Below are 55,298 nucleotides of genomic sequence, written 5' to 3'. Positions count from 1 at the left end.
CGGGCAACTCGTGCGTGCGCTGGTTCCGGTGAGCCGGGCAGCGGGCACGACAAGCCAAAGACCCGGTGCGGGGCGACCCGCGTGCCGGTGACAGAACCCGGTAGGTCCGCGAAAGCGTCCGCACCGGGACCGTGAGTTGGGCGACACGCCCGACCGCGGGTGCCGGGACCTCCGCGAGGTGGCCCTGGTCGGAATGTAGGAGAGCCGGTCATCAGGCCGGCTAACGAGCAGACGGCGCGGCCGCGACTGTGCGGCCGAAGGGAGCGGAGAAACCCGGTGCCCACCATTCAGCAGTTGGTCCGAAAGGGCCGTCAGGCCAAGACGACCAAGACCAAGACCCCTGCGCTGAAGGGGTCTCCCCAGCGGCGCGGCGTGTGCACCCGCGTGTACACCACGACCCCGAAGAAGCCGAACTCGGCGCTGCGCAAGGTCGCTCGTGTCAAGCTCAGCAGCCAGATCGAGGTGACCGCCTACATCCCGGGCGTCGGCCACAACCTGCAGGAGCACTCGATCGTGCTCGTGCGTGGCGGCCGTGTGAAGGACCTCCCCGGCGTGCGTTACAAGATCGTCCGCGGCTCGCTGGACACCCAGGGTGTCCGCAACCGCAAGCAGGCGCGCAGCCGTTACGGCGCGAAGAAGGAGAAGAGCTGACATGCCGCGTAAGGGACCCGCTCCGCGGCGGCCGCTGGTCGCTGACCCGGTGTACAACTCGCCGCTGGTCACCCAGTTGGTGAACAAGATCCTGCTCCGCGGCAAGCGTCAGCTCGCCGAGTCCATCGTGTACGCGGCCCTCGAGGGCTGCCGCGAGAAGTCCGGCACCGACCCGGTCGTCACCCTCAAGCGGGCGATGGACAACGTCAAGCCGACCCTCGAGGTGCGCAGCCGTCGTGTCGGTGGCGCCACCTACCAGGTTCCGGTCGAGGTCCGCCCCGCCCGGGCGACCACGCTGGGCCTGCGTTGGCTGGTCACCTACTCCCGCGCCCGCCGCGAGAAGACCATGGTCGAGCGGCTCATGAACGAGCTGCTGGACGCGAGCAACGGCCTCGGTGCCGCCGTCAAGCGGCGCGAGGACACGCACAAGATGGCCGAGTCCAACAAGGCCTTCGCGCACTACCGCTGGTAACACCCTGGTTCCGGCGCTCTCGGGCGCCGGAACCGCCACCAGTTGAGTCGAGACGACGATAAGTAGGGATTGAAGTGGCCGCCGCAGACGCGCTCGCCAACGTACGCAACATCGGCATCATGGCGCACATCGATGCCGGTAAGACCACGACCACCGAGCGGATCCTGTTCTACACCGGCATCACGTACAAGATCGGTGAGGTCCACGAGGGCGCCGCCGTCATGGACTGGATGGAGCAGGAGCAGGAGCGTGGTATCACCATCACCTCCGCTGCTACCAAGTGTGAGTGGAAGGGCCACACGATCCAGATCATCGACACGCCCGGTCACGTCGACTTCACGGTCGAGGTCGAGCGGTCGCTGCGCGTGCTGGATGGTGCGGTCGCGGTCTACGACGGTGTCGCCGGCGTGGAGCCGCAGACGGAGAACGTCTGGCGGCAGGCCGACAAGTACAACGTCCCGCGGATGTGCTTCGTCAACAAGCTCGACCGGACCGGTGCCGACTTCTTCCGCTGCGTGCAGATGATGATCGACCGGCTGAACGCCACCCCGCTGGTGCTCCAGATCCCGATCGGGCTCGAGGGCGACCACATCGGCGTCGTCGACCTGATCGGCATGCGCGCTCTCACCTGGCGTGGGGAGACCCAGAAGGGTGAGGACTACGCGGTTGAGGAGATCCCGGCCGAGCTGGCCGACTCCGCTGCCGAGTGGCGCGAGAAGCTGATGGAGACCCTGGCCGACGTCGACGACTCGGTGATGGAGAAGTACCTGGAAGGCGAGGAGGTCTCCGTCGAGGAGATCAAGGCCGCCATCCGGCGTGCCACCATCGCCGGCAAGGCCAACCCGGTGCTGTGCGGCTCGGCGTTCAAGAACAAGGGCGTCCAGCCCATGCTCGACGCCGTGGTCGACTTCCTGCCGTCGCCGCTGGACGTTCCGGCCATCGAGGGTACGGCCACCGACGGCGAGACCCCGCTGCTGCGGAAGCCGTCCAAGGCCGAGCCCTTCTCCGGCCTGGCGTTCAAGATCCAGACCGACAAGCACCTTGGCAAGCTCACCTACGTCCGGGTCTACTCGGGCACGGTCGAGACCGGCAACCAGGTGGTCAACTCCACCAAGGACCGCAAGGAGCGGATCGGCAAGATCTACCAGATGCACGCCAACAAGCGGGAAGAGCGCAGCTCGGCCCAGGCTGGCGACATCATCGCGGTGCAGGGTCTCAAGCAGACCACCACCGGTGACACGCTGTGCGACCCGGCGAACCCGGTCATCCTGGAGTCGATGACCTTCCCGGAGCCGGTCATCGAGGTCGCCATCGAGCCGAAGACCAAGGCCGACCAGGAGAAGCTCAGCACCGCCATCCAGCGGCTGGCCGAGGAGGACCCGACCTTCCGCGTCAAGCTGGACGAGGAGACCGGTCAGACGGTCATCGCCGGCATGGGTGAGCTGCACCTGGACATCCTGGTCGACCGGATGCGCCGCGAGTTCAACGTCGAGGCGAACATCGGTAAGCCGCAGGTGGCGTACCGCGAGACGATCCGCCGCAAGGTGGACAAGATCGAGTACACCCACAAGAAGCAGACCGGTGGTTCGGGTCAGTACGCCCGCGTCATCGTGAGCGTCGAGCCGCTTCCGCTGGACAACGACTCGCCGACCTACGAGTTCGCCAACGCCGTCACCGGTGGCCGCGTCCCGCGGGAGTTCATCCCGTCGGTGGACGCCGGTGCCCAGGACGCCATGCAGTACGGCATCCTGGCGGGCTTCCCGCTCGTCGGTGTGAAGCTGACGCTGCTGGACGGCCAGTACCACGAGGTTGACTCCTCGGAAATGGCATTCAAGATCGCCGGCTCGATGGTGATGAAGGAGGCGGCCCGCAAGGCCGACCCCGCACTGCTCGAGCCGATGATGGCCGTTGAAGTCACCACTCCTGAGGAGAACATGGGTGACGTCATCGGCGACCTCAACTCCCGCCGCGGCATCATCCAGGCGATGGAGGAGCGCAGCGGCGCCCGCATCGTCCGGGCTCTGGTGCCGTTGTCGGAGATGTTCGGCTACGTCGGCGACCTGCGGTCGAAGACCCAGGGCCGGGCTAGCTACAGCATGCAGTTCGACTCCTACGCCGAGGTTCCGCAGAGCGTGGCGAAGGAGATCATCGCCAAGGCGACGGGCGAGTAACGTCGCTGAGCAGGTGATTCGTGGGTGGTCGCGGGAGGGTTCTCCCGCCCGCGGCCACCACGATCGGATCGCGTGAGACCGGGCCTGTAGGCTTCATCGCCGCAGAACCCACAAAAGCTCTCCGGCCGTTCAGGCCGGAAAGGCTGTCGACAGAGTCCTAAGCGCCGACCGGCGCGCCGGGCGTACGAACCAAGAAGTCCACAGGAGGACACCAGTGGCGAAGGCTAAGTTCGAGCGGACTAAGCCGCACGTCAACATCGGCACCATTGGTCACATCGACCACGGTAAGACGACGCTGACGGCGGCCATCACCAAGGTCCTGCACGACCAGTACCCGGACCTGAACCCGTACACGCCGTTCGACGAGATCGACAAGGCGCCGGAGGAGAAGGCCCGCGGCATCACGATCTCGATCGCGCACGTCGAGTACCAGACCGAGGCGCGGCACTACGCGCACGTCGACTGCCCCGGCCACGCGGACTACATCAAGAACATGATCACCGGTGCCGCGCAGATGGACGGCGCGATCCTGGTGGTCGCGGCGACCGACGGTCCGATGCCGCAGACCCGCGAGCACGTGCTGCTGGCCCGCCAGGTTGGCGTGCCGTACATCGTCGTGGCGCTCAACAAGAGCGACATGGTCGACGACGAGGAGCTCCTGGAGCTCGTCGAGCTCGAGGTGCGCGAGCTGCTCTCCTCGCAGGAGTACCCGGGTGACGACCTGCCGGTCGTTCGGGTTTCGGCGCTGAAGGCCCTCGAGGGTGACCCCGAGTGGACCGGCAAGCTGCTGGACCTGATGACCGCTGTCGACACCGCGATCCCGCAGCCGGAGCGCGAGACCGAGAAGCCGTTCCTCATGCCGATCGAGGACGTCTTCACGATCACCGGTCGTGGCACCGTCGTCACCGGTCGCGCCGAGCGCGGCATCCTCAAGCCGAACGAGGAGGTGGAGATCGTCGGTATCCGCGAGAAGTCGCAGAAGACGGTCTGCACCGGTATCGAGATGTTCCGCAAGCTGCTCGACGAGGCCCGCGCGGGCGAGAACGTCGGTCTGCTGCTGCGTGGCATCAAGCGCGAGGACGTCGAGCGCGGCATGGTGGTCGTCAAGCCGGGCACCACGACCCCGCACACGGAGTTCGAGGCGACCGTCTACATCCTCTCCAAGGAGGAGGGTGGCCGGCACACCCCGTTCTTCCAGAACTACCGTCCGCAGTTCTACTTCCGGACCACGGACGTCACCGGTGTCGTCACCCTCCCCGAGGGCACCGAGATGGTCATGCCTGGTGACAACACCACCATGTCGGTGAAGCTGATCCAGCCCATCGCCATGGAGGAGAACCTCAAGTTCGCGATCCGCGAGGGTGGCCGCACCGTCGGCGCCGGGTTCGTCACCAAGATCGTCAAGTGAGCTAGGTAACCCCGATTAGACCCGCCGCCGGTCGTGCGGCATACTAGTCAGGTTGCGTAACGACAGTTCGTCGCCTGTGTTCGGCTTTCGCTGAACCTCCGGGTGGCGGCACAGTCGAGCGTAGGGTGGTTGGCGGCCCAGTCGCCAACCACCCTCGCACGGCGTTCAGGTCGCGGTAATGCGATCGGCGCCTTGACCCACCGCGCGGTCAGGACCGCTCCGGAGTCCCGGGGCGGAGCCCGGCCCGAGGGCGCGACACGCCCGACCGCGGGGGTCGGCGAAGTGGGCCTGTACCAGCCGGTACAGGCGCCCGCAACACAGCGGCATCGAGAGAAGGAACAGAAGCCACCATGGCGGGACAGAAGATCCGCATCCGGCTCAAGGCCTATGACCACGAGGTCGTCGACTCCTCGGCTCGGAAGATCGTCGAGACGGTGACGCGTACCGGGGCGCAGGTCGCGGGCCCGGTGCCGCTGCCCACGGAGATCAACCGTTTCTGCGTTATCCGCTCGCCGCACAAGTACAAGGACTCGCGCGAGCACTTCGAGATGCGCACGCACAAGCGGCTGATCGACATCATCGACCCGACCCCGAAGACGGTCGACTCGCTCATGCGCCTCGACCTGCCGGCTGGCGTCGACATCGAGATCAAGCTGTAGGGACCGGACAAATGGACAGGCAAGTCAAGGGGATCCTGGGCGCCAAGCTCGGCATGACCCAGGTCTGGGACAACAACAAGGTTGTTCCCGTGACCGTGGTCGAGGCCGGCCCGTGCGTCATCAGCCAGGTTCGTAGCGCCGAGAAGGACGGTTACTCCGCGGTCCAGCTGGCCTACGGCAACATCGACCCGCGCAAGGTCAAGAAGCCGATCAGCGGGCACTACGCGAAGGCGGACGTGGCGCCGCGCCGGCACATCGTCGAGCTGCGCACCACGGACGCCGGTGAGTACTCGCTCGGCCAGGAGGTCACGGTCGAGGAGTTCCCGGCCGGCGTCACCATCGACGTCACCGGAAAGACCAAGGGCAAGGGCTACGCCGGCCCGATGAAGCGGCACGGCTTCCACGGTCTGGGCGCCGGTCACGGCGTCGAGCGCAAGCACCGTTCGCCCGGTTCCATCGGCGCCTGCGCCACCCCGGGTCGTGTCTTCAAGGGCACCCGGATGGCCGGCCGCATGGGTGGCGTGCGCTACACCGTGCAGAACCTCACCGTCCAGGCGGTCGACACCGAGAACAACCTCCTGCTCGTCCGTGGTGCCATTCCCGGCCCCAAGGGCGCGCTGGTTCTGGTCCGTACCGCGGCCAAGAGCAAGGTGAAGAAGGGCGGTGCGGCCAAGTGACCACCGTTGACGTGCGCACCGTCGAAGGCACCACCAGCGGCTCGGTCGAGCTGCCGGCGGACATCTTCGACGTGCAGGCCAACGTCGCGCTGATGCACCAGGTCGTGGTGGCCCAGCTCGCGGCGGCCCGACAGGGCACGCACAAGACCAAGACCCGCGCCGAGGTTTCCGGCGGCGGCAAGAAGCCGTACAAGCAGAAGGGCACCGGTCGCGCCCGGCAGGGCTCGATCCGCGCGCCGCAGTTCGCCGGCGGTGGCGTGGTGCACGGTCCCGTCCCGCGTGACTACAGCCAGCGGACCCCGAAGAAGATGAAGGCCGCCGCGCTGCGGGGTGCCCTCTCCGACCGGGCCCGCGCCGGGCAGGTGCACGTTGTCGAGGCGTTCGTCTCGGGCGAGAAGCCGTCGACCAAGGCCGCCCTGGCCACGCTGACCAAGCTCACCGAGGCCCGTCGGGTTCTCGTCGTGCTGAGCAGCACCGACGAGCTGAACTGGGTGTCGCTGCGCAACGAGCCGCGGGTGCACCTGATCGAGTCCGGCCAGCTGAACACGTACGACGTGCTGGTGGCCGACGACGTGGTCTTCACCAAGGACGCCCTGGACGAGTTCCTGGGCGTGCCCGCCGAGACCACCGAGGAGGGTGGCAAGTGAGCACGATCGCCGACCCGCGCGACATCATCGTGGCGCCGGTCGTCTCGGAGAAGAGCTACAGCGAGCTGAACCGGAACTGGTACACCTTCCTGGTGCACCCGGACGCGAACAAGACCGAGATCAAGATCGCTATCCAGCAGATCTTCAACGTCCGCGTCCTGACGGTCAACACGCTCAACCGCCAGGGGAAGCGCAAGCGCACCAAGACCGGCTTCGGTCAGCGCAAGGCGACCAAGCGGGCGATCGTGAAGCTGGCTGACGGTGACCGTATCGAGGCCTTCGGCGGCCCGGTCAGCTGAGGGGTGTAGACAATGGCTATCCGTAAGTACAAGCCGACGACGCCGGGCCGACGTGGCTCCAGTGTCGCCGACTTCGCCGAGATCACCCGGTCCACGCCGGAGAAGTCGCTGCTGGCTCCGCTGCCGAAGAAGGGCGGGCGTAACGCCCACGGCCGGATCACCACGCGGCACCACGGTGGAGGTCACAAGCGCCAGTACCGTCTGATCGACTTCAAGCGGGTCGACAAGGACGGCGTGCCGGCGAAGGTCGCTCACATCGAGTACGACCCCAACCGCACGGCGCGCATCGCGCTGCTGCACTACGCCGACGGCGAGAAGCGGTACATCATCGCGCCGAAGGACATGAAGCAGGGCGACCGCGTCGAGTCCGGTCCGGGCGCCGACATCAAGCCCGGTAACAACCTGCCGCTGCGCAACATCCCGGTCGGTACCACGATCCACAACGTGGAGCTGCGTCCGGGTGGCGGGGCCAAGCTGGCCCGTTCCGCGGGTGTCGGCATCCAGCTGCTCGGCCGCGAGGGCGCGTACGCGACCCTGCGTATGCCGTCCGGCGAGATCCGGCGTGTGGACGTGCGCTGCCGCGCGAGCGTCGGCGAGATCGGCAACGCCGACCAGTCGAACATCAACTGGGGTAAGGCCGGCCGTATGCGGTGGAAGGGCAAGCGCCCGACCGTCCGTGGTGTCGCCATGAACCCGGTCGACCACCCGCACGGTGGTGGTGAGGGTAAGACCTCCGGTGGTCGCCACCCGGTCAACCCGCAGGGTAAGCCCGAGGGCCGTACCCGGCGTAAGGGCCAGCCGAGTGACAAGCTGATCGTCCGCCGTCGCTACGCCACGCGTAAGCGCGGCTGAGGGAGATAAGACATGCCTCGCAGCCTGAAGAAGGGCCCGTTCGTAGACGACCACCTGCTCAAGAAGGTGGAAGTGCAGAACGACAAGGGCTCGAAGAACGTGATCAAGACCTGGTCGCGGCGCTCGACGATCATCCCGGAGATGCTCGGGCACACGATCGCGGTGCACGACGGACGCAAGCACGTCCCGGTGTTCGTGACCGAGGCGATGGTCGGGCACAAGCTCGGCGAGTTCGCGCTGACCCGCACGTTCAAGGGTCACGAGAAGGACGACCGGAAGAGCCGTCGGCGCTGACGCCGCGGGCATACGGATAGAGGGAACAAGGGGTTACAGCGATGCCAGGAAAGGGCGACGCTCCGGTGCTTCCGGGCGCGCGGGCGGTTGCGCGGCACGTGCGCATCTCGCCGATGAAGGCGCGCCGGGTGGTCAACCTCGTCCGCGGCCTGCCCGCGAAGGAGGCGCTCACGGTGCTGCAGTTCGCGCCGCAGGCTGCGAGCGAGCAGGTGTACAAGGTGCTCGCTAGCGCGATCGCCAACGCGGAGAACAACGAGCGGCTGGACCCCGACGCGCTGCTCGTCAGCGAGGCGTTCGTGGACGAGGGCCCGACGATGAAGCGGTTCCAGCCTCGGGCGCAGGGTCGGGCGTACCGGATCCGCAAGCGGACCTGTCACATCACCGTGGCGGTCGAGGCGGTCGCGCCGGCAGCGCCGAGGAAGGCCGCGGCCAAGAAGGCCGCTCCGGCCACGGAGGCCGCACCGGCCGAAGCGCAGAGCAAGACGGAGGGCGCCGAGTAATGGGTCAGAAGGTTCACCCCACTGGGTTCCGGCTCGGCATCTCGACCGACTGGAAGTCCCGCTGGTTCGCGGACAAGCTCTACAAGGACTACATCGGCGAGGATGTCAAGATCCGCCGCATGATGTCCAAGGGCCTGGAGCGCGCCGGGATTTCCAAGGTCGACATCGAGCGCACCCGCGACCGGGTCCGGGTCGACATCCACACCGCCCGGCCGGGCATCGTCATCGGCCGTAAGGGTGCGGAGGCCGACCGGATCCGCGGCGAGCTGGAGAAGCTCACCGGCAAGCAGGTCCAGCTGAACATCATCGAGGTGAAGAACCCCGAGTCGGACGCTCAGCTCGTCGCGCAGGGCGTGGCCGAGCAGCTGTCCAGCCGGGTCAGCTTCCGTCGGGCGATGCGCAAGGCCATGCAGTCGGCGATGAAGAACCCGGTCTGCAAGGGCATCCGGGTTCAGGTCTCGGGTCGCCTCGGCGGCGCCGAGATGAGCCGGACCGAGTTCTACCGCGAGGGCCGGGTTCCGCTGCACACGCTGCGGGCCAACATCGAGTACGGCTTCTTCGAGGCCCGTACGACGTTCGGTCGGATCGGTGTGAAGGTCTGGATCTACAAGGGCGACGCCGTCCCGGGCCGGGAGGCTCCGGCCGAGGCCGGTCCGTCCCGCCCGCGTCGTGGTGAGCGCGGCGACCGTCCCGAGCGTCCGCGCCGTGGCCGGTCGGGTTCGTCCGGCACGACGGCTGGCGGCACCGAGGCCGGCCGGGCCGCTGCGACCACCATCGCGCAGCAGGCCGAGACGCCGAGCGGCGAGCCGGTGGACAGCGCTGCTGTCGCCGCCGCGGCTGCTCCGGCAGAAACGCAGCAGGAGGGCTGACAGATGCTGATGCCGCGCAAGCCCCCGAAGGGCTTCCGCAAGCCGCACCACCCGGACCGCAGTGGCGCGTCCAAGGGTGGTAACCGGGTGGTGTTCGGCGAGTTCGGGATCCAGGCTCTCGAGCCGGCGTACGTGACCAACCGCCAGATCGAGTCGGCGCGTATCGCGATGACCCGTCACATCAAGCGTGGCGGCAAGGTCTGGATCACGATCTTCCCGGACCAGGCCCTCACCAAGAAGCCTGCCGAGACCCGGATGGGTTCCGGTAAGGGTTCGCCGGAGTGGTGGGTCTCCAACGTCAAGCCGGGTCGGATTCTCTTCGAGATGTCCTTCCCCAACGAGCAGATCGCGCGAGAGGCCATGCGTCGCGCGATCCACAAGCTCCCGATGAAGTGCCGCATTGTTACGCGCGAAGTGGGTGAATCCTGATGGCAGCGGGCGTTAAGGCGACCGAGCTGCGTGAGCTCTCCGAGGAGGAGCTGGTCACGAAGCTGCGGGAGGCCAAGGCGGAGCTGTTCAACCTCCGCGTGCAGGCCGCAACCGGGCAGCTGGACAACAACCGGCGGCTGCAGGTCATCCGTCGGGAGATCGCCCGGATCTACACGATCATGCGCGAGCGCGAGCTGGGGCTCTCGGCCGCGCCGACTGAGGTGACTGCATCATGACCGAAGACACCGCCACCGCCGCCGCGCGGTCCCGCCGCAAGGTCCGTGAGGGCCTGGTGGTCAGCGACAAGATGGACAAGACCGTCGTGGTCGAGGTCGAGGACCGGGTTCGGCACGCTCTCTACGGCAAGATCATGCGCCGTACGAGCAAGCTGAAGGTGCACGACGAGCAGAACGCCGCCGGCACCGGCGACCGGGTCCTGATCATGGAGACCCGGCCGCTGAGCGCCACCAAGCGTTGGCGGATCGTGGAGATCCTGGAAAAGGCCAAGTAGCGAAGGCTCGAGCTCGCCCGGCGTTGCGTCGGGCGTTGGTTCCGCCAGGCTCCGGCCGCCACGGCGGCCGGAGAACCGGCAGACATAGGAGATAGACGTGATTCAGCAGGAGTCGCGACTGCGCGTCGCCGACAACACGGGTGCCCGGGAGATCCTGTGCATCCGGGTTCTCGGTGGCTCCGGTCGGCGCTACGCGAGTATCGGCGACGTCATCGTGGCCACCGTCAAGGACGCGATCCCGGGTGCCGGTGTCAAGAAGGGCGACGTCGTCAAGGCAGTCGTCGTTCGCACCGCCAAGGAGAAGCGTCGGCCGGACGGCTCGTACATCCGCTTCGACGAGAACGCCGCCGTCATCATCAAGGACGGTGGGGACCCGCGCGGTACCCGTATCTTCGGCCCGGTGGGCCGCGAGCTGCGGGACAAGCGGTTCATGAAGATTATTTCCCTCGCGCCGGAGGTGTTGTGACCGTGAAGGTCAAGAAGGGCGACACGGTCGTCGTCATCGCCGGCAAGGACAAGGGCGCCAAGGGCAAGGTCATCGCGGCCTACCCGCGGCAGGACAAGGTCCTCGTCGAGGGCGTGAACCGGGTCAAGAAGCACACCCGCATCAGCACCACCCAGCGTGGCGCCAAGACCGGCGGCATCGTCACCCAGGAGGCCCCGATCCACGTCTCGAACGTGCAGGTCCTGGACTCCGACGGCAAGCCGACCCGCGTCGGTTACCGGATCGACGACAACGGCCAGAAGGTCCGCATCGCGCGTAGCACCGGTAAGGACCTGTGATGACCACGGCTACCGAAAAGACCATGCCGCGCCTCAAGGAGCGGTACCGCAACGAGATCGTGGCCCAGCTGCGTGAGCAGCACAGCTACGGCAACCCCATGCAGGTGCCGCGGCTGGTCAAGATCGTCGTCAACATGGGTGTCGGCGAGGCTGCTCGCGACGCCAAGCTGATCGACGGCGCGGTCCGTGACCTCGCCACGATCACCGGCCAGAAGCCGCAGGTGCGGCGGGCGACCAAGTCCATCGCGCAGTTCAAGCTCCGCGAGGGCATGCCGATCGGCGCGAAGGTCACCCTTCGCGGTGACCGGATGTGGGAGTTCCTGGACCGGCTGCTGTCCATCTCGCTGCCGCGTATCCGCGACTTCCGCGGTCTCGACGGGCGCAAGCTGGACGGGCACGGCAACTACACGTTCGGTCTGACCGAGCAGTCGGTGTTCCACGAGATCGACCAGGACAAGATCGATCGCCAGCGGGGCATGGACATCACGGTGGTCACGACCGCCACGACCGACGACGAGGGCCGGGCGCTGCTCAAGCTCCTGGGCTTCCCGTTCAAGGAGAACTGAGATGGCCAAGAAGGCGCTGATCATCAAGGCGGCCGCGAAGCCGAAGTTCTCGGTTCGCGCGTACACCCGCTGCCAGCGGTGCGGGCGTCCGAAGGCGGTCTACCGCAAGTTCGGTCTCTGCCGGGTCTGCATCCGGGAGATGGCCCACCGCGGTGAGCTGCCGGGCGTGTCCAAGGCTTCCTGGTAAGGGCGACCGCGTCCCGGCTGTCAGCCGGGAACTCCTGCACCGATTAGGTATTGCTCTTCGCCGTAGGCCCGGGGCTGATGCCCCGGGAACCCCGGCGAGAAAGGCTGACGAAATCCATGACGATGACCGACCCGATCGCAGACATGCTCACGCGTCTGCGTAACGCCAACCAGGCGTACCACGATCAGGTGAAGATGCCCTACTCCAAGATCAAGGCGAACATCGCCGAGGTCCTGAAGGCCGAGGGTTACATCGCCACCTGGTCGGTCGAGGAGCCCGAGGAGGGCGCCGTCGGCAAGCGACTGGTCGTCGAGCTGAAGTACGGCCAGAACCGGGAGCGGAGCCTGGCCGGCATCAAGCGCGTGTCCAAGCCCGGTCTCCGGGTGTACGCCAAGTCGGACGGGCTCCCGCGGGTGCTCGGTGGGCTGGGCGTGGCGATCATTTCGACGTCCCAGGGGCTGCTGACCGACCGGCAGGCCCGCAAGCGGAGTGTTGGCGGGGAAGTCCTCGCCTTCGTCTGGTAACGGGAGACAGGTAGAAATGTCGCGAATTGGACGTAAGTCGATCCCGGTACCGACCGGCGTCGACATCACGATCGACGGGCAGACCGTCAAGGTCAAGGGCCCCAAGGGCCAGCTCCAGCACACCCTCGCCGAGCCGATCACGATCGAGCGGGCGGACAACGGGGAGCTGAGCGTCAACCGGCCGAACGACGAGCGCAAGGCCAAGGAGCTCCACGGCCTGAGCCGTACGCTGATCGCCAACATGATCGTCGGGGTCACCGAGGGCTACCGCAAGAGCCTGGAGATCGCCGGCACCGGTTACCGGGTCACCGCCAAGGGTTCGGACCTCGAGTTCGCGCTCGGGTTCTCGCACCCGGTGGTCGTCTCCGCCCCGGCGGGCATCACCTTCACGGTGGAGCGGCCGACCCTGTTCCACGTGGCCGGCATCGACAAGCAGCAGGTCGGTGAGGTCGCCGCCAACATCCGGAAGATCCGTCCGCCGGAGCCCTACAAGGGCAAGGGCGTGAAGTACCAGGGCGAGGTCATCCGCCGCAAGGCTGGAAAGGCAGGTAAGAAGTGAGCGCCACGCTGCTCAAGCGCCGCCGCGGCGTCGCCGCCAAGCGCGCCGTTGGGCGTGCGCGTCGGCACTTCCGCGTCCGCAAGAACGTCACAGGTACGGCCGAGCGTCCGCGCCTGGTCGTCACCCGTTCGCTGCGGCACATGGTCGCCCAGATCGTCGACGACTCCAAGGGTCACACCCTGGCGTCGGCGTCGACCCTGGACGCCTCGCTGCGCGGTACGGAGGGCGACAAGAGCGCCCTCGCCGGCAAGGTGGGCGCCCTGCTCGCCGAGCGGGCCAAGGCCGCCGGCGTCTCCAAGGTCGTCTTCGACCGCGGTGGCAACAGGTACGCGGGGCGTGTCGCCGCGCTTGCCGACGCCGCCCGCGAAGCCGGGCTCGAGTTCTAAACAACCCCGTCACGAGAGATAAGGAAGGCTGCTGATGCCAGGTCAACAGCGCCGTGGCGGCGGGTCCGGTGGCAACGAGGGTGGTCGCCGCGACAACCGCCGTGAGGGCGGCCGCGGAAACGCGCCCGTCGAGAAGACCCCGCACCTTGAGCGGGTCGTCGCGATCAACCGCGTCGCCAAGGTCGTGAAGGGTGGTCGTCGCTTCAGCTTCACCGCCCTGGTGATCGTGGGCGACGGCGACGGCACGGTCGGCGTGGGCTACGGAAAGGCCAAGGAGGTGCCCGCGGCCATCGCCAAGGGCGTCGAGGAGGCCAAGAAGCACTTCTTCAAGGTTCCGCGTATCGGCCAGTCGATCCCGCACCCGGTGACGGGTGAGGACGCCGCCGGCGTGGTGCTGCTCAAGCCGGCCTCGGCCGGTACGGGTGTCATCGCCGGTGGTCCGGTGCGTGCCGTGCTGGAGTGCGCCGGGATCCACGACGTGCTCTCCAAGAGCCTCGGTTCGTCGAACCCGATCAACATCGTGCACGCCACCGTGGCGGCCCTGAAGGGGCTCGAGTCCCCCGAGCAGGTCGCGGCGCGTCGTGGCCTGCCGGTGGAGGACGTCGCGCCGGCCGCCATGCTGGCGTCGCGGGCGGGGGTGGCGCACTGATGGCACGCCTGAAGGTCACCCAGCTCCGGTCCGGTATCGGGACCAAGCAGAACCAGCGTGACTCGCTGCGTTCGCTCGGTCTCAAGCGGATCAACGACGTGGTGGTCAAGGAGGACCGGCCCGAGATTCGCGGCATGATCTTCACGGTCAACCACCTCGTGAAGGTCGAGGAGGTCGAGTAATGACGATCAAGGTTCACCACCTGCGTCCGGCGCCCGGTTCCAAGACCGCGAAGACCCGTGTGGGTCGCGGTGAGGGTTCCAAGGGCAAGACCGCCGGTCGCGGTACCAAGGGTTCCAAGGCCCGCAAGAACATCTCGGCGGCGTTCGAGGGTGGGCAGATGCCCATCCACATGCGCCTGCCGAAGATGAAGGGCTTCAAGAACAAGTTCAAGGTGGTCTTCCAGGTGGTCAACCTGGACCGGCTCGCCGAGCTGTTCCCGAACGGCGGCCAGGTTGGTCCGCTGGAGCTGATCGAGGCCGGTGCGGTCCGCAAGGGCCACCCGGTCAAGGTCCTCGGCACCGGGGACCTCGGCGGGGTGGCGCTCCAGGTGTCGGCGCACGCGTTCAGCGCGTCGGCCAAGGAGAAGATCGCTGCCGCCGGTGGCTCCGTCACCGAGCTGTAAGGCGTACGACCATGGCGTCCGTCCAGTTGTGAGCAACTGGACGGACGCCATGGTCTTCCTGGGCCGTGTGCGCCCGGTAATATCGGAATCGGTTTATGTAGCCGGGCACACCTGCCCGGAGCGGGACAGGGCTGTTAGAGTCCCATCCCAGCCATGGATTGCGGGCGCTCGCCCGTGATCCACCCCGACCCGCCAGGGATCACCGGCGGCCCGCCTCGCGCAGGAGGAAGAAGTTGCTGTCCGCCTTTCTCAGTGCGTTCCGTACGCCTGACCTGCGCAAGAAGCTGCTGTTCACAGTAGGCATCATCGCGGTCTACCGGCTGGGTGCCACGCTCCCCAGCCCGGGCGTCTCGTACGGCAACGTGCAGAAGTGCCTCGACTCCATCCAGGGTGACACCACGGGTGTGGTGAACCTGCTCAACCTCTTCTCCGGCGGGGCGCTGCTCCAGCTCTCGGTCTTCGCGCTGGGCATCATGCCCTACATCACGGCGTCGATCATCCTGCAGCTGCTGACCGTCGTGATCCCGCGCCTGGAGCAGCTCCGCAAGGAGGGCCAGGCCGGCCAGGCGAAGATCACCCAGTACACGCGGTACCTGACCCTCGGTCTCGGTGTGCTGCAGGCCTCGGCGTTCGTCGCCCTGGCCCGTTCGGGGCAGCTCTTCCAGAACAAGTGCGACCAGTTCCCGATCATCCCGACCGGCACCGGCATCCCGGACTGGCTGACCCTGACCATCCTGGTGATGACGATGACCGCCGGCACCGGCATGGTCATGTGGCTCGGTGAGCTGATCACCGACCGGGGCGTCGGCAACGGCATGTCCGTCCTGATCTTCACCTCGATCGCGGCGCGGCTGCCCAGCGAGGGTTGGCAGATCAAGACCAGTAAGGGCTGGGACATGTTCGCCCTGGTCATCGCGCTGGTTCTGGTGGTCATCACCGCTGTCACGTTCATCGAGCAGGCGCAGCGCCGTATCCCGGTGCAGTACGCCAAGCGGATGATCGGCCGACGGATGTACGGCGGCACCTCGACCTACATCCCGTTGAAGGTCAACCAGGCGGGTGTCATCCCGGTCATCTTCGGCTCGTCGCTGCTCTACCTGCCGCAGCTGGCCCTGCAGTTCTTCGACCAGAACGACCCGGGCAAGACCCAGGCGTGGATCCAGAACAACCTGGTCAACCCGAGTAGCCCGATCTACATCACGGTCTACTTCCTGATGATCATCTTCTTCACGTACTTCTACGTCTCGATCACGTTCAACCCGACCGAGGTCGCGGACAACATGAAGAAGTACGGCGGGTTCGTGCCGGGCATCCGCCCGGGCAAGCCGACGGCCGACTACCTGGACTTCATCCTCAGCCGGATCACCCTGCCGGGCGCGCTCTACCTGGGCGTCATCTCCATCCTGCCGAACTTCTTCTTCATCTGGCTGGACAACCAGCAGTACCAGAACTTCCCGTTCGGCGGCACCGCTGTGCTCATCATGGTCGGCGTCGGTCTGGAGACCGTGAAGCAGATCGAGAGCCAACTCATGCAGCGGAACTACGAAGGGTTCCTGCGGTAGATGAGACTCGTTCTGGTTGGCCCGCCGGGCGCGGGCAAGGGCACTCAGGCCGAGTTCATCGCCGCGCACCTCTCGGTGCCGAAGATCTCGACCGGGGACATCTTCCGGTCGAACGTCACCCAGGGCACGCCCCTCGGTGTCGAGGCGAAGCGGTACATGGACGCGGGCGAACTGGTTCCCGACGAGGTGACCATCAACATGGTCCGGGACCGGCTGGCCGAACCCGACGCCAGCGAGGGCTTCCTGCTGGACGGCTTCCCGCGGACCACTCCGCAGGCCGCCGCTCTGGACAAGCTCCTCGCCGACCTGGGCACGGCGCTCGACCTGGTCCTGGAGCTGGTCGTCGACGACGACGAGGTGATCCGGCGGCTCTCCGGTAGGCGTACCTGCCGGGGCTGCGGCAAGATCTGGCACGTCGAGTTCGACGCCACCACGCGTCCGGGGATCTGTGACAGGTGCGGCGCCGAGCTGTTCCAGCGCGACGACGACAAGCCGGAGACGATCGCCACGCGGCTCCGCGAGTACGGCGAGAAGACCGCGCCCCTGGTCGACTACTACGGCGCCCAGGGCAAGCTGGTCGGGATCGACGCCACCGGGCCGGTGGAGGACGTCACCACCCGGGCCATCGACGCGCTGCGGTCGTACGGCGGCTGAGGTCCGGCCGGGCCACGGCGGATAGAGTGCGAACAGCGGGGTACGCGAGACGTGCCCCGCTGTTCGGCAACGAAAGGTAATCGCTCCATGCGTCGTCCCCAGCTGGACATCCAGCTGAAGACCCCTGACCAGATCGAGAAGATGCGGGCCGCCGGGCTGGTGGTGGCGGAGGCGCTGCGCCGCATGCGGGAGGCAGTCGCCCCCGGTGTGAGCACCGCCGATCTGGACGCCATCGCCGAGTCGGCCATCCGCGAGGCGGGTGCCGTTCCGTCGTTCAAGGGCTACCACGGTTTCCCGGCGTCGATCTGCTCCTCGGTGAACGAGCAGATCGTGCACGCCATCCCCTCGCCGAAGCAGGTGCTCGCCGAGGGTGACCTCATCTCGATCGACTGCGGCGCGGTGCTTAACGGCTGGCACGGCGACTCGGCGATCACCGTGGGGGTCGGCGAGGTCGACCCGGCGCTGCTCAAGATGGCCGAGGTGGCCGAGGACGCGATGTGGGCAGGTATCGCGGCCGCCGCGCGGGGCGCCGCCAGTGGCAAGGGGCGGCTCACCGACATCTCCCACGCGGTGGAGACCGCCGTCCGCAAGGGTGGCCGGTACGGCATCGTCGACGGCTACGGCGGGCACGGCATCGGCACGGAGATGCACCAGGACCCGCACGTGCTCAACCACGGCCGTCCGGGCAAGGGGCCGCGTCTGGTTCCCGGCATGGCGCTGGCCATCGAGCCGATGATCACCATGGCGTCCCCGCGGACTGTCGAGCTGGCCGACGGCTGGACGGTCGTCACCCGGGACGGTTCGGTGGCGGCGCACGTCGAGCACTCGATGGCCCTGCTGCCCGACGGCGTCTGGGTGCTCACCGCCTTCGACGGAGGCCGCGCCCGCCTGGGCGACCTGGTGACTGCCCGCCAACCAGCCGTCTCGACCGCCCCCTGACCCTGACGTCCGGGGTAAGGCGCGGCTGGCGTGCCGGTGGCATGCTTGCCGGCATGGACGGGCGCGACGGGATGCGAGCCGCGGACGCGGACCGGGAGGCGGTGGCCGACCGCTTGCGGGTCGCCCTCGGCGAGGGCCGACTGGACCTGCACGAGTACGACGAGCGCTTGCAGCGGGCGTACGCGGCACGGACGTACGCCGAGTTGGACGCCCTGCTGACCGACCTGCCGCAGGCGGCGCCCGCCGAGCGCTCGGCTGTGGCACCTGTCGACCCGGCCGCGCCGGTGAGCGTCGGCCAGCCCGGCCCGGTGGGCGGTGGTGTCACGGCCCGCTGGTTGGCCGAGGTGTGGCTGCCGTACCTCCAGGTGATCGCCGTCGTGGTGACCATCTGGGCGGTGACCTCGCTGCTCAGTGGGGAACTGCTCTACTTCTGGCCGGTCTGGGTGGCCGGGCCGTGGGGTGCCGTGCTGGTGGTCCGGACGGTGACCGGGCTGACCGGGGGAGAGCCTCGGCGGCGAGCGGTCGAGCGGGAACGCCGCCGGCAGCGCAAGCGGGCGAAGCGGGAGCGGCGGCGTGAGCTGGGGTCCACCGGACCGGATGAACGGGACGCGCCGGCCGGTTGACCGTCCCGCCGCCGGCCCCTCGGCAAGATCATCCGGGATCCGGACGGGGCACGGCCGGCGGCCACGGCGACGCGATGGGTGGCCGGTTTGGCGACGGCCCGCAGGCGGGCGTACACTTTCTGATCGGCGCACAGCGTCCACTCCGGCATGCCCACCCTGCGCTTCGGTGGGTCCTGGAGCCGCGGCTGGCGCGGGCTTCTGATCAAGGTCAGTTTCCCGTGTAAGACGTTGTGGGCCGCCCGGAGCAATCGACGTCAGGACAGCGGAGGACATGCCGAAAAAAGACGGAGCCATTGAGATCGAGGGTCGGGTCATCGAGCCCCTGCCGAACGCTATGTTCCGGGTGGAGCTCGCGAACGGCCACAAGGTGCTGGCTCACATCAGCGGCAAGATGCGGCAGCACTACATCCGCATCCTTCCGGAGGACCGGGTCGTCGTCGAACTCTCGCCGTACGACCTGACCCGCGGGCGCATCGTCTACCGCTACAAGTAGTCCTGACGACGGCCGGGAAGTCCCGTGTCCGTCTTCGACGTCCGGTCTCGCGCACTCCGCGTCGCCGGGCCAGATGGGAAGTAAGGCAACCGTGAAGGTCAAGCCGAGCGTCAAGAGGATCTGCAACAAGTGCCGGGTTATCCGCCGGCACGGCCGGGTCATGGTCATCTGCACCGACCCGCGCCACAAGCAGCGCCAGGGCTGAGTCAGCCCGTCCGGCCGTGACCGGCCGGGTGGCGTTGGTCCGGGCAGATCCCCAGCGACACACATCACACATGCTCGTCCCAGCCACGAGCGGTACGTGAAGACGTACTCCTTTCGTGGCTGACCCCCGGTCGGAGGCCGGGGCCCGCTCGGGCAGCGACCGATCCCGGTCGCCGGCGCTCACCGCGTCGGAAAGACGGGACGGCCGGTAGCGGGATGGGACGGGTCCACACCTCCGCCACACATCACGAGGAGTACGCCCGCACATGGCACGTCTAGTCGGCGTGGACCTCCCCCGCGAGAAGCGGATGGAGATCGCGCTCACCTACATCTTCGGGGTCGGTCGCACCCGCGCCCTGGAGACACTCGCCGCCACCGGCATCTCGCCGGACAAGCGCGCTCGGGACCTCACGGACGAGGAGCTCGTGCAGCTCCGCGACCACATCGAGGGCAACTACAAGGTTGAAGGCGACCTGCGCCGCGAGGTCGCCGCTGACATCCGCCGCAAGGTTGAGATCGGCTGCTACGCCGGCATCCGGCACCGCCGGGGCCTGCCCGTGCGTGGCCAGCGGACCAAGACCAACGCGCGGACCCGCAAGGGCCCGAAGCGGACCGTCGCCGGCAAGAAGAAGCCCGGCAAGAAGTAACTAGGAGCGCACAGACTTATGCCACCGAAGGCTCGTGCCGGAGCCGCTGTCAAGAAGGTCCGGCGCAAGGAACGCAAGAACGTCGCCCACGGGCAGGCGCACATCAAGAGCACCTTCAACAACACCATCGTGTCCATCACGGACCCGACCGGTGCGGTCATCTCCTGGGCCTCCGCTGGCCAGGTGGGCTTCAAGGGCTCCCGCAAGTCGACTCCGTTCGCCGCTCAGCTGGCCGCCGAGGCCGCCGCGCGTCGGGCCATGGAGCACGGCATGCGCAAGGTCGACGTGTTCGTCAAGGGCCCCGGCTCCGGCCGGGAGACCGCGATCCGTTCGCTGCAGGCCGTCGGGCTGGAGGTCGGCCAGATCGCCGACGTCACCCCGCAGCCGCACAACGGATGCCGTCCGCCTAAGCGTCGTCGGGTCTGAGAGGTAGAGAGAGATGGCTCGTTACACCGGTGCAGACTGCCGCCGTTGCCGGCGGGAGAAGATGAAGCTGTTCCTCAAGGGCAGCAAGTGCGATGGACCGAAGTGCCCGTTCGAGTCCCGGCCGTTCCCGCCCGGGCAGCACGGCCGCGGCCGCACCAAGGAGACGGAGTACCTGCTCCAGCTCCGTGAGAAGCAGAAGGCCCGCCGTGTCTACGGCGTGCTGGAGAAGCAGTTCCGCGGTTACTACGAGGAAGCCGTCGGCAAGCAGGCCAAGACCGGTGAGGTCCTCCTGCAGATCCTCGAGTCGCGGCTGGACAACGTCGTTTACCGGGCCGGCTACGCCCACTCGCGGGACATGGCCCGCCAGCTGGTCAAGCACGGTCACTTCACGGTGAACGGCAAGAAGGTCGACATCCCGTCGTACCGCGTCAAGGAGCACGACATCATCGAGGTTCGGGGCAAGAGCAAGGAGCTCACCCCGTTCATCGTCGCGCAGGCCCAGGCCGGCTCGAAGACGGTTCCGGCGTGGCTTGAGGCCATCCCGAGCCAGATGAAGGTGCTCGTGCACTCCCTCCCGGCCCGGCAGGTCATCGACACGCAGGTCCAGGAGCAGTTGATCGTCGAGCTCTACTCCAAGTAGTCCGAGCTCGTTCGGTGGCCCGCCCTCCGGGGCGGGCCACCGGAACAGTTTGTGTCGTGGACGTCAAATAGCGGGCGTCCCGGAAGAGAAGAGAAAAGATGCTCATCAGCCAGCGACCCTCCCTCTCCGAGGAGTCGATCAACGAGACCCGGTCGCGGTTCGCCATCGAGCCGCTGGAGCCGGGCTTCGGCTACACCCTGGGCAACTCGCTGCGGCGCACGCTGCTGTCGTCGATCCCGGGCGCGGCCGTCACCTCGATCAAGATCGACGGTGTGCTGCACGAGTTCACCACGATCCCCGGTGTCAAGGAGGACGTGGTCGAGCTCGTCATGAACATCAAGGAGCTGTGCGTCAGCTCCGAGCACGACGAGCCGGTCAGCATGTACCTGCGCAAGCAGGGCCCGGGCGACGTGACCGCGGGCGACATCCAGCCCCCGGCCGGCGTCTCGGTGCACAACCCGGACCTGAAGCTCGCGACCCTCAACGGCAAGGGCCGGCTCGACATGGAGCTGACCGTCGAGCGGGGCCGGGGCTACGTGACGGCCGCGCAGAACAAGCAGTCCGGCGCCGAGATCGGCCGCATCCCGGTCGACTCGATCTACTCGCCGGTGCTGAAGGTGACCTACCGCGTCGAGGCGACCCGTGTCGAGCAGCGCACCGACTTCGACCGGCTGATCATCGACGTCGAGACCAAGCCGTCGATGGGTCCGCGTACCGCGCTGGCCTCCGCCGGTTCGACGCTCGTGGAGCTGTTCGGTCTGGCCCGGGAGCTGGACGAGACCGCCGAGGGCATCGACATCGGGCCGTCGCCGCAGGACGCCCAGCTGGCGGCGGACCTGGCCCTGCCGATCGAGGAGCTGGACCTCACCGTCCGTTCCTACAACTGCCTCAAGCGCGAGGGCATCAACTCCGTTGGTGAGCTCATCGGGCGTACCGAGGCCGACCTCCTCGACATCCGCAACTTCGGTCAGAAGTCGATCGACGAGGTCAAGATGAAGCTCGCCGGGATGGGTCTCGGGCTGAAGGACTCGGCTCCGAACTTCGACCCGGCGCACGTCGTGGACAGCTTCGGCGAGGCCGACTACGACACCGACGACTACCGCGAGACCGAGCAGCTCTAGTCCGCGCTGCCGCCACAACTGAGGAGCACCAAAAATGCCCACGCCCACCAAGGGCCCCCGCCTCGGCGGCAGCCCCGCGCACGAGCGGCTGATGCTGGCCAACCTGGCCACTGCGCTGTTCCAGCACGGCAAGATCCAGACCACCGAGACGAAGGCCCGGCGGCTGCGTCCGCTGGCCGAGCAGCTCATCACCAAGGCCAAGCGCGGTGACCTCGCCTCGCGGCGTCGGGTGCTGGGTGTCGTCAAGGACAAGGACGTCGTCTACGCCCTGTTCGACCAGATCGCGCCCCGGTACGCCAACCGCCCCGGCGGTTACACCCGGATCGTGAAGACCGGCCCGCGCAAGGGTGACGCCGCTCCGATGGCGATCATCGAGCTGGTGGAGGAGCTTCAGGTCGCCGAGCCGAAGGCGAACAAGAAGACCGCCGCCCGCAAGGCCGCGCAGCAGGACAAGGTCGAGGCCCTCGCCCCGGCCGACGAGACCCCGAAGTCGGCCGACGCCGACCAGGACTCCGAGGCTCCGGTGTCGGCTTCCGGCGACACCGCCGAGGCGCGCGAGGACAGCGATCTCGCCACCGAGGAGAACAAGGCCTGATCTCGGGCATCGTCGGGCCCGGCACCCCTCGCGGGGTGTCGGGCCCGACCCGTAACAGGAGGTACGAGGTGGACGAGCGGATCCGGCTGCGGCTGGACGTCTCGTACGACGGCGCCGGTTTCTCCGGTTGGGCACCCCAACCGACCCGGCGGACCGTCGCGGGGGTGCTCGTCGAGACCCTGGGCCTGGTCCTCGGCGCCGGTACGGTCACCGGGTTGACAGTGGCCGGCCGGACCGACGCGGGGGTGCACGCCACCGGGCAGGTCTGCCACGTGGACCTGCCTGTCGACGTGTGGCGGCAGCATGAGGGACGGTTGCTGCGCCGCCTGGCCCGTCTGCTCCCCACCGATGTGCGGGTCCGGGCGATGACCGAGGTGCCGGCCGAGTTCGACGCCCGGTTCTCGGCCACCTTCCGGCGCTACGAGTACCGGGTGACCGACGCGCCGTTCGGCGCGGAGCCGCTGCGACGGCACGAGGTGCTGGCCTGGCCGCGACCGCTGGACCTGGCCGCGCTGAACGCCGCGGCAGCCGGCCTGGTCGGGGAGCACGACTTCGCCGCGTACTGCCGGCGCAAGGAGAACGCGACGACGCTGCGCGAGGTGACGCGGCTGGACTGGCGTCGGGACCCCGACGGCATCCTGGTCGCCACCGTGCAGGCGGACGCGTTCTGCCAGGCCATGGTGCGCAGCCTGGTGGGGGCCATGTTGGTGGCCGGCGACGGGCGCCGCCCGGTGCAGTGGCCGGGCAGTCTGCTCGTGCACCGGGAGCGGTCCAGCGAGGTGACCGTGGCGCCGGCGCACGGGCTGACCCTCGTCGCTGTGGGTTACCCGCAGGACCCGGCCGAGTACGCGCGCCGCGCCGAGCTGACCCGCCGGCTGCGGGTCCCCGTCGAGGGCTGACCGCAGCGGGCCGGCCTGTCGTCGCCGTCAGTCGCCGGGCAGTTCCCCGTCGCCCGTCTCGCCGTTCTGGCTGCCGCTGCCCTCCGTGGAGGCCGCCGTCGGTTGCCCGGCCGTGCCGCCGTCGGCGCGCTTCTGGAGCACGCCCTTGCTGAGGTGCAGCTCGATCACGTCGTACATGATCTCCCGGATCCGGGGGTCGCCTGCCTTGACGGCCGCCCCGTCCGTGCGGACCACAAGCGCGTACGCCAGGTAGTGGCCGCGTACCTGCCAGCCGACCCGGGCGGGGGCGGTGCCCAGCACGTTCGTGTCGTCGCCTGCGGTGAGGCCCCGGAAGCGGCCCTGCCGTTCGTCGAGGAGCTGCCGGACCCGTTCCCGGGTCCGCTCGGCGCTCGCCTTGTCGGTGAGGTTGAACAGGCCTGTGGTGACCAGGTGGTCGCCGTCGGGGGTCCGCAGGGTGGCGCGTACGACCTGGTTGCAGCCGAGCCGGACCAGCATGTCTGCCACCTCGCCGGTGGCGGCGACGGCGCAACTGCCGCTGGAGTGTGTCTTGAGCACCTGGTAGGGCGGCTGGCCGTCGGCGAGCTTGAGTTCCTTGCCGGGGAAGACCTCCCGGGCGGTGAGCGGTGCCTGGTCGGTGTCCCGGGAGTCGAGGTCCTGCCGTTCGGCGGGCGCGGACGCTGCCGCGTTCGGTTGGTACGTCGGGTTGGTCTCCGGCTGCTGCTTGTCGCGCTCGGACAGGAGTGCGGCGGCGCCCAGGCCGCAGAGCGCGAGCAGGACCAGGACGGCCGCGCCGCCGATCACGACCTGCCAGAGCCGGCCGCCGCCGCGCCTGGTGGTCTGTTCGATCGGCTGCGCCGAGGTGTAGACCTGCTCGCGCGGCGCGGCCAGCGGAATCTCGGCACGGGCCGGCGGCGGCTGTGTCGGCGGCTGCGTCGACGGCAGGACGAGCTGGTTCGGCCTGGGCAGCGACGGCGCGGGGAAGCGCGACGGCGAGGGCCCGGCCGGTGGGGGCGGGCCGTCGAACTCGGCCACGTCGGACCCGGGCTCCGGGTACTCCTCGAAAGCGTCCTGATCGGACTCGTACCGATACACCATGTCGCCCAGAGTAAGAGGCATTGTCCCTTTAGGGGGTAATAACGGGAAATGTATGCGTGGGCCGTGTCGGCGCGTGTCCCGGCCGGTGCGAGAATTGCCGGCGTGACCGGCGACCACTACTTCACCGCTCAACCCGCAAGCGACGCTCCGCCGCGCGAGGTCGAGTTCTCCGTCGCCGACCGCGACTACCGACTCGCCTCGGCCGGCGGGGTCTTCTCCGCCAGTCGACTCGACCCGGGCACCGCGGTGCTGCTGCGCAAGGCGGAGCTGCCCGACGCCGACACCACAGGCAACCTGCTCGACCTCGGCTGCGGGTTCGGCCCCATCGCGTGCGTCCTGGCCGACGTGGCGCCGGCGAGCACCGTCTGGGCCGTCGACGTCAACGCCCGGGCCCGCGACCTCACCGCCGCCAACGCCGCCCGGATCGGCGCCGGTGGCCGGGTCCGGGTCAGCGCGCCTGACGACGTACCCGCGGACCTCACGTTCACCGAGCTGTGGTCCAACCCGCCGATCCGGATCGGCAAGGAGGAGCTGCACGAACTGCTGCTGCGGTGGCTGCCCCGGCTCGCCCCGAACGGCGTTGGCTGGCTGGTCGTCGCCCGGCACCTCGGCGGTGACTCGCTTCAGCGCTGGCTCACCGAGCAGGGCTGGCAGGTCGAGCGGCACGCCAGCCAGAAGGGCTTCCGGGTGCTGCGGGTCACCCGGTAAATGGATATGCCCCCGCCGCCGTCTGCGGCAGGATCCCGGCGTGGGATACGTGGACGTGGCAGGGGTCGGGCACATCCTGCCCGACGGTCGGGAACTCTTCGCCGACGTGTCGTTCCGGGTCGGCGACGGCGCGAAGGTAGCCCTGGTCGGGCCGAACGGCGCAGGTAAGACGACGCTGCTGCGGATGGTCGCCGGGGACCTGCCGGTGCGTACCGGAGTCGTCGCGCGGGCGGGCGGACTAGGCGTGATGCGCCAGTTCATCGGCATGATCGGCGACGAGTCGACGCTCGCCGACCTGGCGCTGTCGCTGGCTCCGCCGGCGCTGCGCGACGCCGGCCTCCGACTCGCCGAAACCGAGGCGGTCATGCGGGCCGCCGAGGTCCGCGGCAAGTACAGCACCGCCGCCGGCAAGGCCCAGCTGGCGTACGCGGACGCGCTGGGCGCCTGGGGCGAGGTCGGCGGGTACGACGCCGAGGTGCTCTTCGACACCGTCTCGACAATCGTGCTCGGCCTGCCCTGGGACGGCGCCCGGGACCGTCCGGTGCGGACGCTCTCCGGCGGCCAGCAGAAGCGCTTCGCCCTGGAGCTGCTGCTGCGCGGCCCGGACGAGGTGCTGCTGCTCGACGAGCCGGACAACTTCCTCGACGTGCCCGGCAAGCGGTGGCTGGAGGCGCGGCTGCGCGAGTCGACCAAGTCGGTGCTCTACGTTTCGCACGACCGCGAGCTGCTGGCCCAGACCGCCGACCGGGTGGTCGCCGTGGAGGGCGGCAGCGCCTGGGTGCACCCGGGTGGCTTCGCCAGCTGGCACGAGGCACGGATCGCCCGGCACGCCCGCCTCGACGAGCTACGCCGACGCTGGGACGAGGAACACCAGAAACTGCGCGAGCTGATGCTGATGTACAAGCAGAAGGCGGCGTACAACGACGGGTTGGCCTCGCGGTACCAGGCCGCGCAGACCCGGCTGCGCAAGTTCGAGGAGGCCGGGCCGCCGCCCGTACCCCCGAAGGACCAGGACATCCGGATGCGGCTGAGCGGCGGGCGGACCGGCAAGCGCGCGGTCGTCTGCGAGCAGCTGGAGTTGGACGGCCTGACATTCCCCTTCGATCTGGAGATCTGGTACGGCGACCGGGTCGCGGTGCTCGGCGCCAACGGCACCGGCAAGTCGCACTTCCTGCGGCTGCTGGCCCGGGGTGGCACCGATCCGGACCCGGCGAACGGGCCTGTCGACGGGGCGGGCGCGCTCGCCCCGGTGGCGCATGACGGCACGGCCCGGCTCGGCGCGCGGGTCCGCCCCGGGCACTTCTCGCAGACCCACGACCGGCCGGAACTGATGTCCAAGACCCTCGTGGAGATCCTGTGGCGGGGTGACGACCACCGCACCGGGATGGACCGGCACGCCGCCATGGGGGTGCTCAGCCGCTACGAGCTGGCCGGGCAGGGCGACCAGCGCTTCGGCACCCTCTCCGGCGGCCAGCAGGCCCGGTTCCTGGTGCTGCTGCTGGAGTTGTCCGGCGCGACCCTGCTGCTGCTCGACGAACCGACCGACAACCTCGACCTGGCCAGCGCCGAGGCACTCGAAGCGGGCCTGAACGCGTTCGAGGGGACGGTGATCGCGGTCACCCACGACCGCTGGTTCACCAGGTCCTTCGACAGGTTCGTGCTGTTCCGGGGCGACAACGAGGTGGTGGAGACCCCGGAACCGGTCTGGGACGTCGGGTGATCCCCGACGACCTGCCCGACCGGCTCTGCGCCGTCCGGGGGGTGGTCGCCGTGACGCTCGGTGGCAGCCGGGCTCGTGGCGAGCACCGCCCGGACTCCGACTGGGACCTGGGCCTGTACTACCGGGGCGAGCTGGACGTGCCGGCGCTGCGTGCGGTCGCCGCGACGGTCACCGACGACACCGACGTGGCGCTCACCGCCCCGGGTGGCTGGGGGCCCTGGGTCGACGGCGGTGGATGGCTACGGATCGGCGGGGCCGCGGTGGACTGGATCTACCGGGACCTCGACCGGGTGGACCGAGTCTGGACGGACTGCCGGGCCGGCCGGTACGAAATCGGGGCGCAGGCCGGGCACCCGCTCGGGTTCTACTCGTCGGCCTATGTCGGGGAGGTGGCGCTGTGTCAGGTGCTCGCGGACCCGACCGGTCAGCTGACCCGACTGAAGGAACAGACCCGGGAGTACCCGCCCGCGCTTGCCGACGCGCTGGTGGCGGGCGGCTGGGAGGCCGGATTTCTGCTGGCCGGCGCGGCCAAGGCCAGCGCCGGCGGGGACAGCGGCTACGTGGCCGGGTGCCTCTTCCGGGTGGTCGGGGTGCTGGCCCAGGTGCTGCACGCCCGAGCGGGCCGCTGGCTGGTCAACGAGAAGGGAATGATCGCCGCCACGGGACGACTGCCCGGCGCTCCACCTGACTTCGAGCGGCGCGCGCAGGCACTCCTGGGCGCCGTCGGTCGCCGCCCCGCCGAGCTGGCGCAGACAGTCGGCGCAGCCCGTGCGCTTGTCGCCGAGGTGGTCGGCTGAGTCGCCGCCCAGGTGGGCCGTACCTGGCGGGCATAGGGTGGATCTCGTGACTGACATGACCTATCGCCGGCTGGGCGACTCCGGGCTCGTGGTGTCCGTGGTCGGCATCGGCTGCAACAACTTCGGCCGCAAGCTCGACCTCGACGGCACCCGCGCGGTGGTCGACGCCGCCCTGGACGCCGGAATCAACCTGTTCGACACCGCCGACATCTACGGCGAACCGCAGGGTGGCTCCGAGGAGCTGCTCGGGCAGGCACTCAAGGGTCGTCGCGACGACGTGGTGGTGGCCACCAAGTTCGGCATGGACATGAACGGCCTCAACGGGCCGGACTTCGGCGCGCGTGGCGCCCGCCGCTACATCGCCCGCGCGGTCGAGGCGTCGCTGCGCCGGCTCGGCACGGACCACATCGACCTCTACCAGATGCACGAGCCCGACCCGGGCACCCCGATCGACGAGACCCTCGCCGCCCTGGACGACCTGGTCCGCGACGGCAAGGTGCGCTACCTGGGCAACTCCAACTTCGCCGGCTGGCAGATCGCCGACGCCGACTGGGTCGCCTCGTCAAACGGCCGCTCCCGCTTCATCAGCGCGCAGAACCACTACAGCCTGCTGGAACGCTCGGTGGAGACCGAGGTCATCCCCGCCTGCGAGCGGTTCGGCCTGGGCATGCTGCCGTTCTTCCCGCTCGCCAACGGCCTGCTCACCGGCAAGTACAAGCGCAGCGAGCAGCCGCCGGCCGGCAGCCGGCTCTCCGGCGGTGGCCGGTACGCCGAGCGATTCGCCGCCGCCGACTGGGACACCATCGAGGCGATCGAGGCGTACGCGAACGAGCGGGGCCTGACGATGCTCCAGGTGGCTATCGGTGGGCTGGCCGCCCAGCCGGCGGTGACCTCGGTGATCGCCGGCGCGACCACCCCCGAGCAGGTGCGGGGCAACGCCGCCGCCGGGACCTGGGAGCCCAGCGACGACGACCTGGCCGCGCTGCGCGCCGTTCTCTGAGTCGGACGACAACGGGCCGGGCCGCTTGTGGCGGCCCGGCCCGATTGGTGAAGCCTGGTCGTCAGTCGGTGCGCCGCCGGCCGAACAGCATGGCCACCCCCATCGCCGCGGCGACGAGCACGAGCCCGGCCGCCGCGAACGGCCACCAGTTCGCACCGCCCGTGTCGTCCGTCGGCGTGGTCACCGCGACCGGCGCGGGTGCCTGTGGCGTCTGCGCGGGCCGCGCCCGCACGGTGGCGGTGGCCTTGCCGGGCAGCGGTGCGGGGGAGGTCACCGTCACCTTCCAGGCGCCGGCGGAGAGCAGCGGACCGCTGCTGTAGAAGCCCTGCCCCTCGGGCTGCGGTTCCAGTTGCACAGGGCCGACCTTCTGCCCGTCCGGGCCGGTGGCGGTGAGGACCAGCCGCACCAGCTTGTCGAGTCGACGGCCGTCGGCGTAGGTGGCCTGGATGGTGACTCCCTCGGCCCCGTCGCCGGCCACTGTCAGTTTGAGTTTGTCGGCCCGAGCGGCCGCCGGGGTCGCGGCGAGCAGGGTCAGGGCCAGCCCCACGAACACGGCGGCGACCAACTTGCGGATACCCGTCACGGACATCTCCTCACTGCCGATGAGGGAGGCCCCTCCCCGACGCCGCGGCGCCGGGGAGGGGCCTCGTCGGATCAGAGCTGGCGACCGGGTGCCAGCCGGGTGGCATCGCCACCGAGCCGCCCGGCGCCCTTGACCGGTTCGCCGTCGTTCGCCTTGACCCCGGCCTTGCTGGCCGTGCCGCCAAGCCGAACGATCATGGCGTCCGCGTCCCGGACCAGGACGTCCCGGATCTCGGCCTCGGCCACAAGCGTGGCGTCGGACGCGAGGTCCCGGAACTGGGTCAGCTGCTTGACCGCCTTGGCGTCGTTGCCGGCCGCCTCGGCCTGGCGGGCCGCGTCGAGCTTGGCCGTCAACTGCTTGTGCGCCTTTGCCGACAACCGCCCCGTCGCCTTGAACCGGTCCAGCAGGAACTGCATGTCCCGGAACGAGGTGGTGACGAAGAACCTGACGTTCGAGGTCGTCGTGTTGCCGGCCTTGTCGGTCGCGGTGACTGTCAACTCGTGCAGGCCGAGCGGCAGCTCGTACATGGCCTGCAGGGTGCCACTGGCGTACGCCCTGCCGTCGAGCTGGCCGACCACGGACGCGATGCCCGAGGTCGGGTCGACGGCCTGCCAGGACACCCGGACGTCCTGGCTGTCACCGTAGAGCTGGCCGTCGGCGATCCCGGACACCAGCAGCGTCGGCTTCGTGCCGTCGATGCGCAGCACCGCCGACTTGAGCGTCTCGACGTTGCCCGCCTTGTCGGTGGACCGGAACAGCAGCTCGTGCTGCCCGTCACCGGTCACCTCGACCGGCTCCGTGTACGGCGTCCACGCGCCACCGTCCAGCGACCACTCCACCGACTTGACCCCGGAACCGGCGTCGGTCGACGTCAGCACGACCGGGATCGTCCCGTTGTGCCAGCCCGCGTCGTTCGCCGGAGCGAACGTCGCAGTGGTGACAGGCGCGGTGGCGTCGATCTTGACCGTGACGGTCTTCGTCGACTCCACGTTGCCCGCCTTGTCGGTCGAGCGGAACCGCAGTTCGTGCTCGCCGTCTCCGCTGACCGCCACCGGGGCTGTGTAGTCAGTCCACGCGGTCGCCCCGTCCAGCTGGTACTGCGTACCTGCCAGACCGCTGCCGCCGGCCTCGTCGGCGGCGGTGAGGGTCACCGTCACCGGCCCGGTGTACCACCCCTCGGTCGGGGTGCCGGACACCGTCGCCGTGGTGACCGGCGCGGTCTCGTCGGCGACAGTCGTGCTCAACCGGAAGTAGTCGAACGCGACGGTCTTCGAGGCGGTCTGGTTGGCGCCGAGGGTGAACAACCCGACCTTCGGGGTGGCACCCACCGCGCTGTTGGTCAGCGCCTCCAACGCGGTCCAGGTCGTCCCGTCGGCCGAGTACGACGCGGTGAACGTGTCACCGGTGCGGGCCAGCCGCAGATGCCACACCGCCGAGGTGAGGCTTGTCGCCTCCGGCTGCGGGTTCTGCACCGTCCCGCCGACCTCGCTGCGGAACTCGATCCGCCGCGTCACCGCCTGGCCGGCCTGATTGTCGGCGATGAAGTCGAACTTCAGGTAGTTGTCGTCGTCGGCCTGCACGAGCAGACCGGCCTGCTGGTACTGCTCGTTCAGCAGACTGCCGTCGACAGTCGTCTCCAGGGTCCAGTCGCCCGAGGGTGCGGTCTGGAGGATGAAGTTCTTCGGCCCGGTGTTGTCGGTGCCGTAGATGTCACCGTTCGGCACGTCGATCCGCAACGCGCCACCGGTGACCCGGTAACCGTTCGGGTCCTCCCGCTGGATCGCGTCCCACCGGCACTTGTCCAGCGTGTCGCCGGTGAACTCGTCCGACGGGTCGACCGGGCCGGCCGGGGCGTCCGGCGTGACCACGAACGAGTCGAACGCGGCGTCCACCACGGGCGCCTCGGTGCCTCCGTTGAGCGCGAAGACCCCGATCCGCGGATTGGTGATGCCTGCGAGCGCGGCCGAGCGGCCGACCGGGGTGAACGTCTGCCCGTCACCGGAGACCGCGGCGGTCAGGTTCGTCCCGTCGCTGGTGATCCGCAGGTACACGGTGTCACCTGCCGGTGCGTCGGCAGCGTCGGCGGCGTCGTTGCGCGGCGTCGCGGCCGTCTCCCGGATGAACTCCACCCGACGGCTGCCGTTGTAGAGCAGGTCCACCTTGGCGTAGTTGTCGTCGTCGCCGTACACCAGCAGGCCGGCCTGCTGGTAGTTGGCAGTCACCGGCAGAGTGACCTTGGTGGTCATCTCCCAGGCGCCGGTCGGCGCCGCCTGGAGCACCAGGTTGGTGGCGTCGTTGCGGGCGCCGTACAGATCACCCACCGAGGTGGGCAGCTTCAGCGCACCACCGCTCAGGGAGTAGAGCTGGTTCTCCCGGACCACGCTGGTCCACCGGCCCTTGTCCAGGGTGTTGCCGTTGAAGTCGTCCGAACGCGCCCCGAGGCAGGACGTGTCCGGAGCGTTCACCCGCACCGGCACCGTGGCGTACGACTTGGCGCCCTTGCTGTCGGTCACCGTGAGGGTGGCCGTGAAGGCTCCGACGCTGGTGTACGTGTGGCTGGCGTCCAGGGTGGACGCCGTGCCGCCGTCGCCGAAGTCCCAGGCGTACGTCAGCGGGGTGTCGCCCTCGGCGTCGGTGGCCGTGCCGTCGAATGCCACGGTGACCGGCGCGGTGCCGGTCGCCGGGGTTGCGGTGGCGGTGACCACAGGCGGCGCGTTCTCGGTGACGCCGCGGCCGACGAAGTCCATCCAGTTGACGTTGAACAGCGAACCCGCTCCGCCGTTCGGATCGCGGGCCACGAAGTACAGCGAACCGCTCGCGGCGCCGGTGACAGGTGCGCTCACGTCCGTGTACGTCTGCCACGCCCCGGTCGACGGGACTGTGGCCGTGGCCACGACCGGTCCGTCGACCGCGCCCGCGTGGACCTCGATCCGACCACCGGCGGCGGCCGAGGCGGCCCGGAACCGGATCTCGGTGATGTTCGTCAGGTCCGCCGGGACGATCGACCACCAGTCGCCGTCCTCGATGAACGCGATGTTCTGACCGCCGCCCGCGCTGTCGGCGCCGGTCTCGCGTTGCACGCCGGCGTCTCCGCCGCCGGTGCTGCCCGGCACCCGTCCGGTGGCCGTGAAGTACTCGGCCTGCTTCTGCTTGGGCTGCAGGATCTGGATGTCCCGGCCGGTGAGCGCACCGGCGCCGCCGGCACCACCCTCGTCGGTGTACGTGGCCTCGAAGACCGCGAACACGTTCGCCTCGGCGCCGTGCCCGGAGGCGAGCGACGTCTGGACCGTGCCGGTGCAGCCGGTGTGCTGCTCCAGCGGGTGGGCGTGCTCGTCGTGACCGAGCAGCACCTGGAGGTTCACCCGGGAGCAGTCGATCTGCCCGTCCTCCGGGTCGGTCACCTTGACCGTGTAGCGGACCTGGTCACCCCAGTTGAAGAAGCCACCGTCCGGCGGGAACTCGATGCTCACCGTCGGGGCGGTGTTGCCCACGGTGACCGGCACGTTGGCCACCGCGGTACGGCCCTTCGGGTTCGTCACGGTGAGCTGGGCGGTGTAGTTGCCAGCCGTCGCATACGTGTGCGTCGGGTTGGCCTCGGTGGAGGTCTGCCCGTCGCCGAAGGTCCAGGAGTAGGTGAGATCGCCACCGTCCGGGTCCCGAGAGCCGGCGCTGGAGAAGGCGACGGTCAACGGCGCCGGCCCCGAGGTGGGGTTGGCGGACGCCGCCGCGATAGGTGCGCGGTCGCCGGCGGTGTAGTCGATCCGGTAGATGCCGGAGTCGTCGTTGTTGCCGCCGAAGCCCGTGCCCCACTCGATCAGGTAGAGCGCGCCGTCCGGGCCGAACTCGAAGTCCATCGGCCGGATCATCTTCATGCCGGTGAGCAGCTGGTTGATGTCCACCAACGACTTGCCGTCAGCGGTCATCTGCATCGTGTACATCTTGTTCTGGTTCCACTCGCCGAGCAGCGCCTTGCCGTCGTAGTAGGCCGGCCACTTGCGTGTCGAGTTGAGGTTGGCGTCGTACCGGTAGGCCGGGCCGCCCATCGGGGCGCCACCGCCACCGATCTCCGGGTACCGCGCGTCACCGGCGTAGCCGTAGTCGACGGTGGCCGGGACGACAGGCGGGAGATTGGTCAGGCCCGTGTTGTTGGGCGAGTTGTTCACCGGCGCGGCACAGTCGAACTTCGGCCCGCTCGGCCCGGACGGGAACGTGTAGTCGTTGTACGCCTCGTTCGTGCCCGTGCAGTACGGCCAGCCGTAGTTGCCGGGGGTCACGACGTTCCACTCGACCAGACCGCGGGGGCCCCGGTCCGGGTTGTTCGCGTTGGCGTCCGGCCCGTAGTCCCCGACGTACAGCGTGTCGGTCTTCGGGTCGGTGCCGATCCGGAACGGGTTGCGGAAGCCCATCGCGTAGATCTCGGGACGGGTCTTCTCGGTGCCCGGCGCGAAGAGGTTGCCGGTCGGAACCGTGTACGTCCCGTCGTCCTCCGGGTGGATCCGGATCACCTTGCCGCGCAGGTCGTTGGTGTTCGCCGACGTGCGCTGCGAGTCGTAGTCCTGACGGCCCGGCCGCTCGTCGAGCGGGGCGTACGCGTTCGACTCGAACGGGTTGGTGTTGTCACCGGTGGCCAGGTAGAGGTTGCCAGCGCTGTCGAAGGTCATGCTGCCGCCCGCGTGGCAGCAGGTGTTGCGCTGGGTGTCGACCCGCAGCACCTGCTTCTCGCTGGCCAGGTCGATGGTGTCGCCGGTCACGGTGAACCGGGACAGCAGGTTGCGCGTGACGCCGTCGTTCGGCGCGTAGTACAGGTACACCCACTTGTTCGTGGCGAAGTTCGGGTCGAGCCGGATGCCGATCAGGCCGTCCTCGTTGCCGGTGAAGACGTCCAGGTCGACGGCCGTGACGGTGTTGCCGGTGTCCGGCTTGACGATCTGCACCCGACCGTCGCGCTCGATGTAGAAGACCCGCCCGTCGGGGGCGATGTCCAGTTCCATCGGGTTGCTGGTGTTGCTGTCCAGGGCGACCTTCTCGAAGTTCGACGTCTTCGAGGCGCCGCAGTCGGCGTCGACCACGCCGGCCGCCGTCTGGATGCCGCCGAGCAGGTGCTTGAGGAACTCGGGCTCGGCGTACGACTCGCGGGTGTGCCCACCGCCCGTGTACCAGGAACGACCGCCGTCGAAGTCCTGACACCAGGCGGTCGGGTGGTCGGCGCCCATCGCGCCCGCGCCCGGGGTGTAGCTCTTCTCGTCCAGGCTGGCCAGCACGTGCACGTCCGGCCGGGGGTTGGTCTGGAAGTTGTACCACTCGTCGAACCGGGACCAGCGGTCCGGAAGCTCGGCCGTCGACGGGTGGGCGTGGTCCTCCACCTTGACCGTGGCCTGCTGGTTCTGGGGGTGGTTGGCGAAGTACGCGCCGACCAGGTCGCCGTACCAGGCCCAGCTGTACTCGGTGTCCGAGGCGGCGTGGATGCCCACGTAACCGCCGCCGGCCTTCACGTACCGCTCGAAGGCGGCCTGCTGGTCGGCGTCGAGCACGTCGCCCGTGGTGGAGAGCCAGATCACCGCCTTGTACTTCGCCAGGTTGGCGTCGGTGAATACCGCACCGTCCTCGGAGTTGTCCACCGTGAATCCGTTGGCGGCGCCGAGTTGTTGGATGGCGGCGACGCCTGTCGGGATGGAGTCGTGCCGGAAGCCGGCGGTCTTGGAGAAGACCAGCACCGAGTAGGGGTCGGCGGCGGCGGCCTTCGGCGCCTTCGGCACCACCTGGGTCACCGGGGTCGCGGCTTGCGCGTCGCGCGGGGGGATCTGGGCGGCGGCGGGGGCCGCCTGCGCCGGGGACCCGAGCAGGGTCGTCGACGCGAGGGCCAGGGAGATGAGGGTCGCGGTGATGGGTTTTCGGGCACGACGAGAACGGGACACGCCGCCTCCAATGTCGCAGTGGACAGGAATACGCGGGGGCCGGCTCGCCGAAGACCGTCCCAGGTGGAGCCGGTCGGGGACACCGTGCCAGGGCGTCCACGCCGGCATTTTGTCGAATCGCTGAACAAATTAGTTCGCGGGGATCAATGTCCGGCAAGATGCCGGCAGGTAACGGTTCTGCAACAGGGGGCGACATTCCGAACAGGACCGGGAGAAAGCACCCTGTCGATTTGGCCGTACCCGGCAGTCGACCCCTCCCTTGGCAGGCCGACGGATCTGTCGTACGGTGACACGCAAGTAACCCACGGGAGCCCGGTGTACCGGGCTGAGAGGGGGGCTGACAGCCCCCGACCGTCGAACCTGATCCGGGTAATGCCGGCGCAGGGAGGAGCGTTGCCGTGCCGTCCCTTGGACGACTGCATCTGATCACCGACACCCGGCCCGGGTGCGACCCCCTCGGCGTGGTCCGCGCCGCCCTCACGAAGGCCCGCGCCGACCTGGTGGTGCAGGTCCGCGTCGAGGACTCCGCCACCGACCGCGAGGCGTACGAGCTGACCCGTGCGGTCCTGGCGCTGTGCACGTCGTACGGGGCGACCTGCCTGGTCAACGACCGTCTGCACGTGGCGCTCGCGGCCGGTGCCGCCGGTGGGCACGTCGGAGCCGACGACCTGCCGGTCACCGCCGCCCGACACGTGCTCGGTCCCACCGGCGTGCTGGGCGCCACCGCCCGCGAGCCGAGGAGCGCTGTCGACGCTGTCGTCGCCGGGGCCAACTACCTGGGCGTCGGGCCGTGCCACACCACAAGCACCAAACCGGGACTGCCCGACCCCATCGGCCCCGACGGGGTACGCGCGGTCGCCGACGCGGTCGACGTCCCGGTCATCGCGATCGGCGGGGTGACCGCCGCCCGGGTGCCGGCGCTGCTCACCGCCGGGGCGTACGGGGTCGCGGTGGTCGGCGCGATCTCCACCGCCGCCGATCCGGCCCGCGCCACCGCCGAGCTGCTGCGGGCACTGGCGTGACAGGCGACGGCACCGCCGTCGACGTGGCGGTGGTGGGGGCCGGGCCAATCGGGCTGTCCATCGCCTGGCGGTTGGCCGCCCGAGGGCTTCGGGTGGTGGTGCACGATCCGGCCTCCGGGTCGGGGGCCTCGGCGGTGGCCGCAGGCATGCTCTCCCCGGTCGCCGAGGCGTACTTCGGTGAGCGGCAGCTGACCGGGCTGCTGCTGGCGTCCGCCGCGCGCTGGCCGGCGTTCGCCGCCGAGCTGACCGAGGCGACAGGCGTCGAGTTCGGCTACCGGACCGAGGGCACCCTGATGGTCGGCCTGACCGGTGACGACCTGGCCGAGGCGCGGCGGCTGTGGGCGTACCAGCAGGACCTTGGTCTGCCGGTGACCCCGCTGCTGCCCAGCGGTCTGCGCGACCGCGAGCCGGCGCTCGCGCCGAGGGTGCGCGGCGGGGCGCTCGCGCCCACCGACCACCAGGTCGATCCCCGACTGCTGGTGCCGGCCCTGCGCACGGCCGCGCAGCGGGCCGGCGCGGTGCTCGTGCCGCGACCGGTCCGCCGACTGTCCGACCTGGACGCACGGGTCACAGTGGTCGCCGCCGGCTGCGGCGCCGCCGCGCTCACCGGGCTGCCGGTGCGGCCGGTGAAGGGCCAGATCCTCCGGCTGCGCGCGCCGGGCGGCGTCGCGCCGGGCTTCCGGCACGTCATCCGGGGGTACGCCGACGGTGAGCAGGTGTACGTGGTGCCCCGCGCCGACGGCGAGGTGGTGCTCGGCGCGACGGTCGAGGAGCGCACGGACACCACAGTCACCGCCGGTGCCGTGCTGCGGCTGCTCCGCGCCGGCGTCGACCTGCTGCCCGAGCTGGCCGAGTACGACCTGGTCGAGGCCGCCGCGGGTCTGCGCCCCGGCACCCCCGACAACGCGCCGGTCCTCGGGCCGCTGCCCGGCCGGCCGGACGTACTAGCCGCCACCGGGCACCACAGGCACGGCATCGTGCTCACCCCGGTCACCGCCGACCTGATCGGGGACCTGGTGCTCACCGGCGTACCCGATCCGCTGCTCGCGCCCTTCGGAGCGGACCGGTTCGCCGGCTTCGGACCTGATCGGACGATGGAGGGGGACCAGTGGAGTTGACTGTGAACGGGACCGGTCGCAGTGTGGCCGCTGGTACGTCGGTGGCCGACCTCGTCGGCGACATCGCCCCGCAGCACAGGGGAGTGGCGGTCGCCGTCAACGGCGAGGTGGTGCCCCGCACCGGCTGGCCGGTCACGGTGCTGCGCGACGGTGACCGGGTCGAGGTGCTCACCGCCGCGCAGGGCGGGTGAGCGGCGTGACGCTCGAGCTGGGTGGCAAGACGTTCGGGTCGCGGCTGATCCTCGGCACCGGCGGGGCCGCGAACCTGCACGTGCTGGAGCAGGCGATCCGCGCCTCCGGGACCGAGCTGGTCACCCTGGCCCTGCGCCGGGTGGACACCGCCCCCGGCACCGGTGGTGGGCTGCTGGACCTGCTGGACCGCTGCGGCGTACGGCTGCTGCCGAACACCGCCGGCTGCCACACCGCGACCGAGGCGGTGAAGGTGGCCCGGCTGGCCCGGGACGCGTTCGACACCGACTGGGTCAAGCTGGAGGTGATCGGCGACGAGCGGACGCTCCTGCCCGACGGGGTGGAACTGCTGCGTGCCGCCGAGGAACTCGTCGCCGACGGGTTCACCGTCCTGCCGTACACAAGTGACGATCCGGTGCTCGCCCGCCGGCTCGCCGACGTGGGCTGCGCCGCCGTGATGCCGGCCGGCTCCCCGATCGGTTCGGGGCTCGGCATCGGCAACCCCCACCACATCCGGCTCACCCGCCAGAGCGTGGACGTGCCGGTGATCCTCGACGCCGGCATCGGCACCGCGTCCGACGCGGCCCTGGCCATGGAGCTGGGCTGCGACGCGGTGCTGCTGGCCAGCGCGGTCACCCGGGCCGCCGACCCGGTGGCGATGGCCACCGCGATGCGGTACGCGGTCGAGGCGGGCCGCCTGGCAGCGGGCGCCGGCCGGATCACCCGCCGTTTCCACGCCCTCGGATCCACCCCCGACGAGGGGAGACCGGACCTGTGACCGGCCCGGTGCCCTCGGGGGTCGTTCTGCTCACCGATCGGCTGGTCGCGCGAGGGCCGCTCGATCTGCTGGTGGCGGGGGCGGTGGCCGGGGGAGTGCGCTGGGTGGTGCTGCGGGAGAAGGACCTGGCCCGCGCCGAGCGTGCCGCACTCGCCGCCGGTCTGCGCGCGATCCTCGCCGACGTCGGCGGAACCCTCATCGTGGCCGGCCCGGACCCGCTCGGCGGCGACGCCGTCCACCTGCCCGCCGCCGGCCCGTACCCGCCGCCGCCCCGGCAACTGGTCGGCCGCTCCTGCCACAACCAGCCCGAGCTGAGCCGCCTGACCAGCGAGCACTACGCCACCGTCTCCCCGATCTGGCCCACAAAATCCAAACCCGGCTACGGCCCACCCCTCGGCCCGGACGGCCTGCGAAAGCTGGTCGAGGCCAGCCCTGTGCCGCTGCTGGCGCTGGGCGGAGTGGAAACCCCAGACCAGGTAACCGCCTGCGTCCAAGCAGGAGCCGCCGGGGTGGCGGTGCTGGGCGCACTAATGCGATCCCCAGACCCCACCGAAACAGCCACCACCCTCACCAGAGCCTTCCAAGAGGCGGTCACCCCAAGGCTCTCAAAACCCGGCGCGGGGTCATCCAGGTCTCCACGACGGGGGCTGCGGCCGACCGTGCCCACGCAGGGATCAAGCCTGACCGCCCGGAGTGGGCACGGTCGGCCGCAGCCCCAAACCGCAACCAAAGAGGAAAGATGACCCCGCGCACCATCCTCACCATCGCCGGTTCCGACTCAGGTGCCGGCGCGGGCATCCAGGCCGACCTGAAAGTCTTCGCCGCACTCGGGGCGTACGGCACCAGCGTCCTCACGGCGGTCACCGCGCAGAACACCACTGGTGTCGACGCCGTGCTGCCGTTGCCGCCGCGCACTGTCGCCGAACAGCTGGACAGCGTGCTCGGCGACTTCACGATCGGCGCGGTCAAGACGGGAATGCTCGGCACACCGGCTGTCGCCGACGTGGTGGCCGAGGCGGCACGGGACGGCAGGCTGCCGCACCTCGTCGTCGACCCGGTGCTGGTCGCCACGAGCGGCCACCGGCTCGGCGTGGTCGGCGCGGTCGAGCGGCTGCTGCCGTACGCCAGGGTGGCGACGCCGAACTGCGCGGAGGCCGCGGCCCTCACCGGACGCGACGTGGACGACGTGGCCGCGATGGTCGTGGCCGCCGAGGCGCTCGCGGCCGGCGGCCCGGAGTACGTCGTGGTCACCGGCGGTGACGTGGACGGCGACGAGGCCGTCGACGTGCTGTGCGGCGGTGGTGTCACCACCCTGCTGCGCGCCCCCCGGGTCGACACCCGGCACACCCACGGCACCGGGTGTTCGTTCTCGGCGGCGATCGCGGTGCGGCTCGCGCTCGGCGATCAGGTGCCGGAGGCCGTGGGGGCCGCCAAGGAGTACGTGCTTCGCGGGCTGACCGGCGCGCGGAGCTGGGAGCTGGGCGCGGGACGTGGGCCGCTGGACCACTTCGGCTGGTCCTCTTGATCACCAGGGAGGTTGTCGTGCAGGCACGAGGCAAGGTGTACGTCGAGGGTTCGCGGCCGGATGTGCGGGTGCCGTTCGCGGAGGTGGGGCTGACCGGGGGCCTGCCGCCGGTGCGGCTCTACGACACGTCCGGCCCCGGATCGGACCCGGAGGTCGGGTTGCCCGCGTTGCGGGGGCCGTGGATCGCCGAGCGGGGCGACGTGGCCCCGGTGCGCGGCGCGGGTACGCCGCTTGCCGGCGCGGACGGCCGTCGTCCGACGCAGCTCGCGTACGCGCGGGCCGGTGTGGTGACTCCGGAGATGGAGTTCGTGGCGATCCGGGAGAACGTCGACCCGGAGTTGGTCCGGACGGAGATCGCCGCCGGTCGGGCCGTGTTGCCGCTCAACGTCAACCACCCCGAGTGCGAGCCGGCGATCATCGGGAAGGCGTTCCTGGTCAAGGTGAACGCCAACATCGGTACGTCGGCGGTCAGCTCGTCGGTCGCCGAGGAGGTGGAGAAGCTGACCTGGGCCACCCGTTGGGGCGCGGACACCGTGATGGACCTGTCCACAGGCAAGCGGATCCACGAGACCCGGGAGGCGATCGTGCGCAACTCGCCGGTGCCGATCGGGACGGTGCCGATCTACCAGGCCCTGGAGAAGGTCGGCGGTGACCCGGTGAAGTTGAGCTGGGAGGTGTTCCGCGAGACGGTCGTCGAGCAGGCCGAGCAGGGCGTCGACTACATGACCGTGCACGCCGGGGTGCTGCTGCCGTACGTGCCGCTTGCCGTCGACCGGGTCACCGGGATCGTCTCCCGCGGCGGCTCGATCATGGCGGCCTGGTGCCTGGCGCACCATGAGGAGAACTTCCTCTACACCAACTTCGCCGAGCTGTGTTCGCTGCTCGCCAGGTACGACGTGACGTTCTCCCTCGGTGACGGCCTGCGGCCCGGCTCGATCGCGGACGCCAACGACGAGGCGCAGTTCGCCGAGCTGCGGACCCTTGGCGAGCTGACCAAGATTGCCTGGGAACACGACGTGCAGGTGATGATCGAGGGTCCGGGCCACGTGCCCATGCACAAGATCAAGGAGAACGTGGACCTCCAGCAGGAGTGGTGCCACGAGGCCCCCTTCTACACGCTCGGCCCGCTGACCACCGACATCGCGCCCGCGTACGACCACATCACCTCGGCGATCGGGGCTGCGATGATCGGCATGTTCGGCACCGCGATGCTCTGCTACGTCACGCCCAAGGAGCACCTCGGCCTGCCCGACCGGGACGACGTGAAGGCGGGCGTGATCGCGTACAAGATCGCTGCCCACGCGGCGGACCTGGCCAAGGGACACCCCGGCGCGCAGGCGTGGGACGACGCCCTGTCGAAGGCGCGGTTCGAGTTCCGCTGGGAGGACCAGTTCAACCTCTCACTCGACCCGGAGACGGCACGCTCGTACCACGACGCGACGCTGCCCGCCGAGCCGGCGAAGACCGCCCACTTCTGCTCGATGTGCGGCCCGAAGTTCTGCTCCATGAAGATCACCCAGGAGCTCAAGGAGTACGCGGCCCGCGGCATGAAGGACAAGTCGGAGGAGTTCGTCTCCGGCGGGAGCCGGGTGTACCTGCCGCTCGCCTGATCCGCCCGTCCGTTGCCGGCCCGCCCTGTGTGCTCAGCGGGTCGGCAACGGTTCGGCCGGGAGGTCAGTCGCGGTGGTGCCGCCCGGTGGAACGCAGCGAGCGGCGACCGTTCTCCTGGTCCGGCTCGTTGTCGGCCACCGGCTTGCCCAGGCCGGCGACCCAGTCGACGAACTCCTCGTCCTGCGCCGGCAGCGGCTCCTCGGCGTCCGACACGGGCCGGGTCTCCTCGTCCGCCCGGGACCGGTTGCGGCGGAACAGTCCGCCGAGCCGTCCACGCCGGGCGGGCTGCTCCGACTCGTCCTCCGGCTCGCGATCGGCGGTCGCCGGGCGGTCTACCGCGGAATCAGCCTGCTCCGGCACGACCGGGGACGCCGGGACCGGCTCCGGTGCCACCTCCGGCTCGGACGTCGGCAGCCCGCTGGCGCGGGTCGACGTACCTGTCGCGCGGCGCCAGCGCCCAGCCGCCCGGTCCAACGCGCTACGGCCGCCACCGCGCTCGGTCGAGGCGGTCGAACCCGCCGTCGGGGCGGTCTCCGCCGTGTCGCCCGGCGTCGTGTCGGTCGACGCTGGCACGTCGGTCGACGTCTTGCGGGAGGCGTCCGTCGGACCGTTCTGCACGCCGGCCGGGCCAGGGCGCCTGGTGGTGTTGAACGCGTCCCAGCTGGTGGCCCGGCTCAGGTCCGGCAGGGATGCCCGGTGGCGGGGGCGGGGCGTCCACTCGACCGGGTCCGAGCTGGTCTCGGCGTCCGGCACCGTCGACTCGGCGTCCTCGGCCGGCGCGGCTGTCGTACGCCCCGAGGTGACGGGCCAGGCCGGCGGGGTCGGCGTCCAGCGGTCCGGCTGCGTGTCGCCGGCGGACCCCGCGCCGAAGAGAGGCGCGGCGGAGCCGTCCTCGGTGCCGGCGCGGTCGGCGGCGGTACGGCGGTTGGTGACCGTTTCCCGTCCGGGCTCGGAGGCGGTGACCTCGGCGTCCGTCGTCGCTGCTCCCTGGCCATCCGCGTCGCGAGGCTTTTCGGGAGCGGCGGGGCTCTGCGGAGTGGCGGCCGGGGTGTCCAGGTCGCTGGGAGTGTCCGGGTCGGTCCGGGCACTGCGGCCGGCGGGACGGCCACCGTCGGTGGCGCTCGCGGACCGGGCGCCCTTCCTGGACCGTCCGGTGCCCGCGCCCGCGCCCGCGCCTGCGCCGGTGGCGGAGGTGCCGGCGGCGTCGGCGGGCGATGCGGTGGCGTCGGTGTTCGACGGGGTGCCGTCGGTGGGCGTCGCGGTCGCTCCGGTTCCGGTGGGTGCCGGGACCGGAGCGGTCGGTACCGCCTCGGTGGTCGGCGGCGTGCCGTCGGCGTCCAAGCCCGCGGTGGAGGGGGTGGACTTCGCCTTGCGGGTCCGGCGCGGCTTCGGCGCCGGCGTTGCCGCTGTGGCGTCACCGCCCGCCGCGCTCGTGCCGCCGCCGCTGCTGCTCGTGCCGTCGCCGCTGCTCGTGCCGCCCGTCGGGCTCGCGCCGGTCGCGCTCCGGTGGGTCGTGGCCTGGTCGTCGGCGTCCGTGCCGGTGTCCGCCCGCCCGGAGTCCGTGCCTTCGCTCGCCGACAGGCCCTCGGTCGGCGGAACCGGGCGGCCCGTGGTGCTCTCCAGCGGACGGTCCGGCAGGCCGGAGGCGAGCGACGCGTCGAGCCCGGCGAGGGGAGACGCGGCGGTGGGGTCCTGGTCCGATGCGTCGAGTTCGCCGGTCGGCGCGGTCACCCAGGCGGCGGCGGAGGGTCGGGGAGCGTCGGGGGTGGCCGGGCCGTGTTGGCCGCTCGCCGTCGTACCCGGCCAGTCCCAGTGGGCCGGAACGGTGCGCACCGCGGCGTCGGCGGTGTGCGGGTCGGGACCGGTCCGCCCGGTGACGGTGGGCTCGCCGGCGATGGTCCCGAGGCCGGTGCGCCCGGTGGTGGGCTCGTCCGACTGGTGGTCGGTGGCGTCGCGGTCGTCCGCCGGATCCGTCGACCTGGCACCGGGCAGGGCGGGACCGGCGGGCAGTGGACGCAGGATGGTGGTCGGCTCGATCACCTGGCTGTCGGTGCCGCGGGCGCCTACCGGCCAGCGCAGCAGGGCCGCCGCCGCCGCGCCGAGCGCGCCGGCGAGGATCGCGATCAGCGCGCCGTAGTAGGGGGTGGTCTGGTAGCGGTCCACCGCGTCACCGGGACCGGCGGTCAGGTACGCGAACGCCACAAGAACCGGACCGGCCACGCCGGTGGCCCCGCTGATCAGGGGGACCTGGCCCCGCCAGCGGGAGAACCCGGCGGTCGCCGCGCCGGCCAGCAGCGCCGTGATCGGGAGCAGCACCAGCGACAGCCGCTGGGCGACGTCGTCGTCGAGCCAGCTCGGCTCCAGCACGCCGAGCCGCACAGTGGGCAGGGGGCCCGTGGTGCCGAGCGACGGCAGGACGGAGATCAGCGCCACCAGCCAGACCGCGCCTGCCACGGCCGCCATGTTCCAGCCCAGCTCGGGCCGGAGCAGGACGGCGATCGCCGCGCCCGCTCCGATGATCGCGCCGAGGATGGCGCAGATGCCCACCGCCCAGACCGGGTCGACCGAGATCAGCTCGGCGGCTCGGGCGGGTTGCATGCACAGCGGCGCGACGGCGGTGGCGCCGAGCGCGGCAGCGCCACCGATGGCCAGCTGCCGGCCGGTGCTGGCCGCCGGGGTGTCCCGGCGGGCCAGTCGTCCGGTCAGGACGGCGCCGGCGACGGCGGCGTTCGCGGCGAACCAGCCCACCCAGACGAGCTGGGCCGGCCACTGGTTGACGGTCGTGCCGGTGAAAGCGCCGGTGAGCCGGACGATGCCGAAGCCGTACGCGACACCGAGCTGACCGGCCCCGGCCAGCACGCTCACCCCGAGCGCCGTGAGCAGCAGTCTGCCCCAGGTCCGAAAGGCCATGTCCGGCACGTTACGCACCTGGTACACCGGATCGCCACCGGCGCGCCGCGCGGCGCGCCGGCCCGCGTCCGGCGGGTCTACTTGAGTTCGACCAGCCGGGCCAGGTAAGTCGTGTCTCCGACATTTGTGAGCATGTGCACTGCTCCCGGGTCCCGGTAGACCACTCCGCCGGTGGGCTCGTCGGCGTCGATCCGGGTGCCGTCGACGGTCTGTACGACGTTCTTCGCGCCCTCGATCGCCACCACGAGGTAGGGGTGGTCGTGCCGGTGCAGTGGCTGCCGCTCACCCGGCTCGAGCCGGATGTGCCAGACCCGGACCCGGTCGTTCTCGTACACGATCTCCTGGCCCACCGGCCCGAGTTCGGTTCCGTCGATCACGTCTGTCATCGTTCTCCGTCCAGTTGCGGAAGCACCTCGGCGGCGATCAGCTCAAGGTGGTCGAGGTCGGCGAGGTCGGTCATCCGCAGGTGCACGCGGGTGGCGCCGATCTCGGCGAACTCGCCGAGGCGCTGCACGAGCTGCGCGGGCGAACCGACCACCGGGTCCTCCGGCGGCAACGCGCTCTTCTCGTGCAGGGGAGCGGCACGCCGCTGCGCCTCCGCGTCGGTCCGGCCGATGGCCACCACGATCCCGGCGGAGAGTACGAGCGGCGCGCGCCCGGAGCCGGCCCGGTCCGCGCGGTCGCACGCCTCCCGCACCCGGTCGTACGCCGTGGCGGTCTCCGCCACGGACTTGAACGGCATGTTGAACTCCGTGGCGTACCGGGCGGCCAGGCCGGGGGTGCGCTTGGGGCCGCGTCCACCCACGATGATCGGTGGCCCGGGCACCTGCACCGGTTTGGGCAGGGCGGGCGCGTCCACCAGCCGGTAGTGGTCACCGGTGAAGCTGTACGTCTCGCCGGACGGCGTCGCCCACAGCCCGGTGATCACCTCAAGCTGCTCGGCGAGCCTGTCGAAGCGTTCACCGACGGCCGGGAACGGGATGCCGTACGAGGTGTGCTCGCGCTCGTACCAGCCGGCGCCGATGCCCAGCTCGGCCCGGCCGCCGCTCATCTGGTCGACCTGCGCGACCATCACGGCCAGGGGGCCGGGCAGCCGGAAGGTGGCCGACGTCACAAGGGTGCCGAGGCGGATGCGTTCGGTCTCCCGGGCCAGCGCGGCGAGGGTCAGCCAGGCGTCGGTCGGGCCGGGCAGGCCGGGGTCGGCGCCCATCGACTGGTAGTGGTCGGCGCGCAGGAAACCCTCGTAGCCGCCGGCCTCGACCAGCTTGGCGAAGCGCAGCTGGTCGTCGTAGGTGGCGCCGCGGTGCGGCTCGGTGAAGACCGACACCCGCATGGTCATCGCCCCTCCGCGCCGGCCGCTGCCGGCTGGTCGCGTTCCATCAACAGCTCGTGCAGGTCGGCGCTGACCTGGGCCACATCGGCCAGGTGGGCGTTGCGGCCCAGGGTGCGGGGCCGGGGGATGGTCACGTCGACGACCTTGCGGATCCGACCGGGGCGGGGGCTCAGCACGACCACCCGGTCGGCGAGCAGCACCGCCTCGTCGATCGAGTGGGTGACGAAGACGATCGTCGGCTTGTTCTCCATGTGCACCCGCTGGAGCTCACCGGAGAGTTCCTCGCGGGTGAGCGCGTCAAGCGCGGAGAACGGCTCGTCCATCAGCATCACCCGGGGCTCGCCGATCAGCGAGCGGCACAGCGAGACGCGCTGTTGCATGCCGCCGGAGAGTTCGTGCGGCAGTCGCTTCTCGAAACCGGACAGCCCTGCGACGTCGAGCAGTTCCCGGGCGCGCCCGCGGTGCTTGGCGCGGCTCCAGCCGAAGACCTCGACCGGCAGCAGGACGTTGTCGAGCACGCTGCGCCAGGGCAGCAGGGCCGGTTTCTGGAAGAGCATGGCGATGTCCCGGCGGGGCCTGGTGATCGGCGTACCGGCCACGGTGATCTCGCCGGCGGTCAGCGGGAGCAGCCCGGCGATCAGCCGGAGCAGTGTGGACTTGCCGCAGCCCGAGCGGCCGAGGACGGCGACGAACTCACCCTCGGCGACGTCGAGGTCGATGCCGCGCAGGGCTTCGACCCGGCCGGACCGGCCCTCGAAGGTACGCGACACCCCGGACAGTCGGATCATCTCCGGCGGACCTCCGCTGAGTGAACGGTCAGGAATCCGACAAAGGCTAGCGGGGCCGTCGCCGTATCGCACCGTCCGGGGTGGTCGTCATGTTGTTTCCGTTCCGCAACCCGGTACGCCTGGCGTCGCAACTGTGGCTTTCTCGTACGCTGTGCCCGCGAAGAGTCCCCTCACGATGGCGGTGCCGGCTTCCACCCCTCTCGCCGGTTCCGCCGCGACAACCCCCTCCGGTGGCCTGCCGGCCCCGGTCGGAAAGGACATGGTGCTACTGATGAGAAGGCTGACCCGTACGGTCGCTACGGCCGCGCTGGCCACTGCCCTCGCCCTCGTCTCCGCGTGCAGCAGCGGGTCGGATTCGGGTGACGACGACGCCAAGGGCGGCAGCGGCGGGGCGCTGGAGAAGGTGACCTACCTCACCTCCTTCGGCAACTTCGGCCGTGACTCCTACGCCTGGGTGGCGAAGGAGAAGGGCTTCTTCAAGGAGGCCGGGTTCGACGTCGAGATCAAGGCTGGTCAGGGCACCGGTGGCGTCATCCAGACGGTCGTCGGCGGCCAGGCCGACTTCGGGCCGATCGACCTCACCGGCGGTCTGCTCCAGCTGGGCAACGGCCAGGCGAAGGACTTCGTCGCGGTGGCCGCGATCCAGCAGCGCACGATGGCCGGCATCGCCACCGTCGAGGGCAAGAACATCGCCTCCCCGAAGGACCTCGAGGGCAAGAAGCTCGCCGACACCCCCGGCTCCGTGGTCCGCAACCTGTTCCCGACGTACGCCCGGCTCGCCGGTGTCGACGCCAGCAAGGTGACCTGGGTCAACGGTGAGGCGCAGGCACTGATCGGCACGCTGGCCTCCGGTTCGGTCGACGGCATCGGCCAGTTCGTCGTCGGTCAGCCGACGATCGAGGCGGTGGCCAAGAAGAAGGCAGTCATGCTGCCGTACAGCAACGTGATGCAGGACCTCTACGGCAACGTGCTGATCACCTCCAGCAAGATCGCCAAGGAGAAGCCGGAGATGGTGAAGAAGTTCACCGCGGCGCTGCTCAAGGGCCTGGAGTACAGCCTGGCGAACCCGAAGGAGGCCGCCGACCTGCTGAAGAAGAACGTCGACGCCACCAACATCGCCTCCGCCGCCGCCGAGCTGGAGCTGATGGCCGCGTACGTCCGCTCCGGCAACTCGGGCACCGCCATCGGCACGCTCGACAGCGGCCGGGTCGCCAAGAGCATCGCGATCCTGCAGGGCGCTGGCGCTCTGAAGCAGAACATCACCCCCGAGCAGATCATCGACTTCAGCCTCGCGCCGAAGGCCTGATCGTCCGGTCGTCACCAGGGGGTACGTCCCGCCGCATCCGGTGGGACGTACCCCCGTCGCTCGTCGGCCCCTGCGGCCGTGGGATATCGAGGAGAAGAAGATGACCGACGTCCGCTCAGCAGAGCCGGCCGTGGCGGCGACCCCGCCTCCGGGTCCTGGCCGCGAGGCGGGTCGGGGCGCCGGCCTGCGCGCCGGGACCGGGGCGACGCTGCTGCCCGTGGCCGGCATCGTCGTGGCCCTGGCTGCGTGGTGGCTCATCGCCCGGCTGGAGCTGGTCCACCCGGCCGCCCTGCCGCCGCCTGGCGACGTGCTCGCCGCGTTCGTCGACAAGCCCGCCCGGATGTTGGAACACACCTGGGACACGCTGCTGGAGATCCTGTTCGGCTTCGCCCTGTCGGCGGCCGCCGGCGTCCTGATCGGACTGTCCCTGGCCAGCTCCCGCACCGTGGAGCGGATGTTCACCCCGCTGCTTGTCGCGGTGAACGCGGTGCCGAAGATCACGCTGGGTCCGCTGCTCGTGGTGGCGTTGGGCTGGGGCCAGAAGCCCATCCTGACCATGGTGTTCCTGCTGTGCTTCTTCCCGATCGTGCTGTCCACCGCGACCGGGCTGACCACCACCCCGTCCGACCTGGCGGAGCTGGTGCGTTCCTGGAACGCCTCCCGCTGGCAGGCGTTCCGCAAGGTGCGTTTCCCAGCCGCGCTGCCGCAGATCTTCGTCGGTCTCAAGGTGGCCATGCCGCTTGCCGCGATCGGCGCGGTGATCGGTGAGTTCCAGGCCGGTGAGAGCGGCCTGGGTTACGTCATCCTCCAGTACGCGGGCGTCGGCGACACCGCCACCGCCTGGGCGGCGATCATGCTGGTGGCGCTGGTGAGCATTCTGCTGTACTCGGCGCTGCTGCTCATCGAGCGGATCGCCCTGCCCTGGGTACGCGAGACCACCAGCAGCCGCTGACGGCTCCATCGGCCGGACAACGGCGAGGGCCGGCCCCCTGGTTGGGGGCCGGCCCTCGCCGTTCGTGGTGGTGCTCAGCCCGCCAGCCGCCAGCGGCCGTTGCGGGCGACGAGCGTGGTGAGTGCCTGCGGCATCAGCCCGGAGTGGTTGTCAGGCGTCATCCGGATCGGGCCGGAGAGGCCGTCCATCTGGGACGTCTCCAGCACGTCGCGGATGCCGCTGCGATCCACCGTGCCGATCTCGCCTCCGGCGCGCAGCTCGGCGTCGGCGATCAGCTGCACGGCGTCGGCGGCGAACGACGACGATCCGTTGTACCCGCCGTAGCGCGCCGTGTAGTCCTGGAACCACTGCCGCCGGGCCGCCTTCGCGGGCGTGGTGGCGATCACGTCGTCGATCACCATCGTCTGCGTGAAGATGAGCGTGGCCTGTTCGGTGGCGCGGGCCGCCGCGCCGAGGAACAGGTCACCTGCCGCTCCCGCGTCGAAGAAGAGCGACCCCTTGAAGGCGGCCTGCTGCGCGCTGGTCGCGGCCAGCGCCGCCTGCTCCGGCGGCGTCCAGATGACAAGCGCGTCGGGCTTCTTCGAGGTGAGCTGGCCGATCTGCTGGCCGACCTCGGTGTCGGTGGTCTTCACCACCTGCTCGCTGGACGGTTTGATGCTGGCCTTGGCCAGTTCGCGGCGCAACGCGGTCGCGCCCTCCCGGCCGTAGTCGTCGTCGCTGTAGAGCAGGCCGACCTTGCGGACGCCCTTGCGGCGCAGTTCGGAGGTCAGCGCGGCGGCGCTGTCGGCGGCGTTCGGGCCCAGCTTGAACACGTAGCGCCGTTCGGCGACGGGAGCGGCGATCGCCCCGGAAGCGGCTAGCGCAATGGTGGGAATCCGCTTCTCGTTGATGGTGCCGACCGCACCCACCGCGCATTCGTTACAGCCGCCCATGATGATGGCGCTGACTTGGGAATCGCTGCTGAAGTCGGCGATGTTGCGCAGTGACTCGGCGGCGTCGGAACGGTTGTCCTTGACCTTCAGCTCGATCTTCCGCCCGTTCAGTGCTCCGGACGAGTTCAACTGGTCCCTCTTGAGTTCCAAGGCACGCTGGTATGCCCGCCCGACGGGGGCGGCGGCGCCGGAGAGTTCGAGGTCCGCAGCGATCACGATCGGACTCGTGTCCTTGTCGTCCCCGCCGAACTGGCAGCCGGTGAGCGTGGTGGCAACTACGGCCGATGCGAGCGCCGCGATGGTCGCGGAGCGGATGGGGCTCAACTCAGTCCTCCAGGTGCGGGCGCGGGCGCTGCCCGGTCACCGCCGCTAATCCGTCCTCAGTGGAGGACGGGATCTCCTCTGCCGTACGGTGTGCGCGAAGCCTGCAAAACCTTGCCAATGGCCGGCGCTGTGGTCAAGCGCGGACCCCGGTTGCATTTTCGGGACGGCCATCCCACATGCTGGGGTAACGCAATGTTTGCAAAAGCTCACTTTGCATACACGCGTGACCACTCTGGAGTTACATGCCCTGATCAGGGGCTTGCGGAAATGAAGGTATCAGTTGACCGGATCACGGGTTCCGCGCCGTCCGACCGTTTCCTACCGCACTGCGGCTTCCCAAACAGGATCTTCTCTGATGAAATCGCGGCCGTGCCGCGCGTGGTCCCCTCCGCTCACGGCACGGTTCGGCGGGTCAGGCGGGGAAGAAACGACGGAGGCGATGTCGTGAGCACCGGACCGACGACCCTGCCCGCGCTTGGCGACTCCACCCGGCGTTCGCGCCTGGGGTTGCCGCGGCTGCGTGACGCCCGGATCCGGTCCAAGCTGGCGCTGATCCTGGTCGTCCCCGTGGCGGCGGTGATCGCGCTGGCCACGGTCCGGCTGATCTCGGTCGGCGAGGGCGCCTTCGACGCCACCCGGGCCCGGTCGCTGACCGCGCTCTCCATCGACGTCAGCGCGCTCACGCAGGACCTCCAGTCCGAACGGATGGCCGCGGCTGCCTACCTGGCCACCCCGCAGCAGCCCGCCGACGCGTTCAACCTGCGGGTCCGGCAGACGCAGCAGCGGATCGACGAGTACCGCGCCGAGCGGGGCCGGATCGGCGAGGTGCCGGCGGCGCTGCGGGACCGGTTGGCCGCGATCGACGACCATCTGTCCACATTGGACGGCACCCGGCAGGAGGTGCTCGACCGCCGTCAGATGGCGGTCGCCGAGGCGGTGCTGCGGTACGGCGTCATCCTGACCGACCTGGTCGCCTACGGGGACGGGCTCGCCCAGCTGCCCGGCGACGAGAGCCTCTCGGACAGCCGTCGGGCCGTCGCCGCGTTCGCCCGCGCCAAGGCGGCGGTGGCCGAGGAGCAGGCGGTGGCCTTCACCGCGCTGACCGCCGGCCAGCTCGACGAGGAGCAGTTCTCCTCGTTCGTGGCCACCCTGACCAGCCAGCAGGAGGCCCTTGTCGCCTTCTCGCTCGCCGCCGACCCGGTGCAGCGGGCGCTCGTCGACAGCACAGTCTCCGGTGACGCGGTAGGCCTGGCCGACCGGGTCGCCACCGACCTCGTCCGCTCCGTCGGGCAGCGTCCACTTGTGAGCGCGCAGGACGCCACCGCCGCCATCGGCGCGGTGAACGACCTGATGCGCTGGGCCGAGGTTCAACTCCAGAACCGCCTGTTCGCACAGGCCGACGAGGCGCGCTCGGCCGTCATCCGGCAGGCAGTTGTCGAGTCGGTGCTGGTGCTGCTCACCCTGATCATCGCCGTGACGCTGGCAGTGGTGCTGGCCCGCTCGCTGAACCACTCGCTGCGCCGGCTCCGTGAGGGCGCCCTGTCGGTGGCCAACCACGACCTGCCCGACGCCGTGCAGCGCCTGCAGAACATGGGCAGTGTCGGCGACGGCGGCGTGGACGAGATCGTCCGGCAGGTGCGCGACCCGATCCAGCTCAACAGCCGCGACGAGGTCGGTCAGGTGGCCCTGGCCTTCAACGTCGTCCACCGCGAGGCGGTACGCGTCGCGGCCGAGCAGGCCGCGCTTCGGACAAGCGTCTCCGCGATGTTCCTCAACCTGGCCCGCCGCAGTCAGACCCTGGTCGACCGGATGATCGGCGAGCTGGACGCGATCGAGCGTGGCGAGGAGGACCCGAAGCGGCTCGCGCAGCTCTTCGAGCTTGACCACCTGGCCACCCGGATGCGCCGCAACGACGAGAACCTGCTGGTCCTGGCCGGCGCCGACTCCGCCGTACCACGTCGCGACGACGCGCTCGTGGTGGACGTCCTGCGCGCCGCGCAGTCCGAGGTGGAGCTGTACAACCGCATCGAGTTCGGCACCGTGGACACCGACATCTCGGTGGCCGCGCACGCGGTGAACGACGTGGTACGCCTCGTCGCCGAGCTGCTCGACAACGCGACCCGGTTCTCGCCGCCGAACACCACAGTTGTCGCCGACGGTCGACGGATCCGGGACTACGTGCTGATCCAGATCGAGGACCGCGGGCTGGGCCTCACCGACGACCAGCTCGACTCGCTCAACCGGCGCCTGGCCGCGCCGCCGAGCGTGGACGTGGCCGCGTTCCGCCTGATGGGTCTGGCCGTGGTGAGCCGGCTCGCCTCGCGCTACGGCATCCGGGTCGAGTTGCGCCGCAACGTGGAAGGCGGCACCGTCGCCCAGGTGACGCTGCCCGCCACGACAGTGGTGCTGCCCAGCAACAGGGGTCGCGAGCAGGCGCTCACCCGGCCGCGTCAGCCGATGGCTGTCGAGCAGACGCCGCTCACGCCGGCCGGTCACGCCGAGTCGTACGCGGGCGCCGGCACCGCAGCGGCCACGTTGCCCGACCAGTGGCGCAGCAGCACGCCCGCGCCGGCCCAGTGGCAGTCGCCGTTGGACTCGCGCGACACCACACCTGCCGTGCAGGCCGGCGGTTTCACCGGAGCACAGCAGGCGGCGCCGCCGGTCCCGGCCGCCCGGCCCGCGTACAGCAACGGTGTGGGCGCCTCGCTGGGCAGCCCGACGGTGGCGTACCCGACAGTCGACCCGCTGCCCAGGCGTGGCTCCGGGGCGGACAGCGCCGACGGACGTACCGCGCCGGTGCTGCCGGTCGGACCGGTCGCCGGGCCCGGCGCGGTCGCACCGCCGGTAGCTCCGCCGGTCGCGCCACCTGTCGCGCCGCCGGTGCCCGCCACCCCGGTCAGCACCCGCCCCGACTTCCCCGCCGAGGCGCCGATCTTCCGGGAGATGGAGGCGGTCTGGTTCCGGTCGCACGGCGACGACGCCACCGCGATCTTCACCCGGCCGCAGTTCGACACGCCACCGGAGGCCACCGCCACGGCCGGCGCCGGCCTGCGGACGGGCGTCGGGGCGCAGCCGGCCGCGACGTCCGCGCCGGCCGCCGCGCCGGCCCGACCGCCGCTGCCGACCCGCACGCCTGGCAGTTCCGGCGACGGCAGCGGAGGACTGAACAAGGGGAGCATGGACGGATTCAGCAACGGAGGTGGCGGCACCCGGGGTGCCTCGGCGCCCACGCCGCCGCCGTCGTACACCCCGCCGCCGGTACCCCGCAGCACGGTGCCTGCCGCGCCCACCGCGCCCAGCGCGCCGGCCGCGGATTCCAGTGCCTGGCGGACCGCGGCGGACGAAGGCTGGTCGCGGGCCAGCCGGGCCGCCGAGCCGGCCGCCGCCGGTACGACCCGCTCGGGGCTGCCCAAGCGGGTGCCCCAGGCGCAGCTCGTGCCGGGCGGCATCGAACCGAAGGGTGGCCGGGACCGTAGCCGGCGCACCCCCGATGAAGTACGCGGCCTGTTGTCGGCCTACCACCGCGGCGTGCAGCGCGGCCGGACGGCCGGGACGGACCAGAACAGCACCTCGACCAAGGAGAGCCGATGAACAGGCCAGCTGCCATGCAGGACATGGGTTGGCTGCTCACCAACTTCGCCGACAGCGTGGCGGGTATCGCCCACGTGGTGGCGGTGTCCGCCGACGGGCTGCTGCTCGCGTCCTCCCGGGACCTTCCGGCGGACCGGGCGGACCAGCTGGCCGCGATCACCTCCGGCGTGGTGAGCCTGACCGAGGGCGCGGCCCGGATGTTCAGCGCGGGCGGGGTGTTGCAGACAGTCATCGAGATGGACAGCGGATACCTCTTCCTCATGTCGATCAGCGACGGCTCGTCGATGGCCGTGCTGGCCGCCCGCAGCTGTGACGTGGGCCAGGTCGGGTACGAGATGGCGTTGCTGGTCGAGCGGGTCGGTGCCGCGCTGGTGCCGCTGCCGCGGGACGCGGTGCGTTCGTAGCACCGGGACCCGGCGCGCGAACCGCGTTCCGGATCGGGGACGGGAGGCGGCGTACGCCGACTCCGCAGGGGACGAGGAGGTGATCGGGGATGGACCAACGGCGCGTTGACCCGCGTGGTGCGCTGGTGCGTCCGTACGCGGTCACCCGTGGGCGTACGGAGCCCCGGCAGGACATCGCTCTCGAGGCGGTCCTGACGGCTTCGCTCACCCAGGTCGCCGAGTCCCGTTTCGCCGGGCACGACAAGCACCGAATCGCCACGGTCTGCGAGGGCCGGGCACAGTCGCTGGCGGAGATCGCCGCGTACACCCGGATGCCGCTGGGCGTCGCCCGGGTGTTGGTCGCCGACATGGTGGCCGAGAGCCTGCTGACGTTACACACTGCTGCTCCCGCCGAGGGGTTCGAGGAGCGGATGGAACTGCTTGGAAGGGTGCTAAGTGGACTTCGCAGGCTATGACCCCGCAGGGGGGCGGCAGAGCCGGGGAATCGTCTCCGCGAAGATCGTCGTCGCGGGCGGTTTCGGCGTCGGTAAGACGACGCTTGTCGGCTCGATCTCCGAGATCACGCCGCTGACCACCGAGGCGGTGATGACCGCTGCCGGTGTCGGCATCGACGATCCGTCCAAGGTGCCGGGCAAGGAGACCACCACGGTCGCCATGGACTTCGGCCGTATCACGATGGCTCAGGACCTGATCCTGTACCTCTTCGGTACGCCGGGTCAGACCCGGTTCTGGTTCATGTGGGACGAGATCATCCGGGGTGCGGTGGGTGCCGCGGTGCTGGTGGACACCCGCCGGATCACCGACGCGTTCGCCCCCCTGGACTATTTCGAGAACCGCAACCTGCCGTACGTGGTGGCGCTCAACCGTTTCGACGGCGCCCCGCAGTACGAGGCGGAGGAGATCCGCGAGGCGCTGGCCATCTCGCCGCAGGTGCCGCTGGTGATGACCGACGCCCGGCACCGGGAGTCGGTCAAGCAGGTGCTGGTGACGGTGGTCGAGCACGCCATGCTCCGGCTCCAGGCCGAGCACGGCAGGGGTTTCCCCACGCCCGTCGGCTGAGCCCGTCGCGGGGGGGGGGGGGGGGGGGGCGACGGCGCGGCCCGGCGGGACAACCCCCCGCGGGTGGGGGGGGTGGTTTGCGTGAGTGGCCCCCACAGGCCGCGGCCGGGGCGCGCC

The 55,298-nt window shown here is 70.3% G+C and carries 62 protein-coding genes and 1 riboswitch; of the genes, 54 read left to right on the top strand and 8 right to left on the bottom strand.

All coding sequences use genetic code 11. The annotated features are described in order from the left end of the window. Positions 1 to 276 precede the first annotated feature (276 nt). The 37 genes from rpsL (at position 277) to truA (ending at position 23,521) form a co-directional block, all read left to right on the top strand. Complete coding sequence (gene rpsL / locus AB0N27_RS27315; protein ID WP_007465318.1) at positions 277 to 651, top strand: 30S ribosomal protein S12; 375 nt, start codon at positions 277 to 279, stop codon at positions 649 to 651. Position 652: 1 nt separating this feature from the next. Then, positions 653 to 1,123, top strand: coding sequence for a 30S ribosomal protein S7 (gene rpsG / locus AB0N27_RS27310; RefSeq protein WP_076466673.1), 471 nt, complete (start codon positions 653 to 655; stop codon positions 1,121 to 1,123). A gap of 74 nt (positions 1,124 to 1,197) precedes the next feature. Next, a complete protein-coding gene (gene fusA / locus AB0N27_RS27305; protein WP_364375614.1) occupies positions 1,198 to 3,294 on the top strand; it encodes an elongation factor G in 2,097 nt (698 codons plus the stop codon). A gap of 214 nt (positions 3,295 to 3,508) precedes the next feature. Next, a complete protein-coding gene (gene tuf, locus AB0N27_RS27300) occupies positions 3,509 to 4,702 on the top strand; it encodes an elongation factor Tu (RefSeq protein ID WP_139585961.1) in 1,194 nt (397 codons plus the stop codon). Positions 4,703 to 5,052: 350 nt separating this feature from the next. Continuing rightward, entirely contained in the window at positions 5,053 to 5,361 is a 309-nt protein-coding gene (rpsJ, locus tag AB0N27_RS27295; protein WP_007073037.1) for a 30S ribosomal protein S10, read from the top strand. Between the two features lie 11 nt (positions 5,362 to 5,372). Further along, positions 5,373 to 6,038, top strand: coding sequence for a 50S ribosomal protein L3 (gene rplC / locus AB0N27_RS27290; protein ID WP_139585963.1), 666 nt, complete (start codon positions 5,373 to 5,375; stop codon positions 6,036 to 6,038). Next, positions 6,035 to 6,685 carry a 50S ribosomal protein L4 gene (rplD, locus tag AB0N27_RS27285; RefSeq protein WP_357986624.1) on the top strand — a complete coding sequence of 217 codons (651 nt, stop codon included), beginning with the start codon at positions 6,035 to 6,037 and terminating at the stop codon, positions 6,683 to 6,685. The genes rplC and rplD overlap by 4 nt, the downstream gene beginning before the upstream one ends. Further along, positions 6,682 to 6,984, top strand: coding sequence for a 50S ribosomal protein L23 (gene rplW / locus AB0N27_RS27280; protein WP_007465304.1), 303 nt, complete (start codon positions 6,682 to 6,684; stop codon positions 6,982 to 6,984). Before rplD ends, rplW begins: the two co-directional genes overlap by 4 nt. Positions 6,985 to 6,996: 12 nt before the next feature. Beyond that, entirely contained in the window at positions 6,997 to 7,836 is an 840-nt protein-coding gene (gene rplB, locus AB0N27_RS27275; protein WP_007465301.1) for a 50S ribosomal protein L2, read from the top strand. A gap of 12 nt (positions 7,837 to 7,848) precedes the next feature. Further along, entirely contained in the window at positions 7,849 to 8,130 is a 282-nt protein-coding gene (rpsS, locus tag AB0N27_RS27270) for a 30S ribosomal protein S19 (RefSeq protein WP_007465299.1), read from the top strand. 41 nt (positions 8,131 to 8,171) lie between these two features. After that, positions 8,172 to 8,630 (top strand): 50S ribosomal protein L22, encoded by a 459-nt coding sequence (gene rplV / locus AB0N27_RS27265; RefSeq protein ID WP_139585967.1) that lies wholly within the window; start codon positions 8,172 to 8,174, stop codon positions 8,628 to 8,630. Then, positions 8,630 to 9,499, top strand: a complete 870-nt coding sequence (gene rpsC, locus AB0N27_RS27260; protein WP_007465294.1) for a 30S ribosomal protein S3 — start codon at positions 8,630 to 8,632, stop codon at positions 9,497 to 9,499. Before rplV ends, rpsC begins: the two co-directional genes overlap by 1 nt. A 3-nt stretch (positions 9,500 to 9,502) precedes the next feature. Further along, positions 9,503 to 9,928 carry a 50S ribosomal protein L16 gene (rplP, locus tag AB0N27_RS27255; protein WP_121653126.1) on the top strand — a complete coding sequence of 142 codons (426 nt, stop codon included), beginning with the start codon at positions 9,503 to 9,505 and terminating at the stop codon, positions 9,926 to 9,928. Beyond that, the gene (gene rpmC, locus AB0N27_RS27250; protein WP_007465283.1) at positions 9,928 to 10,164 is read left to right on the top strand and encodes a 50S ribosomal protein L29; all 237 of its coding nucleotides are present in this window, start codon (positions 9,928 to 9,930) and stop codon (positions 10,162 to 10,164) included. The genes rplP and rpmC overlap by 1 nt, the downstream gene beginning before the upstream one ends. Next, the gene (gene rpsQ / locus AB0N27_RS27245) at positions 10,161 to 10,439 is read left to right on the top strand and encodes a 30S ribosomal protein S17 (protein ID WP_109817183.1); all 279 of its coding nucleotides are present in this window, start codon (positions 10,161 to 10,163) and stop codon (positions 10,437 to 10,439) included. The genes rpmC and rpsQ overlap by 4 nt, the downstream gene beginning before the upstream one ends. A gap of 97 nt (positions 10,440 to 10,536) precedes the next feature. Then, positions 10,537 to 10,905, top strand: coding sequence for a 50S ribosomal protein L14 (gene rplN, locus AB0N27_RS27240; RefSeq protein ID WP_007073026.1), 369 nt, complete (start codon positions 10,537 to 10,539; stop codon positions 10,903 to 10,905). Beyond that, a complete protein-coding gene (rplX, locus tag AB0N27_RS27235) occupies positions 10,902 to 11,222 on the top strand; it encodes a 50S ribosomal protein L24 (protein WP_007465276.1) in 321 nt (106 codons plus the stop codon). The genes rplN and rplX overlap by 4 nt, the downstream gene beginning before the upstream one ends. Beyond that, positions 11,222 to 11,788 (top strand): 50S ribosomal protein L5, encoded by a 567-nt coding sequence (gene rplE, locus AB0N27_RS27230; protein WP_364375599.1) that lies wholly within the window; start codon positions 11,222 to 11,224, stop codon positions 11,786 to 11,788. The genes rplX and rplE overlap by 1 nt, the downstream gene beginning before the upstream one ends. Position 11,789: 1 nt before the next feature. After that, entirely contained in the window at positions 11,790 to 11,975 is a 186-nt protein-coding gene (locus AB0N27_RS27225) for a type Z 30S ribosomal protein S14 (protein ID WP_007465272.1), read from the top strand. Between the two features lie 116 nt (positions 11,976 to 12,091). Then, positions 12,092 to 12,499, top strand: coding sequence for a 30S ribosomal protein S8 (gene rpsH / locus AB0N27_RS27220; RefSeq protein ID WP_007465270.1), 408 nt, complete (start codon positions 12,092 to 12,094; stop codon positions 12,497 to 12,499). 16 nt (positions 12,500 to 12,515) lie between these two features. Further along, the gene (gene rplF, locus AB0N27_RS27215) at positions 12,516 to 13,058 is read left to right on the top strand and encodes a 50S ribosomal protein L6 (RefSeq protein WP_364375594.1); all 543 of its coding nucleotides are present in this window, start codon (positions 12,516 to 12,518) and stop codon (positions 13,056 to 13,058) included. Continuing rightward, complete coding sequence (gene rplR, locus AB0N27_RS27210) at positions 13,055 to 13,444, top strand: 50S ribosomal protein L18 (protein WP_139585972.1); 390 nt, start codon at positions 13,055 to 13,057, stop codon at positions 13,442 to 13,444. The genes rplF and rplR overlap by 4 nt, the downstream gene beginning before the upstream one ends. Positions 13,445 to 13,478: 34 nt before the next feature. Beyond that, positions 13,479 to 14,093 (top strand): 30S ribosomal protein S5, encoded by a 615-nt coding sequence (rpsE, locus tag AB0N27_RS27205; protein ID WP_074314587.1) that lies wholly within the window; start codon positions 13,479 to 13,481, stop codon positions 14,091 to 14,093. Then, positions 14,093 to 14,275, top strand: a complete 183-nt coding sequence (gene rpmD, locus AB0N27_RS27200) for a 50S ribosomal protein L30 (RefSeq protein WP_030329904.1) — start codon at positions 14,093 to 14,095, stop codon at positions 14,273 to 14,275. The genes rpsE and rpmD overlap by 1 nt, the downstream gene beginning before the upstream one ends. Beyond that, on the top strand, positions 14,275 to 14,718 hold the full coding sequence (rplO, locus tag AB0N27_RS27195; protein ID WP_357986637.1) for a 50S ribosomal protein L15: 444 nt from the start codon (positions 14,275 to 14,277) through the stop codon (positions 14,716 to 14,718). Before rpmD ends, rplO begins: the two co-directional genes overlap by 1 nt. A gap of 233 nt (positions 14,719 to 14,951) precedes the next feature. Then, on the top strand, positions 14,952 to 16,280 hold the full coding sequence (gene secY, locus AB0N27_RS27190) for a preprotein translocase subunit SecY (protein ID WP_357986640.1): 1,329 nt from the start codon (positions 14,952 to 14,954) through the stop codon (positions 16,278 to 16,280). Next, positions 16,281 to 16,934, top strand: coding sequence for an adenylate kinase (locus tag AB0N27_RS27185; protein WP_282264468.1), 654 nt, complete (start codon positions 16,281 to 16,283; stop codon positions 16,932 to 16,934). Between the two features lie 87 nt (positions 16,935 to 17,021). Continuing rightward, a complete protein-coding gene (map, locus tag AB0N27_RS27180) occupies positions 17,022 to 17,873 on the top strand; it encodes a type I methionyl aminopeptidase (RefSeq protein ID WP_364375586.1) in 852 nt (283 codons plus the stop codon). A 53-nt stretch (positions 17,874 to 17,926) separates the two neighbouring features. After that, entirely contained in the window at positions 17,927 to 18,496 is a 570-nt protein-coding gene (locus AB0N27_RS27175) for a DUF1707 domain-containing protein (RefSeq protein ID WP_364375583.1), read from the top strand. 271 nt (positions 18,497 to 18,767) lie between these two features. Beyond that, the gene (gene infA / locus AB0N27_RS27170) at positions 18,768 to 18,989 is read left to right on the top strand and encodes a translation initiation factor IF-1 (protein ID WP_007073013.1); all 222 of its coding nucleotides are present in this window, start codon (positions 18,768 to 18,770) and stop codon (positions 18,987 to 18,989) included. 91 nt (positions 18,990 to 19,080) lie between these two features. Further along, positions 19,081 to 19,194 (top strand): 50S ribosomal protein L36, encoded by a 114-nt coding sequence (gene rpmJ / locus AB0N27_RS27165; protein WP_012184307.1) that lies wholly within the window; start codon positions 19,081 to 19,083, stop codon positions 19,192 to 19,194. A gap of 265 nt (positions 19,195 to 19,459) precedes the next feature. Beyond that, entirely contained in the window at positions 19,460 to 19,840 is a 381-nt protein-coding gene (rpsM, locus tag AB0N27_RS27160; RefSeq protein WP_007465236.1) for a 30S ribosomal protein S13, read from the top strand. 18 nt (positions 19,841 to 19,858) lie between these two features. Then, positions 19,859 to 20,266, top strand: a complete 408-nt coding sequence (rpsK, locus tag AB0N27_RS27155) for a 30S ribosomal protein S11 (RefSeq protein WP_030329919.1) — start codon at positions 19,859 to 19,861, stop codon at positions 20,264 to 20,266. A 13-nt stretch (positions 20,267 to 20,279) separates the two neighbouring features. Next, entirely contained in the window at positions 20,280 to 20,906 is a 627-nt protein-coding gene (rpsD, locus tag AB0N27_RS27150) for a 30S ribosomal protein S4 (RefSeq protein WP_030489600.1), read from the top strand. A 98-nt stretch (positions 20,907 to 21,004) separates the two neighbouring features. Continuing rightward, a complete protein-coding gene (locus AB0N27_RS27145; RefSeq protein WP_364375578.1) occupies positions 21,005 to 22,027 on the top strand; it encodes a DNA-directed RNA polymerase subunit alpha in 1,023 nt (340 codons plus the stop codon). A 34-nt stretch (positions 22,028 to 22,061) separates the two neighbouring features. Continuing rightward, complete coding sequence (gene rplQ / locus AB0N27_RS27140; RefSeq protein ID WP_357986649.1) at positions 22,062 to 22,622, top strand: 50S ribosomal protein L17; 561 nt, start codon at positions 22,062 to 22,064, stop codon at positions 22,620 to 22,622. Positions 22,623 to 22,690: 68 nt separating this feature from the next. Continuing rightward, a complete protein-coding gene (gene truA / locus AB0N27_RS27135) occupies positions 22,691 to 23,521 on the top strand; it encodes a tRNA pseudouridine(38-40) synthase TruA (protein WP_364375574.1) in 831 nt (276 codons plus the stop codon). A 27-nt stretch (positions 23,522 to 23,548) separates the two neighbouring features. Here the strand turns inward: truA and AB0N27_RS27130 are convergent, their stop codons facing one another. After that, positions 23,549 to 24,616 carry a hypothetical protein gene (locus AB0N27_RS27130; RefSeq protein ID WP_364375571.1) on the bottom strand — a complete coding sequence of 356 codons (1,068 nt, stop codon included), beginning with the start codon at positions 24,614 to 24,616 and terminating at the stop codon, positions 23,549 to 23,551. 102 nt (positions 24,617 to 24,718) lie between these two features. Between AB0N27_RS27130 and AB0N27_RS27125 the strand changes: the two genes are divergently transcribed. The 4 genes from AB0N27_RS27125 to AB0N27_RS27110 are packed head-to-tail and all read left to right on the top strand — an operon-like array spanning position 24,719 to position 28,841. Continuing rightward, positions 24,719 to 25,324, top strand: coding sequence for a methyltransferase (locus AB0N27_RS27125; protein WP_364375568.1), 606 nt, complete (start codon positions 24,719 to 24,721; stop codon positions 25,322 to 25,324). Positions 25,325 to 25,364: 40 nt separating this feature from the next. Then, positions 25,365 to 27,044: an ATP-binding cassette domain-containing protein gene (locus AB0N27_RS27120; RefSeq protein WP_364375565.1), complete on the top strand. Its 1,680-nt coding sequence runs from the start codon at positions 25,365 to 25,367 to the stop codon at positions 27,042 to 27,044. Next, positions 27,041 to 27,841 carry a nucleotidyltransferase domain-containing protein gene (locus tag AB0N27_RS27115; protein WP_364375562.1) on the top strand — a complete coding sequence of 267 codons (801 nt, stop codon included), beginning with the start codon at positions 27,041 to 27,043 and terminating at the stop codon, positions 27,839 to 27,841. The genes AB0N27_RS27120 and AB0N27_RS27115 overlap by 4 nt, the downstream gene beginning before the upstream one ends. Positions 27,842 to 27,878: 37 nt before the next feature. Continuing rightward, complete coding sequence (locus AB0N27_RS27110; protein ID WP_364375559.1) at positions 27,879 to 28,841, top strand: aldo/keto reductase; 963 nt, start codon at positions 27,879 to 27,881, stop codon at positions 28,839 to 28,841. Positions 28,842 to 28,902: 61 nt separating this feature from the next. Here the strand turns inward: AB0N27_RS27110 and AB0N27_RS27105 are convergent, their stop codons facing one another. Further along, positions 28,903 to 29,424: a hypothetical protein gene (locus tag AB0N27_RS27105; protein ID WP_364375556.1), complete on the bottom strand. Its 522-nt coding sequence runs from the start codon at positions 29,422 to 29,424 to the stop codon at positions 28,903 to 28,905. Between the two features lie 71 nt (positions 29,425 to 29,495). Beyond that, complete coding sequence (locus AB0N27_RS27100) at positions 29,496 to 35,339, bottom strand: ThuA domain-containing protein (RefSeq protein ID WP_364375553.1); 5,844 nt, start codon at positions 35,337 to 35,339, stop codon at positions 29,496 to 29,498. Between the two features lie 294 nt (positions 35,340 to 35,633). Beyond that, positions 35,634 to 35,743, top strand: a riboswitch (TPP riboswitch). Between AB0N27_RS27100 and thiE the strand changes: the two genes are divergently transcribed. The 7 genes from thiE (at position 35,738) to thiC (ending at position 41,581) form a co-directional block, all read left to right on the top strand. Further along, the gene (gene thiE, locus AB0N27_RS27095) at positions 35,738 to 36,361 is read left to right on the top strand and encodes a thiamine phosphate synthase (RefSeq protein ID WP_364375550.1); all 624 of its coding nucleotides are present in this window, start codon (positions 35,738 to 35,740) and stop codon (positions 36,359 to 36,361) included. (Overlaps the previous riboswitch by 6 nt.) Further along, entirely contained in the window at positions 36,358 to 37,479 is a 1,122-nt protein-coding gene (thiO, locus tag AB0N27_RS27090; RefSeq protein WP_364375547.1) for a glycine oxidase ThiO, read from the top strand. The genes thiE and thiO overlap by 4 nt, the downstream gene beginning before the upstream one ends. Continuing rightward, positions 37,470 to 37,670, top strand: coding sequence for a sulfur carrier protein ThiS (gene thiS, locus AB0N27_RS27085; protein WP_364375544.1), 201 nt, complete (start codon positions 37,470 to 37,472; stop codon positions 37,668 to 37,670). The genes thiO and thiS overlap by 10 nt, the downstream gene beginning before the upstream one ends. Further along, on the top strand, positions 37,667 to 38,446 hold the full coding sequence (locus AB0N27_RS27080) for a thiazole synthase (protein WP_364375541.1): 780 nt from the start codon (positions 37,667 to 37,669) through the stop codon (positions 38,444 to 38,446). Before thiS ends, AB0N27_RS27080 begins: the two co-directional genes overlap by 4 nt. After that, a complete protein-coding gene (locus AB0N27_RS27075; protein WP_364375538.1) occupies positions 38,443 to 39,189 on the top strand; it encodes a thiamine phosphate synthase in 747 nt (248 codons plus the stop codon). The genes AB0N27_RS27080 and AB0N27_RS27075 overlap by 4 nt, the downstream gene beginning before the upstream one ends. Continuing rightward, entirely contained in the window at positions 39,186 to 39,971 is a 786-nt protein-coding gene (gene thiD / locus AB0N27_RS27070; RefSeq protein WP_364375535.1) for a bifunctional hydroxymethylpyrimidine kinase/phosphomethylpyrimidine kinase, read from the top strand. The genes AB0N27_RS27075 and thiD overlap by 4 nt, the downstream gene beginning before the upstream one ends. 17 nt (positions 39,972 to 39,988) lie before the next feature. After that, positions 39,989 to 41,581 carry a phosphomethylpyrimidine synthase ThiC gene (gene thiC / locus AB0N27_RS27065; RefSeq protein ID WP_364375532.1) on the top strand — a complete coding sequence of 531 codons (1,593 nt, stop codon included), beginning with the start codon at positions 39,989 to 39,991 and terminating at the stop codon, positions 41,579 to 41,581. Positions 41,582 to 41,645: 64 nt separating this feature from the next. On the opposite strand, the gene AB0N27_RS27060 is transcribed toward thiC, so the two are convergent. The 4 genes from AB0N27_RS27060 to AB0N27_RS27045 form a co-directional block, all read right to left on the bottom strand. Continuing rightward, on the bottom strand, positions 41,646 to 44,492 hold the full coding sequence (locus AB0N27_RS27060; protein WP_364375530.1) for a hypothetical protein: 2,847 nt from the start codon (positions 44,490 to 44,492) through the stop codon (positions 41,646 to 41,648). A 77-nt stretch (positions 44,493 to 44,569) separates the two neighbouring features. After that, a complete protein-coding gene (locus AB0N27_RS27055; protein ID WP_030329959.1) occupies positions 44,570 to 44,878 on the bottom strand; it encodes a cupin in 309 nt (102 codons plus the stop codon). After that, positions 44,875 to 45,825 carry an LLM class F420-dependent oxidoreductase gene (locus tag AB0N27_RS27050; RefSeq protein WP_364375668.1) on the bottom strand — a complete coding sequence of 317 codons (951 nt, stop codon included), beginning with the start codon at positions 45,823 to 45,825 and terminating at the stop codon, positions 44,875 to 44,877. Before AB0N27_RS27050 ends, AB0N27_RS27055 begins: the two co-directional genes overlap by 4 nt. 2 nt (positions 45,826 to 45,827) lie before the next feature. Then, positions 45,828 to 46,613, bottom strand: a complete 786-nt coding sequence (locus AB0N27_RS27045) for an ABC transporter ATP-binding protein (protein WP_139583396.1) — start codon at positions 46,611 to 46,613, stop codon at positions 45,828 to 45,830. A gap of 271 nt (positions 46,614 to 46,884) precedes the next feature. Here AB0N27_RS27045 and AB0N27_RS27040 point away from each other — a divergent pair, with 271 nt between their 5' ends. Both AB0N27_RS27040 and AB0N27_RS27035 read left to right on the top strand, forming a co-directional pair. After that, positions 46,885 to 47,919: an ABC transporter substrate-binding protein gene (locus AB0N27_RS27040; protein WP_364375525.1), complete on the top strand. Its 1,035-nt coding sequence runs from the start codon at positions 46,885 to 46,887 to the stop codon at positions 47,917 to 47,919. A gap of 100 nt (positions 47,920 to 48,019) precedes the next feature. Further along, the gene (locus tag AB0N27_RS27035; protein ID WP_139583398.1) at positions 48,020 to 48,871 is read left to right on the top strand and encodes an ABC transporter permease; all 852 of its coding nucleotides are present in this window, start codon (positions 48,020 to 48,022) and stop codon (positions 48,869 to 48,871) included. A 74-nt stretch (positions 48,872 to 48,945) separates the two neighbouring features. Here the strand turns inward: AB0N27_RS27035 and AB0N27_RS27030 are convergent, their stop codons facing one another. After that, positions 48,946 to 50,103, bottom strand: a complete 1,158-nt coding sequence (locus AB0N27_RS27030) for an ABC transporter substrate-binding protein (RefSeq protein WP_364375665.1) — start codon at positions 50,101 to 50,103, stop codon at positions 48,946 to 48,948. Positions 50,104 to 50,571: 468 nt separating this feature from the next. Between AB0N27_RS27030 and AB0N27_RS27025 the strand changes: the two genes are divergently transcribed. The 4 genes from AB0N27_RS27025 (at position 50,572) to AB0N27_RS27010 (ending at position 55,181) form a co-directional block, all read left to right on the top strand. Further along, entirely contained in the window at positions 50,572 to 53,718 is a 3,147-nt protein-coding gene (locus AB0N27_RS27025) for a sensor histidine kinase (RefSeq protein ID WP_364375521.1), read from the top strand. Continuing rightward, positions 53,715 to 54,122, top strand: coding sequence for a roadblock/LC7 domain-containing protein (locus tag AB0N27_RS27020; protein ID WP_030329975.1), 408 nt, complete (start codon positions 53,715 to 53,717; stop codon positions 54,120 to 54,122). The genes AB0N27_RS27025 and AB0N27_RS27020 overlap by 4 nt, the downstream gene beginning before the upstream one ends. Positions 54,123 to 54,211: 89 nt before the next feature. Then, complete coding sequence (locus AB0N27_RS27015; protein WP_088950207.1) at positions 54,212 to 54,577, top strand: DUF742 domain-containing protein; 366 nt, start codon at positions 54,212 to 54,214, stop codon at positions 54,575 to 54,577. Next, positions 54,558 to 55,181: an ATP/GTP-binding protein gene (locus tag AB0N27_RS27010; protein ID WP_364375518.1), complete on the top strand. Its 624-nt coding sequence runs from the start codon at positions 54,558 to 54,560 to the stop codon at positions 55,179 to 55,181. The genes AB0N27_RS27015 and AB0N27_RS27010 overlap by 20 nt, the downstream gene beginning before the upstream one ends. Positions 55,182 to 55,298: the final 117 nt, after the last annotated feature.

This window comes from Micromonospora sp. NPDC093244 (genome assembly GCF_040683695.1).
Lineage (GTDB): Bacteria > Actinomycetota > Actinomycetes > Mycobacteriales > Micromonosporaceae > Micromonospora.
Note: the sequence above shows the minus strand (reverse complement) of the source record. Positions and strands in the feature narration are given on the sequence as shown.

What these genes read in the sequence shown, in the direction of transcription:
- rpsG (WP_076466673.1), top strand. Translation starts at nt 653, where the DNA reads ATGCCGCGTAAGGGACCCGCTCCGCGGCGGCCGCTGGTCGCTGACCCG.
- rpsJ (WP_007073037.1), top strand. Translation starts at nt 5,053, where the DNA reads ATGGCGGGACAGAAGATCCGCATCCGGCTCAAGGCCTATGACCACGAG.
- rplC (WP_139585963.1), top strand. Translation starts at nt 5,373, where the DNA reads ATGGACAGGCAAGTCAAGGGGATCCTGGGCGCCAAGCTCGGCATGACC.
- rplB (WP_007465301.1), top strand. Translation starts at nt 6,997, where the DNA reads ATGGCTATCCGTAAGTACAAGCCGACGACGCCGGGCCGACGTGGCTCC.
- rpsS (WP_007465299.1), top strand. Translation starts at nt 7,849, where the DNA reads ATGCCTCGCAGCCTGAAGAAGGGCCCGTTCGTAGACGACCACCTGCTC.
- rplV (WP_139585967.1), top strand. Translation starts at nt 8,172, where the DNA reads ATGCCAGGAAAGGGCGACGCTCCGGTGCTTCCGGGCGCGCGGGCGGTT.
- rpsC (WP_007465294.1), top strand. Translation starts at nt 8,630, where the DNA reads ATGGGTCAGAAGGTTCACCCCACTGGGTTCCGGCTCGGCATCTCGACC.
- rplP (WP_121653126.1), top strand. Translation starts at nt 9,503, where the DNA reads ATGCTGATGCCGCGCAAGCCCCCGAAGGGCTTCCGCAAGCCGCACCAC.
- rpmC (WP_007465283.1), top strand. Translation starts at nt 9,928, where the DNA reads ATGGCAGCGGGCGTTAAGGCGACCGAGCTGCGTGAGCTCTCCGAGGAG.
- rpsQ (WP_109817183.1), top strand. Translation starts at nt 10,161, where the DNA reads ATGACCGAAGACACCGCCACCGCCGCCGCGCGGTCCCGCCGCAAGGTC.
- rplE (WP_364375599.1), top strand. Translation starts at nt 11,222, where the DNA reads ATGACCACGGCTACCGAAAAGACCATGCCGCGCCTCAAGGAGCGGTAC.
- AB0N27_RS27225 (WP_007465272.1), top strand. Translation starts at nt 11,790, where the DNA reads ATGGCCAAGAAGGCGCTGATCATCAAGGCGGCCGCGAAGCCGAAGTTC.
- rpsH (WP_007465270.1), top strand. Translation starts at nt 12,092, where the DNA reads ATGACGATGACCGACCCGATCGCAGACATGCTCACGCGTCTGCGTAAC.
- rplF (WP_364375594.1), top strand. Translation starts at nt 12,516, where the DNA reads ATGTCGCGAATTGGACGTAAGTCGATCCCGGTACCGACCGGCGTCGAC.
- rpsE (WP_074314587.1), top strand. Translation starts at nt 13,479, where the DNA reads ATGCCAGGTCAACAGCGCCGTGGCGGCGGGTCCGGTGGCAACGAGGGT.
- rpmD (WP_030329904.1), top strand. Translation starts at nt 14,093, where the DNA reads ATGGCACGCCTGAAGGTCACCCAGCTCCGGTCCGGTATCGGGACCAAG.
- rplO (WP_357986637.1), top strand. Translation starts at nt 14,275, where the DNA reads ATGACGATCAAGGTTCACCACCTGCGTCCGGCGCCCGGTTCCAAGACC.
- AB0N27_RS27185 (WP_282264468.1), top strand. Translation starts at nt 16,281, where the DNA reads ATGAGACTCGTTCTGGTTGGCCCGCCGGGCGCGGGCAAGGGCACTCAG.
- map (WP_364375586.1), top strand. Translation starts at nt 17,022, where the DNA reads ATGCGTCGTCCCCAGCTGGACATCCAGCTGAAGACCCCTGACCAGATC.
- AB0N27_RS27175 (WP_364375583.1), top strand. Translation starts at nt 17,927, where the DNA reads ATGGACGGGCGCGACGGGATGCGAGCCGCGGACGCGGACCGGGAGGCG.
- infA (WP_007073013.1), top strand. Translation starts at nt 18,768, where the DNA reads ATGCCGAAAAAAGACGGAGCCATTGAGATCGAGGGTCGGGTCATCGAG.
- rpsM (WP_007465236.1), top strand. Translation starts at nt 19,460, where the DNA reads ATGGCACGTCTAGTCGGCGTGGACCTCCCCCGCGAGAAGCGGATGGAG.
- rpsK (WP_030329919.1), top strand. Translation starts at nt 19,859, where the DNA reads ATGCCACCGAAGGCTCGTGCCGGAGCCGCTGTCAAGAAGGTCCGGCGC.
- rpsD (WP_030489600.1), top strand. Translation starts at nt 20,280, where the DNA reads ATGGCTCGTTACACCGGTGCAGACTGCCGCCGTTGCCGGCGGGAGAAG.
- AB0N27_RS27145 (WP_364375578.1), top strand. Translation starts at nt 21,005, where the DNA reads ATGCTCATCAGCCAGCGACCCTCCCTCTCCGAGGAGTCGATCAACGAG.
- rplQ (WP_357986649.1), top strand. Translation starts at nt 22,062, where the DNA reads ATGCCCACGCCCACCAAGGGCCCCCGCCTCGGCGGCAGCCCCGCGCAC.
- AB0N27_RS27130 (WP_364375571.1), bottom strand. Translation starts at nt 24,616, where the DNA reads ATGGTGTATCGGTACGAGTCCGATCAGGACGCTTTCGAGGAGTACCCG.
- thiD (WP_364375535.1), top strand. Translation starts at nt 39,186, where the DNA reads ATGACCCCGCGCACCATCCTCACCATCGCCGGTTCCGACTCAGGTGCC.
- AB0N27_RS27060 (WP_364375530.1), bottom strand. Translation starts at nt 44,492, where the DNA reads ATGGCCTTTCGGACCTGGGGCAGACTGCTGCTCACGGCGCTCGGGGTG.
- AB0N27_RS27055 (WP_030329959.1), bottom strand. Translation starts at nt 44,878, where the DNA reads ATGACAGACGTGATCGACGGAACCGAACTCGGGCCGGTGGGCCAGGAG.
- AB0N27_RS27050 (WP_364375668.1), bottom strand. Translation starts at nt 45,825, where the DNA reads ATGCGGGTGTCGGTCTTCACCGAGCCGCACCGCGGCGCCACCTACGAC.
- AB0N27_RS27045 (WP_139583396.1), bottom strand. Translation starts at nt 46,613, where the DNA reads ATGATCCGACTGTCCGGGGTGTCGCGTACCTTCGAGGGCCGGTCCGGC.
- AB0N27_RS27040 (WP_364375525.1), top strand. Translation starts at nt 46,885, where the DNA reads ATGAGAAGGCTGACCCGTACGGTCGCTACGGCCGCGCTGGCCACTGCC.
- AB0N27_RS27035 (WP_139583398.1), top strand. Translation starts at nt 48,020, where the DNA reads ATGACCGACGTCCGCTCAGCAGAGCCGGCCGTGGCGGCGACCCCGCCT.
- AB0N27_RS27020 (WP_030329975.1), top strand. Translation starts at nt 53,715, where the DNA reads ATGAACAGGCCAGCTGCCATGCAGGACATGGGTTGGCTGCTCACCAAC.
- AB0N27_RS27015 (WP_088950207.1), top strand. Translation starts at nt 54,212, where the DNA reads ATGGACCAACGGCGCGTTGACCCGCGTGGTGCGCTGGTGCGTCCGTAC.